46 protein-coding genes and 2 pseudogenes (2 of these 48 cut by a window edge) are annotated in these 57,095 nt (G+C 69.7%); 26 read left to right on the top strand and 22 right to left on the bottom strand.

All coding sequences use genetic code 11. The features are described 5' to 3' along the window. The 4 genes from mmpA to G6048_RS03910 form a co-directional block, all read right to left on the bottom strand. On the bottom strand, positions 1-127 hold the 5' portion of the coding sequence (mmpA, locus tag G6048_RS03925) for a morphogenic membrane protein MmpA (RefSeq protein ID WP_165337915.1). 14 nt of this gene lie to the left of the window's left edge; 127 of the gene's 141 nt are visible here — the first part of the coding sequence; its start codon is at positions 125-127; its stop codon lies off the left edge, out of view. A 49-nt stretch (positions 128-176) separates the two neighbouring features. Continuing rightward, positions 177-875, bottom strand: coding sequence for an endonuclease V (locus G6048_RS03920; protein WP_165338000.1), 699 nt, complete (start codon positions 873-875; stop codon positions 177-179). An 85-nt stretch (positions 876-960) separates the two neighbouring features. After that, on the bottom strand, positions 961-1,281 hold the full coding sequence (locus G6048_RS03915) for a plasmid stabilization protein (RefSeq protein WP_165337999.1): 321 nt from the start codon (positions 1,279-1,281) through the stop codon (positions 961-963). Positions 1,282-1,357: 76 nt separating this feature from the next. Then, positions 1,358-2,395: a WD40/YVTN/BNR-like repeat-containing protein gene (locus G6048_RS03910; protein ID WP_206341141.1), complete on the bottom strand. Its 1,038-nt coding sequence runs from the start codon at positions 2,393-2,395 to the stop codon at positions 1,358-1,360. Positions 2,396-2,658: 263 nt separating this feature from the next. Between G6048_RS03910 and ssgD the strand changes: the two genes are divergently transcribed. From ssgD to G6048_RS03885, 5 genes are all read left to right on the top strand, one after another. Beyond that, the gene (gene ssgD, locus G6048_RS03905; RefSeq protein WP_165337998.1) at positions 2,659-3,075 is read left to right on the top strand and encodes a spore wall synthesis regulator SsgD; all 417 of its coding nucleotides are present in this window, start codon (positions 2,659-2,661) and stop codon (positions 3,073-3,075) included. Between the two features lie 379 nt (positions 3,076-3,454). After that, positions 3,455-5,086, top strand: a complete 1,632-nt coding sequence (locus G6048_RS03900) for an ABC-F family ATP-binding cassette domain-containing protein (RefSeq protein WP_165337997.1) — start codon at positions 3,455-3,457, stop codon at positions 5,084-5,086. Between the two features lie 10 nt (positions 5,087-5,096). After that, complete coding sequence (locus G6048_RS03895) at positions 5,097-7,385, top strand: ATP-binding cassette domain-containing protein (protein ID WP_165337996.1); 2,289 nt, start codon at positions 5,097-5,099, stop codon at positions 7,383-7,385. Positions 7,386-7,509: 124 nt separating this feature from the next. Then, positions 7,510-8,286, top strand: coding sequence for a dimethylargininase (ddaH, locus tag G6048_RS03890; RefSeq protein ID WP_165337995.1), 777 nt, complete (start codon positions 7,510-7,512; stop codon positions 8,284-8,286). A gap of 207 nt (positions 8,287-8,493) precedes the next feature. Continuing rightward, positions 8,494-9,471, top strand: coding sequence for an acyl-ACP desaturase (locus G6048_RS03885; RefSeq protein WP_165337994.1), 978 nt, complete (start codon positions 8,494-8,496; stop codon positions 9,469-9,471). Positions 9,472-9,625: 154 nt separating this feature from the next. Here the strand turns inward: G6048_RS03885 and G6048_RS49175 are convergent, their stop codons facing one another. Beyond that, a complete protein-coding gene (locus G6048_RS49175) occupies positions 9,626-13,399 on the bottom strand; it encodes a hypothetical protein (protein ID WP_235989450.1) in 3,774 nt (1,257 codons plus the stop codon). 62 nt (positions 13,400-13,461) lie between these two features. Beyond that, a complete protein-coding gene (locus G6048_RS03875) occupies positions 13,462-13,716 on the bottom strand; it encodes a WhiB family transcriptional regulator (RefSeq protein WP_165337993.1) in 255 nt (84 codons plus the stop codon). Between the two features lie 324 nt (positions 13,717-14,040). Here G6048_RS03875 and G6048_RS03870 point away from each other — a divergent pair, with 324 nt between their 5' ends. Continuing rightward, entirely contained in the window at positions 14,041-15,267 is a 1,227-nt protein-coding gene (locus G6048_RS03870) for a glycoside hydrolase family 64 protein (RefSeq protein ID WP_165337992.1), read from the top strand. A 169-nt stretch (positions 15,268-15,436) separates the two neighbouring features. On the opposite strand, the gene G6048_RS03865 is transcribed toward G6048_RS03870, so the two are convergent. Both G6048_RS03865 and G6048_RS03860 read right to left on the bottom strand, forming a co-directional pair. Further along, entirely contained in the window at positions 15,437-16,105 is a 669-nt protein-coding gene (locus G6048_RS03865) for a class I SAM-dependent methyltransferase (protein WP_165337991.1), read from the bottom strand. 180 nt (positions 16,106-16,285) lie between these two features. Next, positions 16,286-16,729, bottom strand: coding sequence for a MarR family winged helix-turn-helix transcriptional regulator (locus G6048_RS03860; RefSeq protein WP_165337990.1), 444 nt, complete (start codon positions 16,727-16,729; stop codon positions 16,286-16,288). Between the two features lie 54 nt (positions 16,730-16,783). Here G6048_RS03860 and G6048_RS03855 point away from each other — a divergent pair, with 54 nt between their 5' ends. Together G6048_RS03855 and G6048_RS03850 are read left to right on the top strand one after the other, a co-directional pair. Next, positions 16,784-17,128 (top strand): VOC family protein, encoded by a 345-nt coding sequence (locus G6048_RS03855; RefSeq protein WP_165337989.1) that lies wholly within the window; start codon positions 16,784-16,786, stop codon positions 17,126-17,128. Next, positions 17,125-18,348 carry an MFS transporter gene (locus G6048_RS03850; RefSeq protein WP_165337988.1) on the top strand — a complete coding sequence of 408 codons (1,224 nt, stop codon included), beginning with the start codon at positions 17,125-17,127 and terminating at the stop codon, positions 18,346-18,348. Before G6048_RS03855 ends, G6048_RS03850 begins: the two co-directional genes overlap by 4 nt. A gap of 218 nt (positions 18,349-18,566) precedes the next feature. Here the strand turns inward: G6048_RS03850 and G6048_RS03845 are convergent, their stop codons facing one another. Further along, complete coding sequence (locus tag G6048_RS03845; RefSeq protein ID WP_165337987.1) at positions 18,567-19,646, bottom strand: LacI family DNA-binding transcriptional regulator; 1,080 nt, start codon at positions 19,644-19,646, stop codon at positions 18,567-18,569. Positions 19,647-19,768: 122 nt separating this feature from the next. Here G6048_RS03845 and G6048_RS03840 point away from each other — a divergent pair, with 122 nt between their 5' ends. Further along, the gene (locus G6048_RS03840; protein WP_165337986.1) at positions 19,769-20,242 is read left to right on the top strand and encodes a diadenosine tetraphosphate hydrolase; all 474 of its coding nucleotides are present in this window, start codon (positions 19,769-19,771) and stop codon (positions 20,240-20,242) included. A 20-nt stretch (positions 20,243-20,262) separates the two neighbouring features. Here the strand turns inward: G6048_RS03840 and G6048_RS03835 are convergent, their stop codons facing one another. Further along, positions 20,263-21,402 (bottom strand): PP2C family protein-serine/threonine phosphatase, encoded by a 1,140-nt coding sequence (locus tag G6048_RS03835; RefSeq protein WP_165337985.1) that lies wholly within the window; start codon positions 21,400-21,402, stop codon positions 20,263-20,265. A 193-nt stretch (positions 21,403-21,595) separates the two neighbouring features. On the opposite strand from G6048_RS03835, the gene G6048_RS03830 reads away from it, so the two are divergent. After that, on the top strand, positions 21,596-21,970 hold the full coding sequence (locus G6048_RS03830) for a VOC family protein (protein WP_165337984.1): 375 nt from the start codon (positions 21,596-21,598) through the stop codon (positions 21,968-21,970). 105 nt (positions 21,971-22,075) lie between these two features. On the opposite strand, the gene G6048_RS03825 is transcribed toward G6048_RS03830, so the two are convergent. After that, on the bottom strand, positions 22,076-22,822 hold the full coding sequence (locus G6048_RS03825) for a phosphotransferase family protein (RefSeq protein WP_165337983.1): 747 nt from the start codon (positions 22,820-22,822) through the stop codon (positions 22,076-22,078). A gap of 391 nt (positions 22,823-23,213) precedes the next feature. Between G6048_RS03825 and G6048_RS03820 the strand changes: the two genes are divergently transcribed. Further along, positions 23,214-23,432 carry a DUF397 domain-containing protein gene (locus G6048_RS03820; protein WP_165337982.1) on the top strand — a complete coding sequence of 73 codons (219 nt, stop codon included), beginning with the start codon at positions 23,214-23,216 and terminating at the stop codon, positions 23,430-23,432. A gap of 54 nt (positions 23,433-23,486) precedes the next feature. Here G6048_RS03820 and G6048_RS03815 read toward each other — a convergent pair whose 3' ends face one another. Next, positions 23,487-24,452, bottom strand: a complete 966-nt coding sequence (locus G6048_RS03815) for a multicopper oxidase domain-containing protein (RefSeq protein WP_165337981.1) — start codon at positions 24,450-24,452, stop codon at positions 23,487-23,489. Positions 24,453-24,638: 186 nt separating this feature from the next. Between G6048_RS03815 and G6048_RS03810 the strand changes: the two genes are divergently transcribed. Further along, positions 24,639-27,164: a ThuA domain-containing protein gene (locus tag G6048_RS03810; protein ID WP_206341124.1), complete on the top strand. Its 2,526-nt coding sequence runs from the start codon at positions 24,639-24,641 to the stop codon at positions 27,162-27,164. Positions 27,165-27,199: 35 nt separating this feature from the next. Next, entirely contained in the window at positions 27,200-29,395 is a 2,196-nt protein-coding gene (locus G6048_RS03805; protein ID WP_165338012.1) for an OmpL47-type beta-barrel domain-containing protein, read from the top strand. A 3-nt stretch (positions 29,396-29,398) separates the two neighbouring features. On the opposite strand, the gene ligD is transcribed toward G6048_RS03805, so the two are convergent. The 3 genes and pseudogenes from ligD to G6048_RS03790 all read right to left on the bottom strand — a co-directional run. Continuing rightward, positions 29,399-30,424 (bottom strand): non-homologous end-joining DNA ligase, encoded by a 1,026-nt coding sequence (gene ligD, locus G6048_RS03800; protein WP_165337980.1) that lies wholly within the window; start codon positions 30,422-30,424, stop codon positions 29,399-29,401. 103 nt (positions 30,425-30,527) lie between these two features. After that, positions 30,528-31,100: pseudogene (locus G6048_RS03795) on the bottom strand (amidinotransferase); the annotation flags it as partial. Then, positions 31,082-31,429 (bottom strand): annotated as a pseudogene (locus G6048_RS03790) (RNA-guided endonuclease TnpB family protein); the annotation flags it as partial. The pseudogenes G6048_RS03795 and G6048_RS03790, both read right to left, overlap by 19 nt. Positions 31,430-31,796: 367 nt before the next feature. Between G6048_RS03790 and G6048_RS03785 the strand changes: the two are divergent. After that, positions 31,797-32,861, top strand: a complete 1,065-nt coding sequence (locus tag G6048_RS03785) for an ATP-dependent DNA ligase (protein WP_165337979.1) — start codon at positions 31,797-31,799, stop codon at positions 32,859-32,861. 162 nt (positions 32,862-33,023) lie between these two features. Continuing rightward, positions 33,024-33,983 carry a DUF3048 domain-containing protein gene (locus G6048_RS03780; protein WP_165337978.1) on the top strand — a complete coding sequence of 320 codons (960 nt, stop codon included), beginning with the start codon at positions 33,024-33,026 and terminating at the stop codon, positions 33,981-33,983. A 60-nt stretch (positions 33,984-34,043) separates the two neighbouring features. Here the strand turns inward: G6048_RS03780 and G6048_RS03775 are convergent, their stop codons facing one another. Next, complete coding sequence (locus G6048_RS03775) at positions 34,044-34,505, bottom strand: MarR family winged helix-turn-helix transcriptional regulator (RefSeq protein ID WP_165337977.1); 462 nt, start codon at positions 34,503-34,505, stop codon at positions 34,044-34,046. Between the two features lie 230 nt (positions 34,506-34,735). On the opposite strand from G6048_RS03775, the gene G6048_RS03770 reads away from it, so the two are divergent. From G6048_RS03770 to pcaDC, 7 genes are read left to right on the top strand one after another with little or no spacing between them, the layout of a single operon-like run. Next, positions 34,736-35,491, top strand: coding sequence for a CoA transferase subunit A (locus G6048_RS03770; RefSeq protein WP_165337976.1), 756 nt, complete (start codon positions 34,736-34,738; stop codon positions 35,489-35,491). Further along, the gene (locus G6048_RS03765; protein ID WP_165337975.1) at positions 35,491-36,141 is read left to right on the top strand and encodes a CoA transferase subunit B; all 651 of its coding nucleotides are present in this window, start codon (positions 35,491-35,493) and stop codon (positions 36,139-36,141) included. Before G6048_RS03770 ends, G6048_RS03765 begins: the two co-directional genes overlap by 1 nt. Continuing rightward, positions 36,138-37,379, top strand: a complete 1,242-nt coding sequence (locus G6048_RS03760; protein WP_165337974.1) for a thiolase family protein — start codon at positions 36,138-36,140, stop codon at positions 37,377-37,379. The genes G6048_RS03765 and G6048_RS03760 overlap by 4 nt, the downstream gene beginning before the upstream one ends. Before the next feature lie 33 nt (positions 37,380-37,412). Next, positions 37,413-38,183 carry a protocatechuate 3,4-dioxygenase subunit beta gene (gene pcaH, locus G6048_RS03755; protein WP_165337973.1) on the top strand — a complete coding sequence of 257 codons (771 nt, stop codon included), beginning with the start codon at positions 37,413-37,415 and terminating at the stop codon, positions 38,181-38,183. Positions 38,184-38,185: 2 nt separating this feature from the next. After that, positions 38,186-38,761 (top strand): protocatechuate 3,4-dioxygenase subunit alpha, encoded by a 576-nt coding sequence (gene pcaG / locus G6048_RS03750; protein ID WP_165337972.1) that lies wholly within the window; start codon positions 38,186-38,188, stop codon positions 38,759-38,761. After that, positions 38,758-40,131, top strand: coding sequence for a 3-carboxy-cis,cis-muconate cycloisomerase (pcaB, locus tag G6048_RS03745; protein WP_328825665.1), 1,374 nt, complete (start codon positions 38,758-38,760; stop codon positions 40,129-40,131). The genes pcaG and pcaB overlap by 4 nt, the downstream gene beginning before the upstream one ends. Beyond that, entirely contained in the window at positions 40,128-41,252 is a 1,125-nt protein-coding gene (pcaDC, locus tag G6048_RS03740) for a bifunctional 3-oxoadipate enol-lactonase/4-carboxymuconolactone decarboxylase PcaDC (RefSeq protein WP_165337971.1), read from the top strand. The genes pcaB and pcaDC overlap by 4 nt, the downstream gene beginning before the upstream one ends. A gap of 134 nt (positions 41,253-41,386) precedes the next feature. On the opposite strand, the gene G6048_RS03735 is transcribed toward pcaDC, so the two are convergent. Both G6048_RS03735 and G6048_RS03730 read right to left on the bottom strand, forming a co-directional pair. Continuing rightward, positions 41,387-42,181, bottom strand: a complete 795-nt coding sequence (locus G6048_RS03735) for an SDR family oxidoreductase (RefSeq protein ID WP_165337970.1) — start codon at positions 42,179-42,181, stop codon at positions 41,387-41,389. 430 nt (positions 42,182-42,611) lie between these two features. Further along, complete coding sequence (locus G6048_RS03730) at positions 42,612-45,257, bottom strand: ATP-binding protein (RefSeq protein ID WP_165337969.1); 2,646 nt, start codon at positions 45,255-45,257, stop codon at positions 42,612-42,614. A gap of 272 nt (positions 45,258-45,529) precedes the next feature. Here G6048_RS03730 and G6048_RS03725 point away from each other — a divergent pair, with 272 nt between their 5' ends. Then, positions 45,530-46,534 (top strand): DUF2510 domain-containing protein, encoded by a 1,005-nt coding sequence (locus G6048_RS03725; RefSeq protein WP_165337968.1) that lies wholly within the window; start codon positions 45,530-45,532, stop codon positions 46,532-46,534. A 142-nt stretch (positions 46,535-46,676) separates the two neighbouring features. Here G6048_RS03725 and G6048_RS03720 read toward each other — a convergent pair whose 3' ends face one another. Then, positions 46,677-47,300 (bottom strand): TetR/AcrR family transcriptional regulator, encoded by a 624-nt coding sequence (locus tag G6048_RS03720; RefSeq protein WP_165337967.1) that lies wholly within the window; start codon positions 47,298-47,300, stop codon positions 46,677-46,679. Positions 47,301-47,525: 225 nt separating this feature from the next. On the opposite strand from G6048_RS03720, the gene G6048_RS03715 reads away from it, so the two are divergent. Both G6048_RS03715 and G6048_RS03710 read left to right on the top strand, forming a co-directional pair. Beyond that, positions 47,526-48,362, top strand: coding sequence for a phosphatase PAP2 family protein (locus G6048_RS03715; RefSeq protein ID WP_165337966.1), 837 nt, complete (start codon positions 47,526-47,528; stop codon positions 48,360-48,362). Next, positions 48,359-49,321, top strand: a complete 963-nt coding sequence (locus G6048_RS03710) for a DMT family protein (protein ID WP_165337965.1) — start codon at positions 48,359-48,361, stop codon at positions 49,319-49,321. The genes G6048_RS03715 and G6048_RS03710 overlap by 4 nt, the downstream gene beginning before the upstream one ends. Before the next feature lie 28 nt (positions 49,322-49,349). Here the strand turns inward: G6048_RS03710 and G6048_RS03705 are convergent, their stop codons facing one another. The 3 genes from G6048_RS03705 to G6048_RS03695 all read right to left on the bottom strand — a co-directional run bounded on the left by G6048_RS03705 (position 49,350) and on the right by G6048_RS03695 (position 55,684). After that, the gene (locus G6048_RS03705; RefSeq protein ID WP_165337964.1) at positions 49,350-51,413 is read right to left on the bottom strand and encodes a phosphocholine-specific phospholipase C; all 2,064 of its coding nucleotides are present in this window, start codon (positions 51,411-51,413) and stop codon (positions 49,350-49,352) included. Positions 51,414-51,601: 188 nt separating this feature from the next. Continuing rightward, entirely contained in the window at positions 51,602-54,268 is a 2,667-nt protein-coding gene (locus tag G6048_RS03700; protein WP_165337963.1) for a discoidin domain-containing protein, read from the bottom strand. A 249-nt stretch (positions 54,269-54,517) separates the two neighbouring features. Beyond that, a complete protein-coding gene (locus G6048_RS03695; RefSeq protein ID WP_165337962.1) occupies positions 54,518-55,684 on the bottom strand; it encodes an alpha-hydroxy-acid oxidizing protein in 1,167 nt (388 codons plus the stop codon). Between the two features lie 395 nt (positions 55,685-56,079). Here G6048_RS03695 and G6048_RS03690 point away from each other — a divergent pair, with 395 nt between their 5' ends. Next, positions 56,080-57,095: the 5' portion of an ABC transporter substrate-binding protein gene (locus G6048_RS03690; RefSeq protein WP_165337961.1), read on the top strand. The gene runs 334 nt beyond the window's last position; the window shows 1,016 of its 1,350 coding nt (coding positions 1-1,016); it begins with the start codon at positions 56,080-56,082; its stop codon lies beyond the right edge, outside the window.

The following is a 57,095-nucleotide window of genomic DNA, read 5'->3' as shown; positions in this document are numbered from 1 at the left end:
CGGTGTAGATCATCCCCGCTATCCAGCCGACCCCGGCGAGGACCGCGACGATCAAGCCCGCCATCACAGCGCGCTCGACGGGCTGGGTGGGGTCGGCGGTGGGCTTCGGGGCACGATGTGTCGTCATGCGGCCCAGCCTGCCGAGCAGGGCGGTGCCCCGGCATCCGTACAAGTACTCAGACGACGTACTCAGTCGCCTTCAGGGCCTCGCGGCACAGCGCGTCCGCTCGGCGGGTCGTTTCCGGGAGGCGGAAGCGGGGCGCGAGTCGCAGCGTGTGGGCGCAGGCGTTGTCCAGGGTCACCCGGTGGCCGACCGAGACGAACACCGGCTTGACGCCCTCCTGGGTGCGCAGCGCCCGGCCGACCTCCTCCTCGCCCGCGAGCAGCGGGGACGAGGATCCGCGCGGGGCGCCCGGCTCCTCGTACGCGAAGGCGAACGGGTTCTTGGCGACGCCGATCACCGGCAGACCCGTGAGAACGCCGAGGTGGCTGGCCAGTCCGAAGCGTCGCGGGTGGGCGAGGCCGTAGCCGTCGCAGACGACGAGGCCCGGCTCGCAGGGCAGCGCGTCGAGGGCGGCCAGGACGGCGGGGATCTCGCGGAAGGCGAGCAGTCCGGGGACGTAGGGGAACGGCACCCGCCCCACGGCCGTCGACTCGGCCACCACGTCGAGACTCGCCGCGTCCAGGACGACGGCCGCGGCCACGACGACGTCACGCTCGTCGTCGTACGCCACGTCCACCCCCGTCACCCGGCCCGTCCCCGGCGGCGGCCCCGGCTCGTCGAGTACGACGCGCCCGCGCAACTCGTCCTGCACGGCACGTGCTTGCTCTTCGGTGGCGGGCCAGCCCGCCGGAATCCGTACGGTCGTCGTCATGGTGGATTCGAGCGTACGCGGCCGTGGCCTCCCATCGACGGGCGATGGGCGACGGGCGACAGGGGACAAGCGACGGGGACGGCGTTCAGCGGCCGAGGACCCTCGACAGCTCCTCCTTGTTCATCTTGGAGCGGCCCTCGATGTTGCGGCTCTTCGCCTCCTCGTAGAGCTGGTCGTACGTGTCCCCTCCGCGGGACTCACGGGCGCCGCGACGGCCGGCCGAGGTGTCCTGGGCCGACGTACGGTTCGTGCTCGTGCTCTTCGACTCGCCGCGCTGGGCGCGTTCCTTGTTGGTGGTTCGGGCGGCGATCTCCTCGGCGCGCTGCTCGCTCGCACCGCGTTCGCGTTCGCTCTCCCTGATGTGTTCCTGCTGGCGTTCCCGCTTGGAACTCGAGCCACGTGCCATGGCCGGACTCCTTGCTGCTAGAAGACTGCTGGAAGCCGCCCCTCTTCCAGCCAAGCATGGCCCGGGCCCACCCGCATCAGCGCTCAAGCCGGGCCACCCGGCCCTGCTCCCCGGAGGCCCAGCAGCCCAGGTCAGCGGTGCAGTCGACGGTGTCGTACGAGCCCGTGTCGACGGTGCGCCACGTGCGCCCGGCGTCCGTGGTGAGGTCGGTTCCGGTGGGGCCGACCGCGAGGGCGGCCGAGCGGCTGTGCGGGAGCCAGGTGACGCCGGAGCGGTAGGCGGGCGGCGGCTGCGCGGCGGGCGTCCAGGTGCGGCCGGCGTCGCCGCTGACGGCGGCGGCCCGCGGTGACGGCTGGTCCGCGCGGTAGTCGCCGCCGACCGCGATGCCGTGCGTACGGTCGCGGAAGGCGAGGGCGAAGACGCCGCGCGCCGGGTCGCCCGCGGGAATCGGGGTGTCGGCGGCCTTCCAGGTCAGGCCGCGGTCGGAGGAGTGCAGCACGCGCGCGCGTGCTGCCCCGCCCGTGGCCAGCCACACATCGCGCGGCCCCGAACTGACCAGGCACTGCCCACTGGCCGCGAAGCCGGCCTCGTCCTCCTGCGCCGCGGGCATTCCGTCGCTGGGCAGCACCTTCCAGGAGCGGCCGCCGTCGCTGGTCGACAGGATGCGGAACTTTCCGTCCACCGGGTCACTCATCGCCAGTCCATGGCGCCGGTCGAAGAAGGTCACGCAGTCGTAGAAGGCCCGCGCGTCGGTGTTGCGGAAGGACTCGGTCCAGGTCTCGCCTCCGTCGTCGGTGCGGAAGATCCGGGAGGCCTCGCCCTCGCCGATGGCCAGCACCACGGCTCGCTTGCGGTCGAACGCCTCGATGTCCCGGAACTCCAACTCGGCGGCTCCGGGCGGCGATACGTTCCGCCAGCTCGCGCCGCCGTCCGAGGTGCGCAGCACGGTGCCGCGGGATCCGGCCAGCCAGGCGGTGTTCCGGCTGACGGCGGACAGACCGCGGAAGCGCACATCGGTGCCGCTGTCCTTGAGTTCCCAATGCGGAGGCCGTCGGTCCGGTTCTTGTGCCTGTGCGGGCGCGGTGAGTGCGGCGGTGAGCGCAGCCCCGCACATCCCCGCCGCCAGCAGTCGCCTCGTGAACCTCTTCGGTCGCGTGTTCCCCAAGCCCCTCATGGCGGGCGAAGCTAGCCCACTCCCCCGGTGGCGTCCAGATGCCCCAATTGACAACGGTGGCCCCGTTGGTGATTGAAGGCGGTGACACAGGTCACTCGAACTTGGTGCGTCTTCGTGAGCACGGAATGGCTGATTCTGTCGTCTCTTCAAGTGCCCGGCGTCATCCGTTCACCGTTCGTCAAGCCGTCACAAGGGAGCAGGCGTTGTCCACTGTCATCGAGCAGCCTGTTGAGGCCCGCCTCGTCGCCGCCGCGCCGCGGATGCCGAGTATTCCCGCGGCGCTCCACTACGACCCCCGTGAACCGTTCGCCGTCCGTATGACCTTCCCGGCCCCGGCCACCCTCGAAGGCGTGGACGTCTGCTGGACCTTCGCCCGCGAGCTGCTCGTCTCGGGTCTGGAGGAGCCAGTGGGTCACGGCGACGTACGAGTCCGGCCTTACGGCTACGACCGCATCGTCCTGGAGTTCCACGCTCCCGAGGGAACCGCCGTGGTGCATGTCCGCGCGGGCGAGCTGCGGCGCTTCCTGCAGAGCACGACGGAACTGGTGCCGCTCGGCCTGGAGCAGCAGCACCAGGACATGGACAACGCCCTCGCCGAACTCCTGCGGGACGCCGGCTGATCACGCCCGCTGATCCCTTGGGGAGACGCGGGCCAAAATCGGGCTCTCGTCGATGCGTTGATCGGGGCCCTGATCGGGGCCCTCGTTAATGCGTTGACACACGCCGGGCCCCTTCCTACGGTGTACAGCGGTCCTGTTGCCGTCGATTGGAGAAGGACGTTGCTCGTCTGAGGTCCTGAGACACCGCGTCACACCTGTCTGTGGTGTGCGCCGCGTGCGACCTCGGCATACGAGCCGTCCTCCGGAGCGGGATCTTCCCCCGGACCTCCAGGACTCCCGGCCTTACCTGTCGGCCGTCGTCGCCTCCCGGTGCTCTGCTGGTGCGTGCCGGTGTCTCGATACGCGTTGCCCTGACCGCATCAAGCAACCGCGAGGCCCCATGTCTACCTCCCCCACCGCCATCACCTGCACCTCCCTCCGCTTCGCCTGGCCGGACGGCAGCACCGTCTTCGACGAGCTCCAGGTGGCCTTCGGACCCGGCAGAACCGGGCTCGTCGGCGTCAACGGATCAGGAAAATCAACCCTGTTGAAGCTGATCGCCGGGCAGCTCACCCCGACCGACGGCACCGTCCGGGTCGCGGGCGAGGTCGGCTACCTGCCGCAGAACGTCACCCTCGACACCTCACTGCGCGTCGACGAGGCGCTCGACATCGCCGCCAAGCGCGCCGCGCTGCACGCCATCGAGGCGGGCGACGTCGCCGAGCACCGCTTCGACGTCGTCGGCGACGACTGGGACGTAGAGGAACGCGCCCTCGCGACGCTCGGCGAACTCGGCCTCGGCCACATCGAGTTGGACCGTACGATCGGCGAGGTGTCGGGCGGCGAGTCCGTCCTGCTCCGGCTGGCCGCGCTGCTGCTGCGCCGACCCGACGTACTCCTGCTGGACGAACCCACCAACAACCTTGACCTGTACGCCCGTCGGCGTCTGTATGCGGCGGTCGATGCCTGGTCGGGAGTGATGGTCGTGGTCAGCCACGACCGTGAACTCCTCGAACTGGTCGACCAGATCGCGGATCTGCACTCCGGTGAGGTCACGTGGTACGGCGGCAACTTCTCGGCGTACGAGGAGGCGCTCGCCACCGAGCAGGAGGCGGCCGAGCGTATGGTGCGCGTCGCCGAGGCCGACATGAAGAAGCAGAAGCGTGAACTGACCGAGGCCCAGGTCAAGTTGGCGCGTCGCAAACGGTACGGCCAGAAGATGTTCGAGCAGAAGCGCGAGCCGAAGATCGTCATGGGCGCCCGCAAACGCGCCGCTCAGGTGTCCGCAGGCAAGCACCGCATCATGCACGAGGACAAGCTCGCCGAGGCCAAGGAACGGCTCGACGAGGCGGTCGACGCCGTACGGGACGACGACGAGATCCGCGTGGAGCTGCCGTACACGGCGGTGCCGCCCGGCCGCACCGTACTCACGCTCCAAGACCTGGAGTTGAGGTACGGCGCCCACGTGGCCGGCGGCTTCGAGCTGCGCGGCCCCGAGCGGATCGCGCTGATCGGACGCAACGGCGCGGGCAAGACGACGCTGCTGCGGACGATCTCCGGGGAGCTGGAAGCGGTCTCCGGGGAGGCCCGGGCCCACGTACCCCTGCGCTTTCTGCCTCAGCGCCTCGACGTACTGGACGACGACCTGACCGTCGCCGAAAACGTGGCGCGCTTCGCGCCGACCGCCACGAACAACCGGATCCGGGCCCGCCTGGCCCGCTTCCTGTTCAAGGGAGCCCGCGCCGACCAGCGCGCCGCGACGCTGTCCGGCGGCGAACGTTTCCGGGCGACGCTGGCCGCTCTGATCCTGGCCGAGCCCGCGCCCCAGCTGCTGATGCTCGACGAGCCGACGAACAACCTCGACATGGCGAGCGTGCGGCAGCTGACCTCGGCCCTGGAGTCGTACGAGGGTGCGCTGATCGTGGCGAGCCACGATGTGCCGTTCCTGGAGTCGATCGGGATCACGCGCTGGCTACTGCTGGAAGGAGAACTCAAGGAAATCACGCCAGAAGCTGTCGGGTATCCCGGCTAGCTTCGCCGGCATGAGCCAACTGACCACCGGTACTCATCATCAGTTCATCCAGGTCAAAGGAGCACGGGAGAACAACCTCCGCGACGTCACCCTCCGTATCCCGAAAGGCCGGCTGACCGTCTTCACCGGCGTTTCGGGATCGGGGAAGTCGTCCGTCGTCTTCGACACGATCGCGGTCGAGTCGCAGCGCCAGCTGAACGAGACCTTCACCTGGTTCATCCGCAACCGGCTGCCGAAGTACGAGCGGCCGCACGCGGAGGCGATCGACGATCTCTCTCCGGCGATCGTCGTCGACCAGCGGCCGGTCGGCGGTCACTCCCGGTCCACCGTGGGCACGATGACGGACGTGTACTCGGTGATCCGGGTGCTGTTCTCGAGGTACGGCACGCCGAGCGCGGGTCCGGCGACCGCGTACTCGTTCAACGATCCGTCGGGCATGTGCCCCGAGTGCGACGGCCTCGGGCGCACAGTCCGGCCCGACTGGGACCGCATCCTGGACCCGGAGCGGTCGATCGCGGACGGAGCGATCCGCTTCCCGCCGTTCGCCGTGGCGACCTGGCAGGGGCAGGCGTACCTGAACACCACCGAACTGGACCAGCAGAAGCCGGTGGGCCGATTCACCGCCACCGAGCGGGAGTTCCTGCTGCGTGGGCGTCCCGGCAGCAAAGTCGCCATCAGCGGTTCCGGCGGCACCTGGAACACCGACTACGAAGGGCTCGCCGACCGTTTCGAGCGGCTGTACCTCAAGCGGGACCTGTCGGCGCTCAGCCAGAAGAGCCGCGACCTGGTGCAGGGTTTCCTGACGGAGGACACCTGCCCGGTGTGCCACGGGGCGCGGCTGAACGCGGCGGCGCTCGCCACCCGCATCGGCGGACTGTCCATCGCCGACTGCACCCGGATGCAGGTCAGCGACCTGATCACCGTACTGAGGGACATCGACGATCCCGTCGCCGGTCCGATCGCGGGCGCGGCCGTGGCCTCGCTCGAGCGGATCGAGGCGATCGGGCTCGGCTACCTCAGCCTCGACCGGGAGACCGTCACGCTCTCCGGCGGCGAGGGCCAGCGCCTGACGACGGTGCGGCATCTCGGCTCGAGCCTGACCGGGATGACGTACATCTTCGACGAACCGAGCGTCGGGCTGCACCCGCGCGATGTGGGCCGCCTCGGCGATCTGCTGCTGCGGCTGCGCGACAAGGGGAACACCGTACTGGTCGTCGAGCACGACCCGGACGTCATCGCCCTCGCCGACCATGTCGTGGACCTGGGGCCCGGGGCGGGGGCGGCCGGCGGGCAGGTGGTGTTCGAGGGAACACCGGGCGAGCTGGCGGCGGCCGACACCCTCACGGGCCGTTGCCTGCGCCGCCGCACCGAGCTGAAGGAGCGCCCGCGGCAGGCCACCGGCGGGCTGTGGGTGAAGGGCGCGGACCTGCACAATCTGCGGGACGTCACGGTGGAGTTCCCCACCGGTGTACTGACCGTGGTGACCGGTGTCGCGGGCTCCGGAAAGAGCACGCTCGTCTCTCAGGCGTTCACGGCCGCCCACCCGGACACGGTCGTCGTCGACCAGTCCTCCATCGGCATCTCGGCACGGTCCACCCCGGCGACGTACCTCGGCGTCATGGACACCGTACGAAGGCTCTTCGCGCGCGAGACAGGCACCGAGCCGGGGCTGTTCAGCTTCAACTCCGAAGGCGCCTGCGGGACTTGTCAGGGGCGCGGGGTCAGCTACACGGATCTCGCGTTCATGGATCCGGTGACCACGACCTGCCCCGACTGCGAGGGACGGCGCTTCAAGGACGAGGTACTGCGGCTGACTGTGGGCGGCAACTCCATCGTCGACATACTGGAGATGACGGCCGATCAGGCGCTGGAGTTCTTCGCGGACACGGGTGTACGCCGCCGTCTGCGCGCCCTGCGGGACGTGGGGCTCACGTACTTGACGCTGGGTCAGCCCCTGTCCACGCTCTCCGGAGGGGAGCGGCAGCGGATCAAACTGGCGACCAGGTTGCATCGGACGGGCGCGGTGTACGTCCTCGACGAGCCGACGACCGGGCTGCACATGTCGGACGTCGACGGGCTGCTCGCCCTCCTCGACCGGCTGGTCGACAGCGGCAACACCGTCCTGGTGGTCGAGCACAACCTGGACGTCGTGGCGCACGCCGACTGGGTCATCGACTTGGGGCCGGATGGCGGCAAGGACGGCGGACAGGTGATCTTCGAAGGGCCGCCGCGCCGGCTGCTCGACGCGGAGGAGTCGTTCACGGCCGAACACCTGCGGCGGGCGGTCGGCACGGGCTGAGCCGCAGGGGGACGCGGGTCCCGGGCGCCGGAGCGCTGACCAAGGGGGCTGTTGCCGGACGGGGCACGGGCTGCATGATGTGCGCAGACACCCCCTGCGAACCCTTCGATTCGGAGACCCGCGCGTGCCCAGCCAGAAGGCCCTCATCCGCCGACCCAGCCCCCGACTGGCCGAAGGACTGGTCACGTACATCGAGCGGGAACCGGTCGACGCCGAGCTCGCGATGCGGCAGTGGGAGGCGTACGTCGAGGCACTGGCCGCGCACGGCTGGGAGACCATCGAGGTGGATCCCGAGGACGACTGTCCCGACTCGGTGTTCGTGGAGGACACGGTGGTCGTCTTCCGTAACGTGGCGCTCATCGCGCGCCCGGGCGCCGAGTCGCGGCGCGAGGAGACCGCGGGGGTCGAGGAGGCCGTGGCCCGGCTCGGCTGCTCGGTGAACTGGGTGTGGGAGCCGGGCACCCTCGAGGGCGGCGACGTCCTGAAGATCGGCGACACCGTGTACGTGGGGCGCGGCGGGCGCACCAACGCGGCGGGCATCCAACAGCTGCGAGCCGCCTTCGAACCGCTCGGTGCCCGGGTCGTCGCCGTACCGGTGAGCAAGGTGCTGCATCTGAAGTCGGCGGTCACCGCGCTGCCCGACGGCACGGTCATCGGACACGAGCCGCTGGTGGACACCCCGTCCCTGTTCCCGCGCTTCCTGTCGGTGCCGGAGGAGTCCGGCGCGCATGTCGTCCAACTGGGTGGCGGAAAACTGCTGATGGCGGCGAGCGCGCCCAAGACCGCCGAGTTGTTCGCCGATCTCGGCCACGAGCCCGTTCTCGTGGACATCAGCGAGTTCGAGAAGCTCGAGGGCTGTGTGACATGCCTCTCGGTCCGGGTACGGGATCTCTATGCCTGACCGGCCGGGCCCGGGTGCCTGCGCCGCCGGGGACCTGCGGGTCCGTGTGAGGCAGGCTCGGTCTCATAGATCCCGCTGTTCAGGGGCCGTTCACCAATGTGGGGGCCCCCTATAGCGCCCTTAACCTACGGTGTCGTAACCTACGGTTTCGTAGCCTACGATGCCGTAGGTTCGCGCCCTCTGCTCGTACGTCCCCCTGGAGCACCCATGACGATCACTTCCCCTCACCTCGGCAGCCCGTCCTCCGCCTGGACCGACGCACGTCTGCTGTACGCGCTGGAGGAAGTTGTCGAGACGGAGCTCAACCGGCACCTCAAGGTCGCCAAGGACTGGATGCCGCACGAGTACGTGCCGTTCAGCGACGGCCGGAACTTCCCGGGCATCTTCGAGGACGGCGAGGCCTGGGAGAAGGAGCAGTCCAAGGTCACCGAGATCGGCCGGATCGCGCTGGTGGTGAACCTGCTCACCGAGGACAACCTCCCCAGCTACCACCACGAGATCGCCAGCCTCTTCGGCCGTGACGGCGCCTGGGGCACCTGGGTGCACCGCTGGACGGCCGAGGAGGGCCGGCACGGCATCGTGATGCGGGACTACCTGCTCACCTCGCGCGCGGTGGACCCGGACAAGCTGGAGCAGTTCCGCATGGCCCACATGGCGGAGGGCTTCGAGTCGGACAACCGGCACTCGATGCTGCACTCGGTGGCCTACGTCGCCTTCCAGGAGCTGGCGACCCGCGTCTCGCACCGCAACACCGGCCACCAGTCGGGTGACCCGGTCTGCGACCGCATGCTGGCGCGCATCGCGACCGACGAGAACCTCCACATGGTCTTCTACCGCAACCTGCTGAAGGCGGCCTTCGACCTCGCGCCCGACCTGACGATGCAGGCGGTGCGCGACGTGATCGTGAACTTCCGCATGCCCGGTCACGGGATGCCCGGCTTCGAGCGGGCCGCCGCGCAGATGGCGATCGGCGAGGTCTACAACATGCGCATCCACCACGACGACGTCATCCAGCCCGTGCTGCGCTTCCTGAAGGTCCTGGAGATCGACGGTCTCGGCCCGGAGGGCCTCAAGGCGCAGGAGGAAATCGGCCTGTACATGGGCGGCCTGGACGCGGAGGCGTCCAAGTTCGACGAGAAGCTGGCGGCGCGTAAGGCCCGGATGGCGGCGCGCGCCAAGGCGTAACACCACCCCGTACGAGCCCCGCAGGCGCCCGGCCCATCCGCTGGGCGCCTATTCGTGTGCCGTGACCACCCGCCAGTGCCGCGTGCTGACGTCGGGCGCGCGCCAATTTCGTACGCCGTCACCACCGTCAGTGCCGCGTGCGGGAGCCAGGCGCCTATTCGTGCGCCGTCACCACGGCCAGTGCCGCGTCGCGGACGTCGGGCAGTGCGTGGCGGCGTAGGTGTCTGAGGTGTTCGCGCCAGGGGGCCGGCCAGCCGGTGCGGCTGCCGAGGGCGCTCGTGAGGGCTACGGCGAGCAGGCCCTGGGCGTGGCCGCCGTGGGCGGTCAGGCGGCGGGCGACGTGCAGCAGGGCCTCGGGGTCGCCCTCGTGCACCTGGCGGCGCAGGCGATCGCCGATTTCCTGTGCCATGCGGGCCGCGAGCGCGGGGCGGCTCTCGGTGAGGGCGGCGAGGTCCTCGAGTCGCGTCGGTTCCGTGTCCAGGTCCAGGTGGAACGCGACGATCTCGGCGGCCTGCGGAACGAAGTCGTCGTATTCCGCAAGGAGTTCGCTCGCGGCGAGCGCGGCCGGGCGGATGGGCCGCGGGGCGGTTCTGCCGTGCAGACTGAGGCGGAGGACGAGGTTCTCGATACGGCGGCGGGCGGGGCGGTCGCGTTGTTCCTCGGCGTCGTGCAGGGGTTCTACGGGCGGGAGCCCACCCTCGGCGCCGTGCAGGGACACCACGGCCCGGGCCAAACCCTCAGCGCCGTGCGGGACCTCCACAGCGGAGGGCGCTCCCTCGGCGTCGTGCAGTGCCGCCCCGGTCGGGGCCGCATCCTCGGCGTCGTGCGGGGCCTCCACAGAGGAGGGCGCACCCTCGACGTCATGCACGGGCCTCACGGCCGCACCCTCGACGTCCTGCAAGGCGTCCGCGGTCGGGAGCGCGCCCTCGACGTCATGCAGGACCTCCGCGACCGGCGGCGCGCCCCCGGTGCCGCGCAGCGCCTCCCCGGTCGGGGCCGCACCCCCGACGCCGGGCAATGCCGCCCCGGTCGGGGCCGCTCCCTCCGCCTCCGCCAGCGCCCGCAGCGCTCGCAGTAGGCCTTCGCCGCCCCGCTCCGATCCCGCCGCGGCCGTCACGAGGCCGTTCGCGGCGGCGTGCCAGGAGACGCGCTCTGCCAAGTTCGCGGCGGCGTCGGCCAGCACCGTCGGCGCGTCCGGCGACCACGGCGCCCAGCGGGCCAGCGCGTCGAAGGCCAGGGTCGCCGTCTCCGGGTCGCCGGTGTCGCAGACGTCGCGCACCAGGCGGGCGTACCGCTCGCGGTGGGGCTCGGAGAGGTCCAGCGGCGAGACCCGGAGAACAGCCGTGCGCAGGACGGGTTCCGCTCCCGCGGCATCGCCCAGCAGCCCCCACACCGCCTCCTCCGCGAGCAGCGGGCCCGCGAAGGCGACGCAGGCGGCGCGTACGTCGCGATGGGTGCCCTCGCGGGCGTACGCCTCTGTCAGCAGCTCGGCAGCCCGCGGCACCGGAAGGCGTACGGCGGCCAGGCGGGCGGCCTCCTTGCGGCTGGTCACCTTGACGTCCGGTCCGAGCAGCATGGCGCGGAGTGGCTCGGCGAGGACGGAGGGGGCCGCGTGCCGGGACGCCTGCGTGGCCGCGTACACCGCCACGCGCGCGTGCTCGCCGCCCGCGTGGGCGAGCAGTTCGGGCAGAGCGTCGGCGGGCCGGTCGGTGCGGGCGAGGGCGGCCAGGGCCGCTTCGGCGAGGACGGCATCCTCGGAGACGGTCCAGCGGCGTACGAGATCGGCGCCGATGCCCGGCACGAGCGCACTCTGCTCGATCGCTGTAGCCCGCTCCCACAGCGGGAGCCCGTCGTCCTCGGCGAGGGCCGCCAACTGCCGTGCCACCGCCTGCTGTTGGCGTGGCACCCAGCGCCGGATATCGCGGTCCACCCTCCCCCGGACTCCGTCCGGGGGAACCCCCATGACCCAAGGGCTGCCCTTGGTCAGGAAGCGGCCGTACGGCGGGGTGTCGGCCAGCAGCAGGTCGAGCAGGTCGGTACGGCACCGGGTGACGATCGCCTGGACCGGCGGCAGCGCACCGGCGGACGGCTCAACGGCGAGGATCCGGGCCGCGCGCTCGCTCCGGGTCGCGGGCGGCTCCAGCCACAGGTCGACCGCCTCGCGTGCGGTCGTCTCGCGGCCGTAACGGATCGCCTGCCACAGGAGTTCCTGCAGCTCAGGCATGCCGGCTGCGCGGCGGCCCACAGCCCGGGCGAGTGCGAAGGCGAGACTGTAGTCGGACTTCTCGGCACCCGCCTCGATCCAGGGGCGCAGCGCTTCGTACACCTGGTGTTCCTGGCCGCGCCGCAGCGTGTGGTCGAGGCGGCCGAGATCGGCGGCGCCGGTGTTGCCGGAGATCCGCACCAGGGTGCGCAGCGCCCAGTTCACCAACTCCCGCCGCCCGCTTGCCGCGTGCTCGCGCAGCACACCGACGGCGAGCCGGCTCAGGTGGTATCGGCTGTCGGACGAGGAGTCGGGCGCCTGGACGGCGTCGACGGCGATGCGGTCGAGGCGTGGTTCGGCGTCCTCGGTGAACAGCGCAGGCCGGACCCGGGCCAGCGCTCCGAGCGCCGCCTCGCGCACCGGGTCCTGCTCGTTGCGGAGCCGCCCCATCTCCTCCAGTACGGAGTTGACGGCCTCGGGGTCGCCGGAGCGGTCCGCGTTGAGGACCAGCAACGGCCAGGCCTCGGCGCGGTCATCGCCGGCCGGACGCCGGGTGGCCTCGACGAGCCGTTCGCGGACCTCGGCGACGGGCAGGAAGGACTCGTAGCGCAGAACCTGCATCTCCCGGCTGCCGCCTTCGCGCGCTGTCGCGGCCATCCGGCGGGCCTCGTCGGCGACATGGCTGCGGGGCAGCGCTTCGAGCAGGCTCTCGTCGAGGGGTCCGGCGCCCCGGCTCTCGTACACCTCGGTGTAGAAGGCGTGCCGCTGCGCGGGCGGCAGCGCTTTGAGGAGCGGGGGAAGGCGGCCGTACGGCACCAATGTCCTGCCGTACGCGATGAGTTCGGGCGCTCCGGAGCGAGCCAGGCGGCGTCGCACACTGGCGCTCATCGAGTAGACGCCGATGGCGCCGGACCAGGCGGGCGTGAGGATCAGCCGCACCATGCGTTGTGGGTCGGCGGTGGCGAACGCGGGTATGTGGGCGCGGAGTTGCTGCGGCAAGGTTGCCGGGCCGAGGCTTTCGAGGAGGTCGAGCACGCGGAGGGGCTCGGCGGGAGCCACGGCGGCCACGGCGTCCGCGTAACGGGTCCACCAGGTGCCGCGCATTGCCTCGGGCAGCCTGGTCAACTCCCGTTCCGTCGCGTCGAGTAGAGCGTGGGGGTGTCTTTTGGCGAGCTGCCGCCAGCCGGTGGCCGCGTGGAACAGTGCGGGCAGCAGGCGGGCGACCGTGTCCGCCGAACAGCCGGGCAGCAGCCGGGCCGCCTCCGCGTCGCCCCAGTCGCGTCGCAGACCGTCGATCAGCCGGTCGGCGAGCGCGGTGCGCCCCCGCCCGACCGCGATCGCGCGCAGCAGTCCGCGGCGGATGGCCTCGGGCGCGTCGGCGAGCGCCGACTCGTAGACGTTGTCGGGGACTTGAAGGCTGTCGGCGACGCGCAGGGCGTGGCCTCGGATGTACGGATCGGGGTCGGCGACGTGTGCCGCGATCCACTCGGCGTCACGGGCGATGGAGGCCGCGATGATGGCGACCCCGCGCTCGTAAGGACCGCGGGGTTCGAGGGCTTCCAGCACGGGCCGCAGCGGGTGGTGCAAGTCCCGTACGCGCGTGGCGAGTTCACGCATGCGCTGCGGATACGGAAGCGGGTCGAGGGCGTTCAGCAGGCTCTCGGCCTCGTCATAGGCCGCGCCATCGGACTCGTCGTCGGCCTCGTACTGCGGGGTGCTGGGCATGCGCTGGATTCTGCATGCCCATGGCCGCTACGTGGACAGAATTTCGGGAAACGGGGGTCCGCCTACTGCTGATGCTGGTGCGTCCGTCGGAGGCTGAGGCGTTCCTTCTCGGACAGGCCGCCCCAGACGCCGAACCGTTCGTCGTTGGCGAGCGCGTACTGGAGGCAGGCGGGCCGCATCTCGCACAGCCCGCAGATGCGCTTCGCCTCACGCACCGAACTGCCCGGCTCGGGAAAGAAGAAATCGGCCCCGGTCTGCGCGCACAACGCCTGCTCCTGCCAGGAGAGGTCGGGTGCGGCGATGCTTTCGAAGTGCATGGCTCAGAGGGTGCCGAGCGGCGAAAAACGTTCGCTCAACGTGAGATCAACGGGTGCGAGGAGTTGTTTACCTCTACAGAGCGTGACCGCTTGTGCGGTCAGTCCTGCGCTCGCGTCCAGGGGCGAGGCGAAACGGGGCGCAGTAGTCCTCTCGTCAAGTTCTCTCGTCAACTTCTGAACGCGCGAAGATTTTGGGAGCGCTCTCAGTCATAACCCTTGACGGCTCAACTCGCCCTGGGGACATTGGTGCAGACCGCAGGAGCCGGGCCGATCCCCCCATACATCGGCCCGCTCGGCAACCCCCCACACCGCAGGAGACCTTCCGTGATCTCACGCAGAACGTTCCTGACCGGAGCCGCCGCCCTAGGAACCGCCGCCACCTACCCCGCCTGGGGAAGCGCTCTCAGCCCTGCCGCCAAGGCCGCCCCCGCCACTTGTGAACTCGCCCTGCGGAACGCCTCGTTGCCGGGCACGGTCCGCGCGTACGTCACCGGGCACGAGCAGTCCACCGGCAACTGGGTGCTGCTGCGGGCCGACGGTGGCGTCTACCGGCCCGAGTCGCCCGCGGCGCCCCAGACCCCGCTGCCGGTCGACTGCGCCATCCCGCTCGGCTCCGCCGGTTCCGCACCGAAGGTGCTGACGCTGCCTCAGATGTATGGCGCGCGGGTCTACTTCGTACGCGACGACACGCTCGACTTCTTCCTCAACCCGGGCCCCGCACTGGTCGAGCCCGCCTTCGCCACGCCCACCGACGCGAACTACGGCAAGACGTGGTCGTTCTGCGAGTTCACGTTCAACCCTCAGCAGCTGTACGCGAACATCAGCTACGTCGACCTGGTGACCGCGCTGCCGATCGGTCTGACCCTGGAGGGCGACGCCACGCACACCGTCGCGCCGCTGCCCGACGGCGCCGTCGACAAGATCGCGTCGGATCTCGCGGCGCAGGCGGCGAAGGACGGTCAGCCCTGGGACAAGCTCGTCATCCGGGGCGACGGCGGTGACGTACTGCGGGTGATGTCCCCGCAGAACCTGATGGCGCCCTACTTCGACCGCCCCGCCGAAATGCCGTTCCGCGACGTCTGGAACAGCTACATCGACCAGGTCTGGGAGAAGTACCGCACGACCGACCTCAAGATCGATCTACAGGGCGGCCGGGGCGTGCTGACCGGCCGGGTCAGCGGCGACACCCTCACCTTCGACGGCGGCCACACCTTCGCCAAGCCCACGTCGAAGGACATCTTCACCTGCAACCACGGCCCGTTCACCAACAACCCGAACGACCCGGACGAGAAGAAAGCCCTCCTCGCCCGCCTGGCCGCCGGCTTCAACCGCTCCATCATGCTCACCCACCCCACCCAGCCGAACGGCGCGACGGCGGCCGACTACTACAAGGGCGAGGTCACGAACCACTGGTCGCGTGTGGTGCACGCCAACTCCCCCATCGGCTACGCCTTCCCGTACGACGACGTCCGTCCGGACGGCGAGCCGGATGTGTCGGGGGCGGCGCATGACGGCAACCCGCGGAGGTTCACGGTGACGGTGGGGGCTTAGCCCTGGTAGGCAGCGGTCAAGGGTGCCCCTCCAGGAGCGCGGGGCTGTATCAAATTGTGGCTCCGCCGCGTGTGCGCGACCAGCGCGCCGTAGGGTCGCGGGGCTGTGACACTTACGGCTCGCGCAAACGCGCCCCGTCGGGGCCCTTGCCGCTTCCGGCGGCTGATCGTCAGCCGGGACGCTTGGCCATGACAACCAGACCCGGCCCGCTGTATTCCTCGGGAGGGAGCCGAAGTTCGGCGACCGGATGCAGGCCGGCCTGTTCAATCAGGTCCACGAGTTGTTCTGGCCGCCATTTGTGTGTCGTCCAACGCACGGGTACGCCCCCGTAGGCCTCGGTGCGCACTGCGTCTTCGGCCCCGACATGTGTGGCGGTGATGAAGTGTCCGCCTGGCTTCAACGCGCGTGCGAACAGGGCGAGAACCTGGGGAAGGACGTCACGAGGGAGGTGGAACAGTGACCACCATCCGAGCACGCCGCCGAGTGACGCCTCGTCAAGGTCGAGGTCGGTGGCCGAGTCGACACTGAAGCGGCATTGTGGATGAAGTCGACGCGCGTTTTCGATCATGCGAGGAGAGAGATCTACTCCGGACACGTCGAGTCCGCGTTCGGCGAGGTAGGCGGTCACCGTTCCGGGGCCGCAGCCGACGTCGAGGACGGGCCCAAGCCCGCTCACCGTGTCGGCGAAGGCGTCGATCGATGCCTTGAGCCATGGGTGGCGACGGATGTCGCCGACTCCCGTCGTCACCACCATGTGGGCGTAATTGTCGGCCACGCGGTCATAGGACTCACGTACCGCGTCGAGATCGGCCGGGCGGTGAATGGAGTGTGCGCGCATCAGCCAACGATAGGACTGGGCAACGGACTTGGGGTTGGAAAGCGGTCAACGCCAAGCCGTTGATCACGGCCCGGCTGTACTCGTGAGGGCGTTGACGCGATTCTCGTACTCGCGGCGGGCCTTCGGCCTCGGGGAACATCGGTACAGCGGTGATCGATGGCGGGTTCTGCCAGGCGCGGGCTAGCTTGTGGGGGAAGTTGCCACGCATGCGGCGAGGTCCTCACGTAGTCGGAGCTGCTGCTCCCGGGACAAGGGTGAGAACAGCTGCTTTTCGACGGCGCGGACGGCCACGCTGGCCGTGCGCAGCATCGTCCGGCCGTCCCGGGTGAGTTCGGTCGGCAGCGCTCGCCCATGGGGTGCCTGATCAGGCCGGGTGAGCAGGCCGCGCTCTTGTAGTCGCCGCAGGACGAGGTTCATCGACTGGCGGGTGACGAAGGCGCGGCGGGCGAGCTCCGCGTTGGACAACCCGGGCGTCTGGCCGAGCAGCTCGAGGCACGCGTACTGGGGAACGGTCAGGTCCAGTGGCCGCAGGGCTTCGTCCATCGCGGTGCGCATCGAAGCGTGCACCTGTTTGAGGACGTAACCCACAGATAGCTCTAGATCGCCGACCGTCTCTTGCTCCATGTCAGCATTCTGACATAGCGTGGATGTCAGCACACTGACATGAGGGGCAAGGTTATGAGCGGAAACGTCACGTACTTCGAGGTGCCGAGCAGCGACATCGCAGCGACCCAGCGGTTCTGGGGCTCGCTGTTCGGCTGGACGTTCCACGAGGGCAACTTCCCGGGCTACTCGATGATCCAGGGGCCCGAGCCGATGGGCGGCGCACCGCACGACGATTCGTCGCGACACCCACGGATCTTCTTCGCCGTCGATGACATCGAAGCTGCTGTCACTCGGGTGCGCGAACTTGGCGGTACGGCAGAGGATCCCGTGACGATCCCGTCCGGTGCGTACGCCCAGTGCACCGATGATCAGGGCGTGGAGTTCAGCCTGTCCCAAGAGGCAGGAGAGCACGCTTGAGTCGCGTCGATGCCGGCGAGCCGGGGCCACAGGGGTCCCGGCACCTCGTGAGGCCGCTGCTTCCGCTGGCGTTGGCCACCTTCGCGGTCGGTACCGACGCCTTCGTGATGGCCGGGCTCTTGCCGGCCATCGCCGCCGACCTTGACGTGAGCATCCCTGCGGCTGGGCAGTTGGTGACGGTGTTCGCGTTGACACTTGCTGTCGCGGCGCCGGTGTTGAGCTGGCTGCTGAGCCCGCTGGATCGCCGCAAGGCTCTGCATCTGGCGCTGATCGTGTTCGTCCTCGGCAACATCGCGACCGCGCTCAGCCCGAACTATCCGATGGCGCTGTCAGCTCGAATTCTCACCGCCCTTGGTGCCGCTACGATCACGGCCTCCGCCTCGAGCGCAGCTGTCGCGATCACGCCCGAAGAACGCCGGGGCCGTGCGATGGCGCTGGTCATCGGTGGATTGACCCTGTCCACCGCGCTGGGCATGCCACTGGGCAACTTGATCGGCAGTGTCGATTGGCGCCTCACACTGTGGGCCGTCGCCGCCCTGGGCGTCGTTGCTGCCATCGGTATCTCGGTGTCGTTGCCCAAGGTGGCGTTGCCGGCGACGAGCCTGACCGCACGTCTGGCTCCGTTGCGTCAGACCAAGGTGCTCACCATCTTGGTGGCAACGCTGCTGGTGATGGCCGGCCACTACGCCGTCTACACCTACATCGGCGCGATGACCGCCGAAGCCACGACAGCATCGTTCCCCCAGGCGCTCACCGTGATCCTTTTCGCCTGGGGCGTCGGCGTCCTGGCCGGCAACTTCCTCGCCGGCTCCCTGGTAGACAAGCTTTCAGCGTTCAGAGTCTCGCTCGCCGCACTCGTCGGCGGCACCGTGCTGCTCGCGATCAGCCCGCTCACGGTCAGCCACCTGATCATCGCCACCGTCTGGACCGCCATCTGGGGAGCCACCGACGGAATGGCCTCGGTGGTGCAGCAACACCGACTGGTGACGATCGCGCCCGCCTCAGCACCATTGCTCTTCGGCCTCAACTCCTCCGCGATCTACGTCGGCGTCGCGATAGGAGGCGTACTTGGCGGTCTGTCCCAGGACTGGCTCTCGATCACCCTGCTCGGCGTTCCCGCTGCCGTCCTGGCGCTGCTCGCCACCACGGTCACCTTCGCCGAGGGGCGAGCCAACAACCAGGCGAAAATCCCGGCCGTCGAACCCCAGTATTCCCAGTAGCACAAGGCCATGGGCTCGTGAGCGTGGCTGCCAGTCAACTCCACTGTGCGACATCCAGTGAGCTGCCATGGGCTCCGCTGCGCCCCTGAGCGCCTGGCCAGCGGGTTTTCCCTCGTAACCAGGCAAAGCGGGCACGTCACCGAACCGGAACCGAGATCATCCCGTTACCGCTGATTTCCGTTCGGTCCCCGAGGGCCGTCAGGGGCATCCGCGAACCCCTACGCGGACGCGCGCCGCACCAGCGTCGTCGGCAGGACAACGCTGGAGGGCGCCCCCACCAAGCCCTCCTGCGAGCCCGCGCCGGCGGACCCGACGGTAGCGGCCCCGGCGCTCAACCCTCGCAACAGCAGCCGAGCCATCAACCGACCCATCTCCTCGATGTCCTGACGGACCGTCGTAAGAGACGGGTCGGTCTGCTCCGCAACCGGCAACATGTCGTCGAACCCGATCAGCGCGACATCATCAGGCACCCGAAGCCCCCGCTCCCGCAGCACCCGCAGCGCACCCGAAGCCATCAAGTCGTTCGCGGCGAACACGCCGTCCAAGTCCGGGCAACCGTCAAGAAGTTGACGCATCGCACGCTCGCCGCCCGCCGGTGTGAAGTCGCCCTCCGCGATCAGACGAGGGTCGGCGTCCACCATGACGTCGCGGAAGCCGTCGAGCCGGTCGACCGCAGAGGTCTGGTCGAGGGCGCCGGTGATGTGGGCGATGCGCGTACGGCCGAGCGCGGCGAGATGGCGTACGGCCTCGCGGGCGCCACCGCGGTTGTCGCTGTCGACATACACCGGAGACGCGGCGCTGCGCGTCCCGTCGCCCCAGCCGGGCCGCCCGCCGAACACGGTCGGCACGCCGGCGCCGTGGATCAGTTCGGGCAGCGGGTCGTCGAGGTGCAGGGAGAAGACGAGCGCGCCGTCGACGTGGCCGCCGGCCAGATAGCGGCCCACCCGCGCATGGTCGTCGCGGCCCTCGGTGAGCAGCAGTACGAGCTGGGAGTCGTGCGCGGTCAACTCCTTGCTGATGCCCCGGAGTTGAAGCGCGAAGAAGGGGTCGGCGAACACCCTGGTCTCGGGTTCGGCGATCACCACGGCGACCGCGTCATGCCGCCGGGTGACGAGACTGCGCGCGGCCTGGTTCGGGACGTAACCAAGTTCTTCGACGGCACGCCTGACCCGCTCGACCAGGGGCTCACGCACCCCATCACCACCGTTGACAACCCGCGACGCGGTGGCCCGGGAAACCCCCGCCCGTGCCGCCACCGCCTCCAACGTGGGGCGCGACGCGGTCGACGACTCGGACACCTCGGAACTCCTCAGGGCAGCGGTTCGGGGCCAGGATAACTCCTGGTCGCCGTACTGCTGAGAGCGCTCCCTGATCCTGCCGGATCCACATCGAGTGGCCCCGTCGCGGGCAGGGACCGATCATGACGGATGACTGGCGGAACGACCGGATCGGCAGCGCGCTTCGGGGCGAGAATCCCACGGTGCTCCGGAGGCTGGCCGCCGGGTTCGCGGTGATCGGGGACGTCCAGTTCCTGCCGGGATACTCGGTGCTCCTAGTGGACGATCCTGCGGTGCAGCGGCTGTCGGAGCTTGCGCGGGGCAAGCGGCTGGCGTTCCTGTCCGACATGGAGAGGCTGGGCGAGGCTGTCGAACGCGCCTGCAAGCGGCTGGACCCGGCCTTTCGCCGCGTCAACCTGGAGATCCTCGGGAACGCCGACCCGTTCCTGCATGCGCACGTGTGGCCGCGGTTCGACTGGGAGCCGGCCGATCTCGTACGGAGGCCCGTGTGGCTGTATCCGAGAGAGCGGTGGAGCGACGAGCGGTATGCGCTTGGTCCGCAGCACGACGCCCTGCGCGAGGTGATCGGCGAGGAACTGGACGGACTGGCGTCCTGACGCGTCCGGAACGCCGACGCTCAATCCTCTACGGCCAGCCGTTCCACAAGAAGCATCGCCGCATCGTCCGTCAGGTGACCGCCGGTGTGGCGGATCAAGCCCTGGTGCAGTTGGTGCAGGAACTCCGGCGTGCTGCACGTATGCGCCGCTTCCATGGCCTCGGGGAGGGCGAAGAAGCCGTCGTCGGGGCTGCGCGCTTCGATCACGCCGTCGGTGTGCAGGAGGAGACGGTCGCCGGGTGTGAACGGATAGCTGTCAGCCTTGGCGGGAGGGATGGTGATGAGTTCTTCCAGGCCCAGGGGCGGCAGTGGTGAGGCGGGCATCAGGGCCTCGACCTTGCCTCGGCGCAGCAGCAGCGGCGGTGGGTGGCCGCGGTTGATCACCTGGACCGCGAAGCTGTCGGTCACCTCGACCACGAGCGCGGTGACGAAATCCTCGGCCTCGTGTTCCGCGGCGGTCGGATCGATCGCATCCGGCACGGCGCACTCCCGTTCCAGCGCGGCCGCGCAGTGGTTCACCACCTCCGTCAGTTCGTCCTCGTAGTGCACGGACTCGCGGAACGCCCCCAGGACGACCGCTGCCAGGCGCACGGCCGGCAGCCCCTTGCCGCGGACGTCGCCCACGATCATCCGGACCCCGTACCGGGTCTGCGACACCGCGTAGAGATCGCCGCCGATCTGCGCCCCCGCCTCTGCCGCGAGGTACAGGCTGGCCATCCGCACCGGCCCCAGCCTGGCCGGCACCCGTCTCAGCAGGACTCGTTGTGCCGCTTCGGCGATCCGGCGGACCTGGTCCAGCTCACTCTGCCTGCGCGCACGTACGGCACTGCTCATCATGACGCTGGCCACCGACACCACGAGGAGGGACATGAGGTTGCTGTAGACCTGGCCACCCCAGCTCTGGTGGAGGGTGGCCGTGATCACGGTGACGGCGAAGGCTCCCGTCGCTGCCGAGAGGGTGCCTTTCGGGCCCAACGTCAGCGCCGCCAGTGCCGGGATCGCGGCGAGTATGGGGCCGGTGATCACATCGTGTGCGGGCGAGAGTTCGATGCCCAGCGCGAACAGAACGATCACGAACGGCAGACACTGCCCGAGTCTGAAGAGGACCCGGCTGTGACCGCCCGCTCCCGAGGGGCCGGATGAGCGGAAGAGTGACCGCATGGCAACCAGCCTGACGCACCGGAGTCGACTGTTCCACTCAACGCCGCCGCTTCCGCGATGGTCCTACGGCTCCCCGTGGGGCGACGTCGGCGCCGGCGGCTCAAGCCGCCGCGCATGCCCGCCGCCGCGGCGGGTACGTCCCCTCCGGTACGGGGGCGTCGCGGAAGCGGCTGAAGAGCGAAGGGTGTCGCAAGTGATTCGAAAGCTGCAGATGGTCGCGTTGGACTGTGCCGATCCGGTACGGCTCGCGGAGTTCTACGCGGAGCTGCTCGGCGGGCGGGTGGTCGCGGATCCGGAGGATTCCGACTGGGTCGAGGTACACGGGTTCGAGGGGACGCCGCTGGCCTGCCAGCGGGTGGACGGCTACCGAGCGCCCGAATGGCCCGGCCAGGAGCGTCCGCAGCAGCTCCATCTGGACTTCGACGTGGACGACCTCGATGGCGAGGAGAAGCGGGCGCTCGCCCTCGGCGCGACCGTGCTGGAGCGGACGGACCAGCTCCGCCCGGAGGCCAACTGGCGAATCTACGCAGACCCGGCCGGCCATCCCTTCTGCCTCTGCCTCCACTGAGTCCATCGGGCAATCGGGCCATCGGCCCATCGCAGTCGCTGGGGCGCGCGGCGATCAGGATCGGCCGTCGCGCGGGGACTTCGGCAGTCGGGGGCCCGCGCGGCCTCACATCCGGGATCTCAGCACGTCGACCTCACAGCCCGGCGCGAAGGGGTCGAAGCCGTGCTCGCTCAGCCAGCGAACTGCCAGCAGGCTGCGCAACGACCACCACGCGTGGATCACGTCGAGGTCGATGTCGGTGCCATAGCCGGCGATGACGTCGTCGAGGTGCTCCTCGTGTCCGAGCGTGAAGGTGGCGAGGTCGTACAGGGCATCACCCTGGCCCGCCTCGGACCAGTCGATGATGCCGGTGACCTCGTCGCCGTCGACGAAGACGTGCGCGATCTGCAGGTCGCCGTGTGTGAACGCCGGAGTCCACGGGCGGAGCGCGGCCTCGGCGACCTGGCGGTTGCGGGTGACCAGGTCGGCGGGCAGGACGCCGTTCGTCATGAGCAACTTGCACTCGTCGTCGAGTTCCGCCGCCAGCGCGACGATGCTCCGGCCGGCTCGGCCCGGCCGGGGCGGCAGGGGCGCGTCGTGCAGCTTCCGGATGGCGGCACCCGCCGCGGCCCACGCCGTCGGCGACCCGGTCGACGGCCCGCCGAGGCGCCCAAGCGTCGCCCCCGGGAGTGCGGCGATCGCGAGCGCGGGCGGCTTGCGCCACAGGACCTTCGGGGTCGGGACCGGCGCGAGGGCCATCGCCTCGACCTCGACGTCGAGGCGCGCCTGATCGGCGTCCACCTTCAAGAACACGTCACCGACGCGCAGGGTCGCGCGCTCGGAATGGGCGACGACGACGCTGACCTCATCCATGGGCGACCAGCCTCCCCGGGGGTGATCGTCGTTTCACCATCGAGGTCCTGGTCACCAGCCGATCTGCGATCTCCATCAAGCGATGCACGAGCGACAGTCTGCAGAGGCAGATCATCGGCCGCGACCGATTTTCCCGGCACCCACACCGAGTGTGTTCCCTTGCTGGTGAAGTGCAGAGAAGCACCGGCGACGACAAAGGCCTGTGTGAGCTGGGCAGTCACTCGCGCGGCATGGCTCGCTCGGGGAGCGCGTACTCCGCCCAGACCGTCTTGCCCGGCCCCTCGGGGCGCGGGTGCCAGTGCCAGCGGGCGGCCAGGTGCGAGGATCATCCGCTCACAGGCTCTCAGTCCGCGAGAGTCGCTGGATTTCGTCGAAGGGTTGCTGGGTCGCCATGAACAACGCTGAGTCCTCGACCGTTGCATCCGGCCGCGTCTGGTTCAAGAGCAGCTACAGCGGAACCGAGGGCGGCGATTGCGTAGAGGTCGCGGCCGGTACGGCAGTTGTGCACGTTCGGGACTCCAAGGCCGTCGCCGGACCCGTCGTCACGGTGTCGCGCGAGGCCTGGGCGGGATGCGTCGGGTTGGCCTCGTCAGGGCGGCAGGAGGCCTGACGCTCGTACGACCGCTAGGGCCCTGCCGCTTCCTCTCGGAGGAACCGGCAGGGCTCAGTGCTCATGCGGCTCATGCGGCTCGTACCCCGGAATCGTCCCGTCCGCCTTCTTCACCAGGAACAACCCCACCATCCCCATGTCCGAGTGGCTCTGGACATGGCAGTGGTACATCCACGCGCCCGCCCCGACCCCCTCCCCCGCGATCACCTGGAACCCGAACGAGTCGGCAGGCCCGGTGATCTTGTTGTCCAGGACCTGGCTCGGGTCGTCGGGGCCGGTCAGCATCCCGGTGCGGTTATCGGCCCAGCGGTGACCGTGCATGTGGAAGGTGTGGTAGTACTCGCCGTGCGTGATCACCACGAACTCGACGCGATCGCCCACCGTCGCCTCGAAGTTGGGGCCGCTGTGCGCGGGCTTGTTGTTGATCAGCATGTCGTTGAAGACGATCGTGTGGGTCGCGTCCGGGAGGATGTCGCCCTTGCGGCGGACGATCACCGGACCGTACAGCCCTTTGCGGAGGCCGCCCGTGCCGTGTTCCGTGCCGACGACGTGGTCGTGGTAGTGCCAGTAGCCGGCGCTGCCCGCGCGCCAGGTGCCGTCCTTGCGGCGGCCGGGTGCGTGCGTGCGCCAGGTGTACGTACGGGTCCCGCCCGGCTCTACGTCGCTCTTGTTCTGCTTGGTGCCGTCGCTGGTGATCTCGTAGTCGAGGCCGTGGACGTGCAGGCTGACCGCCACGTCCATGGTGTTCTCGAACTCGATATGGATGGTGTCGCCCTCGTTGAGTTCGATGAGCGGGCCGGGGATCGACGCCTTGCCCTTCTCGTAGCCGTAGCCCATCTGGCCGTCGGCGAGCTTCTCGGCGAACAGCTTGATGCGCTTGACCTCGCCGCCGGCCGGAGCGGTCTTCACCGGCTCCGCGGCTGCCTCTGCGGTGCCTACGGACTCGGGAGCCAGAGACAACGATGTCGCGACGGCCGCACCGCCCAGCAGTACGCGCCTGTTGAAGCCGCGTCTGTCCATGCCGAACTCCCCATCCTGGTACGGAATTTACGGAGATGAACCGCTGAGACGGTAGCGGCCCCGCAGTCGTTTTTCCACACTCAGGACAAAGTTCGTGCCATTCCGGTCGTACCTATTGGCGAGACGGGCAAAGAGGTCTAGCTTCCTTGGCGCCGTTGCTGTGACCGACGAGGAGTGGATGACCCCATGCGGTTCACATCGCATCAAAGATCCCTGAAATTAACAGAGTTGACCACAAACAGACGTCGGCGACGAGTGAAGAGACGGGCCTGGGCCGCCGTCCTGACCACCGGGTTCATCACCGCAGGGCTACTCTCGGGCGGTCCCGCGAGCGCGGTCCAAGCCCCCGAGCCGCCACTGACAACGATGTCGATCAAGTCACCGCCGGGGGGCGCCAACGTACGGGTCCTGCTCTTCCACGGTTCCGCGGCGGGCGGCGACGAGTCGCCCGTCGTCAACGCCGGGATCGAGGCGATCGAGGAGATCGGGCTGACCGGCCCGGCGAACCAGCGCTTCAAGGTGACGGCCACGCACGACGCCTCCGTGTTCACCAACGAGACGAAGCTCGGCCGCTTCAACGCGGTCGTCTTCCTGACCGGCGGCGGCGACGTCCTCGACGCCGAGCAGGAGGCCGGTCTGGAGGCGTACATGGAGGCGGGCGGCGGCTTCCTCGGCCTCCATGACGCGGCCCGCGCCGAACCGTACTCGGACTGGTTCACCGGGCTCGTCGGTGCCCGGCCTGCCGCGTCGAGCCCAACTGCCGTACAGCGGGCGACCGTTGAGGTCGGCGACCGGCAGCACCCGGCGACCAAGGATCTGCCGCTCCAGTGGAAGCGCCCCGACGCCTGGCTGAACTGGGTCAAGAACCCCTCCGGCGACGTGCACACCGTGGCGCGGGTGCGCGAGTCGACGTACCAGCCGGGCGACAGCAAGAACGGCGCCGACCACCCGGTGTCCTGGTGCCGCGACTACGACGGCGGACGTTCCTTCTACACGGGCATGGGCGGCACGGTCGACTCGTACGACGAAACGGACTTCCGTGCGCATCTGCGCGGGGCGCTGCTGTGGACGACACGGCTCGTGCGCGCCGACTGCAAGGCGGCGATCAACGCCAACTACAAGGCGGAGCGGCTGACCCAGCCCAACCAGCCGGGGCAGAACGACCAGATCGGCGAGCCGCACGGCCTGATCACCGCGCCCGACGGACGGGTGCTCTACATCGGCCGCGGCGGAGCCGACTCCTCACAGCCCGTCGTCACGGACTGGAACAACCCCGACATCGGCAAGGGCAAGGGCGAGATCCACGTCTACGACCCGAAGACCAAGAAGGTCACCCTGGCCGGCGCGCTCACGGTCTTCGGCAACAAGGGTGGCGGCGGTGAGCTGATCAAGGTCGAAGAGGGGCTGCTCGGCATCGAGTTGGACCCGGCGTTCCAGCAGAACGGCTGGGTGTATCTGCACTACACACCACACGCTCAGATCAACCGCGACACGCGGATGGCCGAGCGTCGCGTCTCCCGTTTCACGCTCGATCTCGCCACGAACAAGCTGGACTTGAGCAGTGAGAAGGTCCTGCTGAAGTGGCCGGTGCAGATCCACAGCTGCTGCCACGCGGGCGGCGGCATGGCGTGGGACTCCAAGGGCAACCTGTACATCGCCACGGGCGACAACAACTCCAGTGGCTTCACCGACGGTTACTCGGGCAACAACCCGCAGCCCAACTACAAGGGCGTGTCGTTCGCCGACGCGCGCCGCACCTCCGGCAACACCAACAACCTCAACGGCAAGATCCTGCGCATCCACCCGGAGCCCGACGGCACATACACCTTGCCCCAGGGGAACCTCTTCACCGGCAAGGAGACGGACGAGGGCGGCGGCAAGACGCGCGGCGAGATCTACGTGATGGGCGTCAGGAACCCCGCGCGCATCTCCGTCGACAAGAAGACGGACACGCTGTTCGCGGGCTGGGTCGGCCCGGACGCGTCCAACCCGTCCACGACCTGGGGCCCGGCGAAGTACGACACGTTCGCCGCGATCACCAAGCCGGGCAACCACGGCTGGCCGTACTGCATGGGCAACAAGCAGCCCTACCGCGACCGCAATCTGCCCGACCCGACGAAGCCGCTGGGCTGGTACGACTGCGACGCTCCGAAGAACGAGTCGCCGAACAACGACGGTCTCGTCAACCTGCCGCCGGTCACCGGAAACACCATCTGGTACTCGCCCCAGGGCGGCGGCCCCGACTTCCCGCGCGACGCGAACGGCATCCCGTCGTACAAGGCGGAGGAGCAGAAGTTCCTGCTGCCGTGGCTGAAGGGCGGCGGGCAGGCGGCAATGAACGGGCCCCTCTACCGCTATGACGCGGCGTCAGCGGGTGCGGGGGCGTGGCCGTCGTACTGGGACGGCAAGTGGTTCGTCGGCGACTTCTATGACGCCGACCAGCCACGGCACGCGGTCCTCCTCGACCCCAAGACGGCAGGTCAGGGCGGCATTCCGGTGCACGCCGAGTCTCTGAAGAAGATCATTCCCATCGGCAACGACGGCATCAAGAACCTCATGGACTGGAAGTTCGGCCCCGACGGCACGCTGTACGCCCTCGACTACGGCCGCGGCTTCTTCACCTCGGACGCCAAGTCGGCGCTGTGGCAGGTCACTTACCAGGGCGGCGCTCCGACGCCGGCCGCCGATCAACTGGCCAGGGAGGCACAGTGACGGCTCTACGCATACGGCGGCGAAGAAACGTACGCCTGTGGACGGCGCTTCTGGCGTCACTGCTGATGGTGCTCGGGCTGACGTCCACCTCGGCGTCCGGGCAGACCGACGAGGCCAACGCCCCATCGGCCGCCGCCGCGCAGACGCTGACGTGGACGGCCGGCAACGACATCGACAAGTACCTGTCGGCGCCCGCCTCCGCGGTCGCGGGCCCGACGACGATCGTCTTCGAGAACAGTGTGGCGACCGGCAACACCACAGGTATGCCGCACACGTTGACGTTCGACGTCTCCGACCCGGAGTACAACAACGACGTCCCGCTCAACATTCTGGCCAATCCGAACGACGACCAGGGCGGCAAGTACACGGCCGAGGTGACGCTGACGCCCGGCCGGTACCGCTACTACTGCACCATCCCGGGCCACGGTCAGATGCAGGGCATCCTCGTGGTCACCGAGGGCACCGGCGAGGACACGACCGCGCCCGAGACCTCGGCGGACGTGAGCGGTACGCAGAACGCGGACGGGGCGTACGTGGGTTCGGCGACCGTGACGCTGAGCGCGACGGACGACGGCTCGGGCGTGGACCGGATCGAGTACGCGATCGGTGACGCGGGCGCCTGGCAGCCGTACACCACGCCCCTGGTGATCGACCAGGTGGGCGACCACAAGGTCCGCTACCGAGCAGTCGACAAGACCGGGAACGTCGCCGCTGAGAAGGCGGAGGAGTTCACGGTGGCGTCGCCGTCGACGGACGACACGACGGCTCCGGAGACGTCGGCTTCGGTGACCGGTGAGCAGAACCCGGAGGGTGCGTACCTCTCCATGGCGACCGTCACCGTGACGGCCTCCGACACCGGTTCAGGCGTCAACACCATCGAGTACGCGCTCGGTGACTCCGGTGCCTGGCAGCCGTACACGGCTCCGGTGATGGTCCACGAGGTGGGCACGCACAAGGTGCGGTACCGGGCCACGGACAAGGCGGGCAACGCGGCCGCGGAGAAGTCCGTCTCGTTCACGGTGGTCACACCGCCCGCCGAGGACAAGACTCCTCCGGTGACCGGCGTGAGTGTCGAGGGCACGAAGAACTCCTCCGGGGCCTACATCAACAGCGCCAAGGTGACGGTGACGGCCACGGACGAGCACCACGGGTCCGGGGTGGCCACCATCGAGTACTCGCTGGACGGCGGACCGTATCTCGCGTACACCGCGCCCGTCGTGGTCGATCGCGCGGGCGCGCACAGGGTGGCGTACCGGGCGAGCGACAAGGCGGGCAACACCTCCGATGCCCGGACCGTGAGCTTCACGGTCGCCTCGGGCGGCGGGGTGCCGGCGCCGGCCTGCGCCGAGTACGACGAGAGGCTGACCGTCATCGTCGGCACGGTCGACACCGGTGTGCCGAACCGGGTCACCAACAGCCGGTGCCGCATCAACGAGTTGATCGAGGACGAGAAGGAGTGGACGTCCCACGCGCTGTTCCTGAAGCACGTGAAGACCGTCCTGGACGGGCTCCTCAAGGAAGGCGTCATCGTCCAGCGCGAGTACAACCTGATCAACAAGGCCGCCAAGCAGTCGGGCATCGGCAAGCCGGGCCAGACCGAGGGCTACCGCACGCTCTTCGACGGCTCCGAGGAGTCGTTCGCGAAGTGGCAGCAGGTCGGCGGCGGCAGCTTCGCGGTGAACCCGGACGGCTCGATGACCAGCAGCTCCACGGTGGCGGGCTTGGGCATGTTGTGGTTCCCGGAGCGCAAGTACGGCGACTTCTCGCTGAAGCTGCAGTGGCGTGACGACGCGCCGGGCACCGGAAACGCCAACGCGGGTGTGTTCGCCCGCTTCCCGTGGGTCCATGACCACCCGGAGGAGTCGCGTCCGGAGTGGGTCGCCATCAAGTACGGGCACGAGCTGCAGATCAACGACCGCCCGGACGGCGACATGTACAAGTCCGGCTCGGTCTACGGCTTCGACCGCGTGGGCCTGGCCGGAGCGGGCGTCACCCAGAAGGGCACCTGGAACGACTACGAGATCCGCGTGGTCGACCAGCACTACTCGGTGTACCGCAACGGCGTGCTGATCAACGAGTTCGACAACATCGGCGGCCAGGACTTCACCCCGCCCCGCTCGGACGACCCGGGCACGGACGGGCGACGGTTCGCCTCCGGCTACATCGGGCTCCAGGTGCACGGTACGACGGATGTGATCTCGTACCGCGATATCCGGATCAAGGAGTTGTAGGCCTCAAGTAGCCGGGGGCTGTTCCTTCTTCGCCCGGCTCGGCTGTACCCGCTTGGGTTCCCCCGGCATCTTCGGATACTCGGGCGGGTACGGCAGGTCCGCGAGGCCGTGGTCGTGTTCGTCGCGGCGGGCCAGCTCCAGCAGGGCCTCGAGGGAGAAGGCGTGATCGTCCATGTCCGCGTGCACGTCGCCGAGTTCGGCGAAGCGCGCGGGCATGGTCGTGATGTCGAAGTCCTTGGGCACGGCTTCGCCGACCTCTTCCCAGCGCAGGGGTGCGGACACCGGGGCCTGCGGACGAGGACGTACGGAGTAGGCGGAGGCGATGGTCCGGTCGCGAGCCGTCTGGTTGTAGTCGACGAAGATCTTCGCGCCTCGCTCCTCCTTCCACCAGGCGATAGTCACGTGCTCGGGCATCCGGCGCTCCAGTTCGCGCCCGGCGGCGATCGCGGCACGGCGTACCTGCGTGAAGGTCCAGCGCGGCTCGATGGGCACGAAGACGTGCAGACCCCGGCCGCCGGAGGTCTTGGGCCAGCCGCGCAGTCCGCCGAACTCGTGGAGTACGGCGCGGAGTTCGTGGGCGGCGCGGACGGCGTCTGCGTAGTCCGTGCCGGGCTGCGGGTCGAGGTCGAGCCGGAGTTCGTCGGGGTGGTCGACGTCGTCGCGGCGTACCGGCCACGGGTGAAAGGTGAGCGTGCCGAACTGCGCGGCCCACACCACGGCACCGACCTCCGTGGGGCACATCTCGTCGGCGCTGCGCCCGCTGGGAAAGGTGATGTGGGCGGTCGGGATCCAGTCGGGCATGTTCTTGGGGGCCCGCTTCTGGAAGAAGGACTCGCCGGTCACGCCCTCCGGGTAGCGCTCGAGGGTGGTGGGCCGGTCGCGCAGGGCGCGCAGGATGCCAGGGCCGACGGCCAGGTAGTACTGGGCGACATCGAGCTTCGTCAGGCCGCGCTCCGGGAAGAAGACCTTCCCCGGGCTGGACAGGCGCACGGTCCGCCCGCCCGCCTCCAGTTCCACCGCTTCACCCATGCGAGCCACGGTATGCGTACCGCACACCCCTCGCACACCGAGCGTTTCGCATCACCGTTTCGGGCCCGGGCCGGTCAATTGAAGTACGACTCAGAGGTAGGACTCAGAAGTACGAATCAAACGTGCCGCGACGCCGGATGTCGAGTGTCGCGCAGTGGAACGAGCCGCCGAACGGCGCGTAGTGCAGCAGGTCGCACGGGATCGGCTCGAACCCCCATTTTTCGAGCGCCCGCAGCATGCCGGTGTGGTGTCGCTCCGCGATCACCCGCTTCTCGTCGGCCATGAGCACGTTCATGCTGAGCCATTTGCCGCACATCGAGGTGATCCTCAGCAGGTGCTCGTCGATCCGGTCGGGCTCGGGGGCGGTCAGGACGTCCCACGCGTCCAGGACGTCGGGCAGGCGGTCGACGTCGACGTACTCGGGATTGACCAGGACCTTGCCGGGCGCGAGCGGCACGAACGTGGTGTCGATGTGCATGGGGGTGGGGCAACTGCTCTCGATCTCGTGGATGCGATAGGCGGGAGCGAGGTGGCGGCGCAGCCAGTCGATGCCCATGCGGTTGGTGACGTTGCTCCTCGTCACGAACAGGTCGCGTCCCGCGCGTACGAAGTCCGCCGCGTCGAAAACCGGCTCGAACTCGGTGAGGATGCGGCGCACGGGCTCGCCGGCCGCGGGCTCACCGGCCGCGGGCGGACGGAGGTCGCCCGGTGGTAGCGCTTCGAGCCGGGCCGTCCCAGGTTCCCGGCCTTCAGGTTCGCTCTCAGCGTGGTGTACGCGTCGCAGGTCTTCTTGATCACATGCTGGGCGGCCTGCGCGCCCAGCTGCCACCGGGTCTTCACCTCGCCGTAGGCGAGCTTGCGCAGCGCGAAGTTGTTCTTCACATCCTTTTCGAAGGCGAGGCGGCTGGCCCAGGTGGCCGCCTCGTTGCAGGCGCGTAGGGTCGCCTCAAGTGCCGCCGCCTGCACGGGCGTCGGCAGCAGCTTCACCTGCACCACCAGCTTCACAACCGGGACGCTACCCGGCCAACTCCGGGCCTCGCATTCGAGCACAGGAAACTCTCGCCTGCCCACCTGTCCGGTCTCTCCCGCCGCTCCGCACCGGACGCCGCCGCGGTGCTCCGCACCGCTCGCGCGGGGATGCGATTACTCCCGGGCCTGAACGCCCGGGGTTCCTCGCAAGAATCCGCTGAAACAGCCGCCCCGGCGCCCACCCACCGCACTGGTAGTGCCGCCGATACTGTTCCGGCGCCCTCCGACCACCAGCCGTCCACCCAGCACCGCCACCACCCGTCTCGAGCCGCCTCTCAGCTCAGCTCGAGCCGCCTCTCAGCTCAGAAGGCGTCAGGGAACACGGCGGCGCAGAATCGAAGACATGGACCTGCCGGTGATGCCGCCCGTGAAACCCATGCTCGCCAAGCCCGTGGCGAAGATCCCGCCGGACATGCACTACGAGGCGAAGTGGGACGGGTTCCGGGCGATCGTGTTCCGCGACGGGGCTGAGGTGGAGTTCGGCAGCCGTACCGGAAAGCCGCTGACCAGGTATTTCCCCGAGCTGGTGGAGGCGGTGCGGGAGCGCGTGCCCGAGCGGTGTGTGCTGGACGGGGAGATCGTGATCGCGCGGGAGGGGCACCTGGACTTCGACGCGCTCACGGAGCGGATCCATCCGGCCGAGTCACGGGTGAGGCTGCTCGCCGAGCGGACCCCGGCCTCGTTCGTGGCCTTCGATCTGCTCGCGCTCGCCGACGAGTCACTGGTGGACGTGGAGCTGGGCGACCGACGGGCGCTGCTGGAACGGGAGTTGGCCGAAGTGACGCCTCCCGTTCATGTGGCGCCGGCGACCACCGACATCGAGGTGGCGCAGCGGTGGTTCGAGCAGTACGAGGGCGCGGGACTCGACGGGGTGATCGCCAAGCCGCTCACGCTGCGCTACCGGCAGGACGAGCGCCTGATGTTCAAGGTCAAGCACGAGCGGACGGCGGACGTGGTCGTCGCGGGCTACCGCCTCCACAAGAGCGGGCCCGTCGTGGGTTCACTGCTGCTCGGTCTGTACGACACCCAGGGCGCCCTGCAGCACGTCGGGGTGAGCGCGGCGTTCTCGATGAAGCGGCGCGAGGAGCTGGTCGGGGAGCTGGAGCCGCTGCGTATGGAGTCGGCCGAAGGGCATCCGTGGGCCGCCTGGGCGGAGGAGGCGGCGCACGAGACGGCACGGCTGCCGGGTGCGCCCAGCCGTTGGTCGGGCAAGAAGGACCTGTCGTGGGTGCCGCTCAGGCCGGAGCGGGTGTGCGAGGTGGCGTACGACCACATGGAGAACGGTCAGCGCTTCCGGCACACGGCCCGCTTCCGCCGCTGGCGGCCCGACCGGACGCCGGAGAGTTGCACGTATGCGCAGTTGGAGGAGCCGGTGCGCTACGACCTGACGGAGATCCTGGGGTCGTAGAGCTGAGCCGCGCCCCTGACATGACCGCCCGTCCTCGCCTGTCCTGTCCCCGTTTTCCGCACGGCCGGGTGAGTCGCCTTCGACCTTGGCCGATTGGGTAGGACACTGATTGAATCCCGAATGAGAAAAGCGGCGAAACGGGGCACAGTGGACAGCGAAGGCATGAGGCGGGCGGGGCTGCGGGGGCGCACGAGGCGCACCACGGTGGTGACGGCGGTACTGGCCGCCTTGCTGGCGGGCTCCGCGATGGCGGGTTGTACGCCGAAGGAGACCGACGACGGTCGCGGGCCGGGCGACGGCAGTCCGGGCGCCGGTTCCGTACTCGCCGTGAAGATCGACAACGCGAGTCGGGCTCGGCCGCACACGGGCATCGACGCGGCGGACATCGTGTATGCCGAGCAGGTGGAGGGTGGGCTCAGCCGGCTGATGGCGGTGTACGCGACCAAGTTTCCGAAGGCTGTCGGGCCGGTGCGCAGTGCGCGTGAGTCCGATCTGGAGTTGCTACGACAGTTTGACGAGCCGACGCTTGCCTTTTCGGGGGCGCAGGGGAAGTTGCTGCCGCTGATCGACGAGGCGCCGTTGCACGCGGCGCCGCCGGAGGAGAACTCGAAGGCGTACTACCGGGGCACCGACAAGCCCGCGCCGCACAACCTGTATCTGCGCCCCGGGCGGCTGCTGAAGTCCGCCGCCGGAGCGGAGGCGTTGACGACCGGCTTCGAGTACGGGGCGCTGCCTGCGGGCGGCACGGCCGAGTCCTCGCACACCGTGCGCTTTCCTGCGGCCCGCTTCACCTTCACCTGGTCCCAGAGCCGGGATCGGTGGCTGGTGTCGATGGACGGCAGGCCGTCCACGACGACCGATGGGCCGCAGATGGCTGCCGCGACGGTGGTTGTGCAGTACGTGGATGTCCGCGAGTCGCGGTTCAAGGACTTCCTGGGTAACAACACGCCGTACACCGAGACGGTGGGGTCGGGCAGGGCGAAGGTTCTGCGCGACGGTCGCGCCTTCGACGCCGACTGGAAGCGGCCGTCGGCCGAGGACGGAACCGAGTTCACGACTCGGGACGGCGAGCCGCTGCCGTTCGCCCGCGGGCAGGTTTGGGTGGTGTACGCGAAGGCGTGACGCGTTCGTGGGCGGGGGATTTCTTTCCCCAGCCCCGCCAGCCACAACGGCGCCGCAGCGTCAAACCGCACCCAGCGGTTCCCCCGGGTTCCGCAACCCCTCCGCCGCGTCCGACACCCTATGGAGCAGGTCGAAGAACACGGCCTGCTCCTCGGCCGACAACGGCGCCAGGAACACCTGATTCATCCGAGCCGTCCGCACCGTCAGCTTGCGATGCGTGCGCACCCCCTCGTCCGTGAGGCGGAGCAGGAAACGGCGGCCGTCCTGCGGGTCGCGCACCTTGTCGAGGAGACCACGGCGACCGAGCCTGCTGATCACCTCGGCGATGGTGGACCGGTCAAGACCCACCCGCTCCCCCACGGTCCGCTGATCAAGGCCCGGCTCGGCGACGAGCGCGTTGAGCACCGCGAACTGCGGCGAAGTGATCTCCTCGGAGACCATCGTGTTCCACAGCAGGTGGTGCGCCTGCTGCAGCCGCCGGGCCAGGTGCCCGGGGTGGGTGGTGAGGTCCACCGCGCCCATGTGCGCTCCTCGAATTCGTCGGTGTACTGAACGATACCGCTCACGGCACACCACTGTCTGCACCGAAGCGACCTAGCCCTCACCAGCCATCACATGCCATTACGTGCGAACTCTTGACGATCGAACCGACCGGTGGCAGCGTGAGGGCAAGCTCGCAGAAATAGTCAGTGTGCTGAGCAATAGGTTCAGTGACAAGGCCGCTGACCGCTCGAAGGGATGGGGCTTCACGGATGGACAAGGTGGTCGCCACAGCCGCCGAGGCGGTGGCCGATGTACCGGACCGCGCATCGCTCGCGGTCGGCGGTTTCGGGCTGAGCGGTGTGCCGAACGTGCTGATCCAGGCTCTGTACGAGCGCGAGGTCTCCGCTCTGAGCGTGGTCTCCAACAACTGCGGGGCGATGGAGTCGGGACTCGCGATACTCCTCGCTGCGGGCCGCATCGCCCGCGTCACCGGGTCGTACATCGGAGGGAACAAGGAGTTCGCCCGGCAGTACCTGGCCGGTGAGATCGAGGTCGAGATGATCCCGCAGGGCACCCTGGCCGAGCGGCTGCGGGCCGGCGGCGCCGGCATCCCCGCCTTCTACACCCCGGCCGGCGTCGGCACCCAGGTCGCCGACGGCGGACTGCCCTGGCGGTACGACGGTGAGGGCGGCGTCGCGCTCGCCTCGCCGCCGAAGGAGGTGCGGGAGTTCGACGGCACGGAGTACGTGCTCGAGCACGGCATCCGCACCGACTTCGCCCTCGTACGGGCGGCCAAGGGCGACCGGCACGGCAACCTCGTCTTCAACAAGTCGTCCCGCAACTTCAACCCCCTCGCGGCGATGGCGGGGCGGGTGACGATCGCCGAGGTCGAGGAACTCGTCGACCCGGGCGCGATCGACCCGGACGCGGTGCATCTGCCGGGGATCTTCGTCCAGCGGGTGCTCGCCCTGACCCCCGAGCAGGCGGCGGACAAGAAGATCGAGCAGCGGACGGTGAGCTCCTGATGGCCTGGACACGTGAAGAGATGGCCGCCCGCGCCGCGCGCGAGCTGGAGGACGGCCAGTACGTGAACCTCGGCATCGGACTGCCGACGCTCATCCCCAACTACCTCCCGCCGGGCGTCGAGGTGATCCTGGAGTCCGAGAACGGCATCCTCGGCACCGGCCCGTACCCGACCGAGGACCAGGTCGACCCGGACCTGATCAACGCGGGCAAGGAGACCGTCACGGTCCTGCCCGGCGCCTCGTACTTCGACTCGTCCCTCTCCTTCGGGATGATCCGCGGCGGCCATATCGATGTCGCGGTACTCGGCGCCATGCAGGTGTCCGCCGGCGGGGACCTCGCCAACTGGGCCATCCCCGGCAAGCTGATCACCGGGATCGGTGGTGCCATGGACCTGGTGCACGGAGCCCGCAGAGTGATCGTCGTGATGACGCACACCGCGAAGGACGGCTCGCCGAAGATCCTTCAGGACTGCGCGCTGCCGCTCACCGGCAAGGCGTGCGTCAACCGGATCATCACGGATCTGGGGGTACTGGACGTGACGGACGAGGGCCTGGTGCTGGTGGAGACGGCACCGGGGGTCGAAGCCGAGGAGATTGTCGCGAAGACCGCCGCGAAGGTCCGCACTCCGGAGGAGATGGAGATCGTATGAGGGACGTCTACATCGTCGATGCCGTCCGCACTCCGTTCGGCAGGTACAACGGTTCGCTGGCAGGCGTACGCCCGGACGACCTCGGTGCGCACGCCATCCGTGAACTCCTCGCCCGTACGCCCGGCTTGGACCCGTCCCGGATCGAGGACGTGTACTTCGGCAACGCGAACGGCGCGGGCGAGGAGAACCGCAACGTGGGCCGCATGGCCGCCCTCCTCGCGGGCCTGCCCACGTCCGTGCCCGGCGTGACCGTCAACCGGCTGTGCGCCTCCGGACTGGAAGCCGTCATCCAGGCCGCGCGGGCCATCGCGCTCGGCGACGCCTCCATCGCCCTGGCCGGCGGCGTCGAGTCGATGACCCGCGCCCCGTACGTGCTGCCGAAGAGCGACAAGCCCTTCCCGGCCGGGCACACCGAGCTGTACTCGACGACGCTCGGCTGGCGCATGGTCAACCCGAAGATGGACCCGCAGTGGACCGTCCCGCTGGGCGAGAGCGCGGAGTTGATCGCCGACAAGCACAAGATCAGCCGGGAGCAGCAGGACGAGTACGCGCTGGCCTCCCACCAGAAGGCGGCCCGCGCCCAGGCGGACGGCTTGTTCGACGCCGAGCTCGCGCCCGTGTCGATCCCGCAGCGCAAGGGCGACCCGGTCGTGTTCGGCGCCGACGAATGCGTACGACCTGATGCATCCCTGGCCGCGATGGCCAAGCTCAAGCCGTCGTTCCGTAAAGCGAGCGAAGCGAGATGGGGGTCCCCCCGGCCGAAGGCTGGGGGAGGCACGGTGACGGCGGGCAACGCGTCGCCTCTCAACGATGGTGCCGCCGCTCTACTCCTCGTCGACGAGGAGGGCCTGAAGGCCACCGGTCGCGAGCCGCTCGCCCGCGTCTCCGCCTCCGGTGTCTCCGCGATCGACCCGCACTACTTCGGGCTCGCCCCCGTCGAGGCGGTCAACCGCGCACTCGCCAAGGCGGGCAAGGGATTTGACGATCTTTCGGCTCTCGAACTCAACGAGGCCTTCGCCGCCCAAGTGCTCGGCTGTGTCGCCGAGTGGCCCGAGTTCGACCCGGCGATCCTCAACCCGCAGGGCGGCGCGATCGCCCTCGGCCATCCGCTGGGCGCCTCCGGTGCCCGGCTCGCCGGGACCGTCGCCCACCAACTCGCCCGGCGTGGCTCGGGAGTTGGCGTCGCCACCCTCTGCATCGGCGTCGGCCAGGGTCTGGCCCTCGTCCTCGAACGCTAAGACCGCCCAGGACCCGCAGGAATCGGAATCCTCATGACGCTCACTCAGTCGGACATCGACGTCGAGATCAACGACGCCCAGAACGCGTACGACAAGGCCGTCGCCGGCGGCGCCCCGGTCCAGCACCACCCGCCGCGCGACTACGCCCCGTACCGCAGCTCGGTACTGCGGTACCCCAAGCAGCCGCTGGTCGCGGTGAGCGGCGGCGATCCGGAGACGGTCGAGCTGTCCGGTCCGGTGTTCGGTCCGACCGACATCACCGAGATCGACAACGACCTCACCGTGCAGCACCAGGGCGAGCCGCTCGGCGAGCGCATCACCGTCTCCGGGCGGCTGCTCGACCGCGACGGGCGCCCGGTGCGCGGCCAGCTCATCGAGCTGTGGCAGGCCAACGCCTCGGGCCGGTACGCGCATCTGCGTGACCAGCACCCGGCGCCGCTCGACCCCAACTTCACCGGTGTGGGGCGGACGCTGACGGACGATCAGGGTCGGTACGTCTTCCGGACGATCAAGCCGGGCGCGTACCCGTGGCGCAATCACACCAACGCCTGGCGCCCCGCGCACATCCACTTCTCCGTCTTCGGCACGGCGTTCACGCAGCGGCTGGTGACGCAGATGTACTTCCCGAACGACCCGCTCTTCCCGTACGACCCGATCCTGCGCTCGGTGACCGACGAGTCGGCCCGCGACCGCCTGGTCGCGGAGTACCAACACGACCTTTCGCAGCCCGAGTTCTCGCTCGGCTACGAGTGGGACATCGTGCTCGACGGTCCCTCCGCCACCTGGATCGAGGAAGGTCGCTGAACATGGCCGAGAACACCACGGGGCACGTCCTGCCCACGCCCTCCCAGACCGTCGGCCCCTTCTACGGGTACGCGCTGCCCTTCCCCGAGGGCGAGCAGGTCGCGCCGAAGGGGCACCCCGACCAGATCACACTGCACGGGTACGTCCTGGACGGCGAGGGCAAGCCGATCCCGGACGCCGTCCTGGAGTTCTGGCAGGCGGCTCCGGACGGCTCGCTCAAGGGCGCCCCCGGTTCGCTGCGCCGCAACCCGGTGACCGGCGGCTATCTCGGCCGCAACGGCACCGACTTCACCGGTTTCGGGCGGGTCGCCACGGACGCCGACGGGCACTACGCGCTCTACACGCTGCCTCCGGGCAACGCCGGGCTGCCGTACATCAGCGTGTGCGTGTTCGCGCGCGGTCTGCTGCACCACCTCTACACGCGGGCGTATCTGGCCGACGGCGCCGACCCGTTGCTCGACTCGCTGCCGGCGGAGCGCCGGGCCACGCTGGTCGCACAGCTCGGTGAGCGGCGCACGTACCGTTTCGACATCCGCCTTCAGGGCGAAGGCGAAACGGTCTTCCTGGAGTTCCCGTGACACCTGCACCCTTCCGGCGGGAGGTGCCCCCGGGCGACACCGACGGCCTGCTCGCCCCCGGGTGGGCGGGGTCTCCCGCCGCCTCCGCGACCGGCGACACCGCCTTTCTCCAGGCGCTGCTGGACGCGGAGGCGGCGCTCACCCGCGCGCAGGCCTCGCTCGGCCTCGCGCCCGCGGAGGCCGCGGCGGCGGTGGACGCGGCGGCTTCTGATGGCGCGCGCTTCGACGTTCATGACCTCGCGCTGCGTGCGCGGGGTGGCGGCAATCCGGTGATCCCGCTGGTCGCGGAGCTGACCGCGGCGGTCGGCGCGGTGGATGAGGCGTACGCCCCGTACGTCCACCGGGGCGCGACCAGCCAGGACATCATGGACACGGCGATGATGCTGGTGGCCGCGCGGACCCTTGACCTCGTCCTGGCGGACCTGGCCCGTACGGAGCGTGCCCTCGCCCGGCACGCTCGGGAGCACCGGAACACGGTCATGCCGGGACGGACGCTGACACAGCACGCGGTGCCGACGACCTTCGGTCTCAAGGCGGCGGGTTGGCGGTCCCTGGTGCTGGACGCACGGGATCGCCTGCAGGCGGTACGCGACGCGCTCCCGGCTCAACTCGGGGGCGCGGCAGGCACGTTGGCGGCCTTCACCGCGTACGGGGCTGCTTCTGCCGACGTCGGCGCGCTGGTCGAGGCGTACGCGCGTGAAGTCGGCCTCGCCGCACCGGTGTTGCCCTGGCACGCGCTGCGCACTCCGGTCGCCGATCTCGCGGGGGCGCTCACGTTCGCGGCGGGCGCGCTCGGCAAGACGGCGGCGGACGTACTCACGCTCAGCCGTACGGAGATCCGCGAGCTGAGCGAGGGCTCCGGTGGCGGTTCCTCCGCGATGCCGCACAAGGCGAACCCCGTGCGCGCCACGCTGATCGCCGCCGCGGCCCGACGTGCGCCGCAGCTCGCCGCGACGCTGTACGGCTCGCTGGCCGCCGAGGACGAACGCCCCGCCGGTGCCTGGCATGCCGAGTGGGAACCGCTGCGCGATCTGCTCCGCCTGGTCGGTGGCGCGGCGCGCGACGCGGCCGAGCTGGCCGAAGGCCTCCAGGTGCACGCGGACGCGATGCGCGCCCACCTGGACCTGACGCATGGCCTGATCGTCTCCGAGCGGCTGTCCGCCGAACTCGCGCCGGTACTCGGGCGTGCCCGCGCGAAGGAGCTGCTCACCCGGACTGCTGAGCGGGCCACTGCGGAGAACCGCCCGCTCGTCGAACTCCTCGCCGAGGAACCCGAGTTGAAGGATGTCGACTTGGCAGTCCTCGCGGACCCGACCCAGTACACCGGCTCCGCGGGAGCCCTCACCGACCGTGCTCTGGAGCGACGTTGACAAGTGAGCTGCTCAACCACCGCGCCGAGGGACCCACCACCGCTCCCCCGCTGCTCCTCGGCCCGTCCCTCGGCACATCGACGGCCCTGTGGGACAAGGTCGCACCCGAACTCTCCATCACCCACCGGGTCGTACGCTGGGATCTGCCCGGCCACGGCGGCTCGCCCGCCGACCTGATCGGCCCCGGCGCGACCGTCGCCGACCTGGCCTCGCTCGTCCTCTCCCTCGCGGACTCACTCGGCATCGACCGCTTCTCGTACGCGGGGGTCTCGCTCGGCGGCGCGGTGGGGCTGCAGCTCGCGGCGTACCACCCGGAGCGGATCGATCGCCTCGCCGTGATCTGCTCCTCGGCCCACTTCAACGGGTCCAAGCCGTGGGAGGAACGGGCCGCGCACGTCCGCGCGAAGGGTCTTGGCGAGCTCGCGGCGAACGCCAACTCGCGTTGGTTCACGCCCGGTTTCACCGTTCCGGAGCTCGTCGAGGACCACCGTACGGCGGACCCCGACGCGTACGCCGCCTGCTGTGACGCACTCGCGGCCTTCGACATCCGCGACCGGCTGCCGCAGATCACCGCGCCGACTCTCCTCGTCGCCGGCCGCGACGACCCGGCGACCCCGCCCGCGCACCTGCGGGAGATCGCCGACACCGTGCCCGGTGCCGCACTCACCGAGCTCCCGGGCGCCTCGCACCTGGCCCCCGCCGAGCGGCCGGAGGCCGTACTCACCGCTCTGCGCGGGCACTTCGACGGTGGGGCGAAGCGGGGCATGGAGGTACGCCGGCAAGTGCTCGGTGACGCGCATGTGGACCGCGCACAGGCCCGGCAGTCTCCGTTCACGGCCCGCTTCCAGGACTTCATCTCGCGCTACGCGTGGGGGGAGATCTGGACGGACGACACGCTGTCGCGCCGCGAACGCAGCCTGATCACGCTTACGGCGCTGGTCGCGCACGGCCACTATGACGAGCTGGCGATGCATGTGCGCGCGGCTCGGCGCAATGGGCTGTCTGCCGAGGAGATCGGCGCAGTACTGCTGCAGACGGCTGTGTACTGCGGGGTTCCGGCGGCCAATTCGGCGTTTGCGGTGGCTCAGGGGGTGTTGGCTGAGGAGGACGGGGTGGCGTGAGGTGGGTGGGGTCGGCACCCTGCCCCGAGCGGGATGCCCCACCGAAGCCAGGGCTCACCTCCGCGACCTCGCCACCAATCTCGCCCACCACCATGCGCCGTCACCAACGTCCTGACCCGCAACAGCTAGGCGGCCTACGCGGTTGTGGCGATGCCGCCGTCGACGGGGATCACGGCGCCCGTCAGGTATGCGCCTGCCCGGCTGGCGAGGAACACGGCGACACCCGCCATGTCGTCGTCGCGGCCGATCCGGCGTAGTGGGGCCGACGCCGCGATCGCCTCGCCGAACTCATCGAGGGTTGCAGCCATCATCGTCGACGGAAACGGTCCCGGCGCCACGGCGTTCACGGTGACGTGCTGCGGTCCTAGTTCCTTGGCGAGCACTCTGGTGAGTTGATGCAGCGCCGCCTTGCTGCTGGAGTACGAGTAGTTGGGCCGCTGGGGGATGTGGATGGCGGCGATGCTGCCGATGTTGATGATCCGCGCGGGATCGTCGGCGGTGCCCGCCCTGCGAAGTGCGGGCAGCAGCGCCTGGACCAGCCAGAACGGCGACTTCAGGTTGAGGTCGACGACCGTGTCCCAGGCCGCGTCTGGGAACGTCGCCAGCGGCTCGTCCCACAGGGCGCCCGCGTTGTTGACGAGGATGTCGAGACGCTCCGAGTCGGCGGTGACGAGGTCGGACAGTCGCCGGCACTCGTCGTGGCGGGACAGGTCGGCGGGGATGGCCCGCACCTCACCGAATGTGGACAGCTGTTCCTGCGCCTGAGCGCACGCTTCTGCGTTGCGTGAGCTGATGACCACGCGGACGCCCGCCTGGAGAAGGCCACGCGCGATCATCATCCCGATGCCTCTGGTGCCACCGGTGACGAGCGCGCGCTTTCCACACAGATCGAAAAGTTCTGCATGCGTTGTGAATTGGTTGTCTACCACTTGCCGCCTTTCTCGTTGGTCGTGCGGGATCCTGCGTCGACGCGTCGGGTGTTCGGTTCAGTCAGGCAGCCTTCCGGGACACCGGCGAGACCCTGGTGATACCGGCATGCCCTGAACGCTATGGCCCTGGCGTGCACTCCAAGCAAGCGGAACAGGTAAGAAATCGGCAGGGTGATCCCGCGGGTCGGCGGCCGTTCCTCTTGTTTCTCGGCGACGGCACACGAGCCGGTGTTCCCGGGGGCACGCTCGGCGTCGATGCCGTCGGGTGTGGCTGCTCGGGCCCTGGTCTCGGTGCGGGTCCCGCGTTGCGGAGGCCGTGTTCGATGGCCGTCATCACGCGACGCAGGCTAGAAGCAATCACCTCGGACAGCGAACCAATTCCTGACGCGCCGTTGCGCAGCCAGTGTGATCAGTTGGCCACCGCGCTAGGTCAGCGCAGCCTCTCCAGCCCCTCCCGCGCCCTCGTCACCAGGCCGTCCGCTCCGCAGGAAGCGGCCAGGGTCAGGCCGTGCTCGAGTTCCGACGCCGAGCGGGACGCGATGCCGTAGTCGATGCGGGCCAGGGCGTGTTCGTAGGAGGAGGGGGAGGACTCCAGGTAGGTGACGGCTCGGGCGTGGAAGTCGACTGCTCGGTGGCCGGTTTCCAGGGCGGCGCCGCAGCGGAGGGCTTCTCCTATGGCTGTGTCGGTGCCGAAGCGTTCGGCCTGGGCTCGGAGTTCGGATGCGATGTCCGCGGCGCGACGGGGGTCGGAGGCGGCGAGGGCGCGGGCCAGTTCGCCGGCCCAGGGGGCCATCACAGGGTTGTGGCCGCCTCGGGAGGCGGCTGTCTTGGCGGCGACCTCCAGTTCGTTGACGCCCTCCTCGACTCGTCCGGTGGCGATCAGGAGGCGGCCGCGGACGGAGTGGGTGTCGGGGGTGACGTTCGTGGAGGGGTGGGGCGGCTCGAAGGCGTACTGTTCGGCGATGGCCTCCGCCTCGCCTACGTGGCCGCGGGCGAGCAGCGTGTCGATGAGCATGCAGGCCACCAACCAGTGCATGGGCAGGCGCCGGCCCACCCGGTCGACGAGCCGCAGCGACTCGCGCAGGAAGTCCTCCGCGTCGCGGAGGCGGCCCCGTCTGCGGTGCACATAGCCGCCGTAGGCGAGCGCGAGGGCCAGATGGCCGCCGCTCCAGCCGGCGATCTCGTACGAGCGCCGGGCCTCGGTGAAGAGGCTTTCGGCGCGGTCGAGCCGGTCCGCGAACGTGTAGGAGAGGCCGAGCATCATCAGGAGCTCGAAGGTCCACTCGGTGTCGGTCCAGCCGAGTCCGGGCGCGAGGCGGCCGTTGACGAGGGCGCGGTCGCACAGTTCGACGACCTCCTCGGCATTCTCGCCGCGGGTCGCCGCGTCGAAGGCGCGCAGGATGAGCAGGGCGCGCTCGGAGTTGTCGCGGCCGGTGAGCGGTTTGACGAGTTCGGCGAGGCGGCGGGAGCGGCCGGGTGCGTCCTGCTCGCCGGTGTGGAGGCCTTCCCACATGTAGTGCACGGCCTGCAGACGCATCCGCTCGGGGCCCGGCTTGAGCTGGGTGACCTCCTCGTCGATCGTGCGGATGGCCTCCTCCAGCTGGTCGTTGTGGACGAGCGCCTGGGCGAGACGGCAGACGGCGTCGACGCGCAGTTCGCGATCGAGGCCGTGCAGGGTGAGCGCTTCGCGCAGGTGCTGGATCGTGGTGGCCGGTGAGGTGAGGAGGGTGGCGCAGCCCAACTCGTAGAGCACGCGCGCGTGGACCTCGGGGAGCGGCGGTTCGAGCAGGGCGCGCTCCAGACAGCGGCGGGCCGCCTCCGGGGCGCCGACGGCGAGATGCTCGCGGGCGGCTTCGCGCATCTGCGCGACGAGTTCGGGGTCGTCGTCCGGGTGCACTTCCAGGAGGTGGCGGGAGGCCGCCGCGGCTCCGAGGCCCGAGGCGGTGACGACTGAGGCGGCCACGCCGTGCATCGCGGTGCGCAGGCCGTCCGGGATGGAGCGGTAGACGGCGCCGGCGATCAGCGGATGGACGAACTCCAGCTCGCCGTCGGCCACTTCGCCGTTCGCCCGGTCGGCTTCGGTGAGGATACGGGCCGCGCCCAGCAGTTCGGCGCAACGCTCGGCCTCGTCCAGTGGCATCCCGGCGAGTTCGGCCGTGAGGTCGAGGGTGATCCGGGTGCCGAGGATCGCGGCGGCCCAGGCGAAGCGGGTGGCGTCGACGCCGAGCCCTTCGAGGCGGTCGACGAGGCCTTTGCCGCGCGCCGACTGGTTGAGTCCGCGCAGTTCGCCGGCCGATTCCTCGACCGGTTCGAGTGCGCTGTCCTGGACCTTGGCGAGGAGTTCCACGGTCTCGTACGCGTTGCCGCCGGTGACCGCCCACACCTCCCGGCAGAACGGGGTGTCGGCGTGTTCGCCGAGCGTGGCGCGGGTGAGTCCGGCCGTGGCGTCCGGTGTCAGCGCGCGCAGAGCGGCGGTCGGGAGGGACTTGGCGCCGATCGCGTGGAGATGGCGGGCGCTCTCGCCGGTGATTGCCGTGGGGCGGCGGGCGACCACGACGAGGACGGGCAGGTCGCCGAGGCGTTCGGTGAACGCGGCCAGCCAGTGCAGGGTCTCCTCGTCGGCCCAGTGCGCGTCGTCCACGAGCAGCACCAGCGGCCACTCGCGCCGGGCGAGCCTGCGCACCGCCGCGACCAGTCCGTCGCACACGTACTGCGGATCGGCCTGGCGCTCGCCCGCCTCCGCTATGCCGAGGGCGGGTCCGGCGATGTCGTACCAGTCGCCGAAGTACTCGCGTGCCTCGTCCGGCATGAGCGATACGAGTGCGGGCTGCAGCAACTGCCGTACGACATTGAACGGGACGGATGTCAGGGTCTCGGCGCCGCGCGCCGACCACACCGTGCAGTGGCGGTCCAACGCGATCCGGCGGGCCTCGGCGAGCAGTGCGGTCTTCCCGATGCCCGCCTCGCCGCTGAACACCAGCACGCTGCCCGCGTCCGAACCGGCGCACAGCGCGTCGACGGCCTCCGCGATCACGGAGAGTTCCGCGTCGCGCTCCCACAAGGGAGCCTCCGTCATCCCGCTACCTCCCCAGGTCGCCCAAATGACGTACAGGCCATGAGCCTAGTCCTCCCCGAGCCGTCATGGCGCCTGGTCGGGGCGCCTGTTGGCGTCACGAGTGACAGCCGCGGACGCAAGACGACGGACGAGGCCGCCGACCAGGTCCGGCAAACGTCGCCGACCGTCAACAGGCGGTCCGTACGCGGGAGTCGGCGGGGTGCCCGGAGGCGAGACTAAATCGGTAGGGACCCTCTCATCTTGATTTCACACGAGCCACATACCGTGTCCCCATGACCCACGTGACTCCCCCCGGCTGGTACCCCGACCCCGGGCAGACAACTGACGGCGGCCCCGCCACACAGCAGCGCTGGTGGGACGGAGAGGCGTGGACGGAGCAGACCCGTCCCGCCGCGGCGGCAGCCGGATGGGGCCCGCCGGCCTACGCGGCGTCCCCCGGGGCGACGTACCCGGACGCGTATCCGGGGGCGTACCCGGGCGCCTATCCGGACATGCCGCCCCGCCCTCCGCGCCGCGGCCTGCGGATAGGCATCGCGATCGCCGCGGCGGTGGCGGTGCTCGCGGGCATAGGCGGCGGGGTGTACGCGTTGACCGGGAGCGGCGGCTCGGACGGCGGCGATCAGAGCAACGCCCGCCCGGCGCCCACCCAGCCCGGCCCCGACGGGGAGGACGGCGGCCGGCGCGCCCCGGACGACGGTGAGAGCCAGGCTCCGGAGCAGCCCGAACGGCCGCAGACCGAGGAGGGTTACGCCACCGACGTGCTGAGCGGCATCAGCATTCCGGTGCTCGACGGCTGGGCGGGGCAGTCCGGGAAGAACGGTGGTGCCTCGGTGTCGACGGGGCCGTATCCCTGTCCTGGTGACACGTCTCAGCAGTGCGTGCGCGGCGGCGCCAACTCGTTGCCCGCCGTGGCCCTGGAGATCAAGGCGACCACCGCCGAGGCGGCGGCGAAGGAGGACATCTCCAAGAACGCCGAGGAATCATACGGCGGCCCGACCTACGGCAAGATCACCTCGAACACCGAACTCGCCTCCAAGGCGGTGACCGTGGCGGGCGAGAAGGGCTACGCGGTCCGCTGGAAGGTCGTCACCAGCAAGGGCGACGACGGCTACATCGAGTCGCTGGCGTTCCCCTCCCCCGCCAACCCGAAGATGCTCGTGATCGTCCGCTTCGGCTTCGACGACAACGAGAAGGCCCCGAAGCTTTCCGTGATCGACGAGATCACGAAGGGCATCAAGGAGGCCGCGGGCGGTGGCGGCAGCGGGGAGCGGGTCTGATCTGACATGGATCCGGCCGGGTGGGGTGCCTCTCCGCTCAAGGAGGCTCCCACCCGGCCGGGGGTACGCGCCGCCCCCGTCCCCACGGTGCGGCGCGAACAGGCCGTCGTCCGGTCGTTCCACGGAGCCGACGGCCTGAGTCTCAGGTGACCTCCGGCAGTCCGAGGGCGGGGAGCAGGGCGGCGTCCACGTACCGGACAAGATAGTCGGCGTCCGCGTACCGGCCCTCCAGGATCGGGCGTACGCGGATCATGCCGAGCAGTTGCGCGGGAACGAACTCCAGGGCCGGCTGGTCGGCGGCGATCTCGCCGCGGTCGACGGCGCGTTGGAGCATCTCCTCGATGGCCGCGCGTTCGGGTTCGATGAGCGCGTCGTGCAGCGCGCACCGCAGTTCCGGGTCCTGCATGACGGCGTGCCCGAGGGCTTGTACCAGTTTGGTGTCGTCGTCGGACCGCTCGCCCGCGGCCCGTGCCGCGGCGCGCAGATCGCCCGCGAGCGAGCCGGTGTCGATGCCCGCGAGCCGCGGAGAGTGCAGGGCGCGCAGCGCCGCCGCCACGAACTGGGGCTTCGTCTTCCACTGCCGGTAGAGCGTGGACTTGCTGCACTTGGTGCTGGCGGCGATGCCCTCCATGCTCAGCGCGTCATAGCCGCACTCGCGGATCTGGTAGAGCGCGGCATCGAAGAACTCCCGCTCACGCTCAGGCGTGAGCTTGGAGCGGCGCGCGGCGACGACCATCTCCGGGTCGTCCGCTGCCTGCGGCGTCATGGCTCTTCTCCTCGCTCGTCTCCGGGGCCCGGCGGCCTGTGCTGTGGCTTGTGCTGTGGCCTGCTTCGTGGCCCGGTTCCAGTGTGACGTAGGTCCATCGATACGCCACTGTACCGAAACTGAACAGTTTCGGTACAGTGGCGTATCGGTACGGCGGCGTATCGGTACCGTTGCGTATCGATGAGTCGATGAGTCGATGAGTCATGGACAGCAAAGGGGCCGGGGATGGCAGCGCTAGCAGAGCCTGCAAGAGGCGGAGCCACCGCGATACGACGGCCGCCCCTCGTCCGCGAACTCCTGCTCGTCGCGGGACTCTTCCTCGTCTACAAACTCGGCCGGCTCCTGGTCACCGGCCACACCGGCGAGGCCTTCCGCAACGCCGACCACGTCTGGGACCTCGAACGGGCCCTGCACCTGCCCGGCGAAGGCGCCGTACAGTCCGCGCTCCTTAACAGCGACACCCTCGTACACCTCGCCAACACCTACTACGCGACCGTGCACTTCCCCGCCACCGCCGCCTTCCTGATCTGGCTGTATCTGCGCCGCCCCACGCACTACGTCTGGGCCCGCCGCGCCCTCGCCGCGATCACCGCCGCCGCCCTGGTGGTGCACCTCACGTTCCCGCTCGCCCCGCCGCGGATGCTCGGCATGGCAGACCTCGTGGACACCGGGCAGGTGTACGGGCCGACGGTGTACGGGGCCTCGCCGGAGGCGGACTCACTGTCGAACCAGTTCGCGGCGATGCCGTCGCTGCACTTCGGGTGGGCGCTGATGGTGGCGATCGGCCTCATCGTCGCCACCAGGTCGCGGTGGCGCTGGCTGTGGCTGCTGCATCCGCTGCTCACCCTGCTGGTGATCGTCGGTACGGCCAATCACTACTGGCTCGACGCGGCCGTGGCGGCGGCACTGCTGGGCGGCGTACTCGCGGTGGTACTCCCCCAGACTTCGTCCGGGGGGACCCCCATCTCGCTTCGCTCGCCGCACCCGACGACGACGGCGAACGAGCCCTCGAAGCCCGTGGCTTCGGCGAAGGCACCGGAACTCGTGGGAGCCGTCCGATGAACGCCACCGTCCTCGCCGTCGTCCTGTCCCTCTTCTCCTCCGTCGCGTACGCCGCCGCTGCCGTGGCCCAGGAGCGGCTGGCCTCCCGGAACTCCGACTCCGGTGTGCTGCGCTTGCTGGGCAGCGGCGCGTGGTGGTGGTCGGTCGCGCTCAACGCGTCCGCCGCACTGCTGCACGTGGCCGCCCTCAAGTACGGGCCGCTCACCCTGGTCCAACCGCTCGGCGCGCTCACCCTGGTCGCCGCGGTGCCGCTGGGCGCGCGGATGGCGGGGCGGCGGGTCAGTGCCGTCGAGTGGCGCGGTACGGCGCTCACCCTGGCCGGGCTCGCCGCGCTGCTCGTCACGGCTTCCGGGCCGGCGCCCGACGACGTGCTGAGCGCGCCGGAGGCCCTCGCCGTCGCGGGCACCACCGCGGCCGTGATCGGCCTCCTGTGCCGGCCCGGCACCCGCCCCGGCCTGCGGCACGCGACCGCGTCCGGCTTCGCCTCGGGTGTCGCCTCCGCGCTCACCCAGACCGTGACAGTGGCCGCGACCGACCGCTCAGGTCCACTCCTCAGCGTGCAGGTGATCGTGGTCGCCCTGCTGGTCGCGGCCTTCGCGGCGGGCGGACTCCTGCTGGCACAGACCGCCTACCGCGACGGCCTCGGCGCACCCCTCGCGGTGGTGACCCTGGCCAACCCGGTGGCCGCAGCGATCATCGGCCTCGCCCTGCTCGGCGAGGGCCTGCGGGGCGGAGCCGCGGGCGTGCTGCTCGCGCTCGCGGGGGCGGCGCTCGCGGCCCGGGGCGTGGTGACGCTGTCCCGCCCGGTTCCGGAGCCCGCTCAACTGCCCACGGAGCAGCCCGAAGAAGCCGAGGAGCACCCGGTCGCCGCGGTGCTCGCGCTGAACCCCGAATCGGCGTCGTACGAACCGGCGTTGGTGCCCCGGCGACCCGCGCCAGGACACCTCACGCCGCTCTGAGTGACGTACGGCCGACAGCCCTTCCCGATCACATTCCGCTGCCCACCCCGAACGCCGGGTCGCTGACCCCCGGCCGCCCGTTCTCGACGTGTCCGGCGAAGCGCCGCAGGAACGAGCTGTCGGTGCCGGAGGCGACGACGGTCAGGTCGTACCAGCGCCTGCTCGCCCGCAGATCCACGGTGTGCGTCACCGTCGCCCCGGGCCGCACCTTGAACGTCCTGGGCCGCCCGCCATAGCTGTTGCCGACCTTGAACGTCACCGTGCCTGAGCCCTTGTTCGTGAAGGTCAGCTCCACGTCGTCCCCGGCATGCCGCGCGGTGACCTCCGGTCCGGCCGCCTTGCCGGGGCCCTTGAACGTGCGCAGGAAGCCGTTCGGCCCGTGCACCGTGAGGTCGTACGAACCGTTCGAGTACGCGGAGTTCCAGGTGTCCGACACGCTCTTGCCGGCCTCGGTGGTGTACGTCCACGGGCCGTCGGTGCGGTTGCCGGAGGTGACGTGGAAGGAGGCGCCCGCCTTCTTGCCGGAGGCGAAGGTGAGCGTGAACGTGCCGGCCGCCGGGTCCGCGGAACCGTCCACCCTCGGCGCGTACTTCAGGGGGCGGGCCGGGCGCAGACCGCGCTCCTGCTTCGGCATGCTGGGGTCGGCGGGGACCGCCGGCTTGTAGTCGGGATGGCGCTCGCGGTCGGCCGGTTCGTAGTCGTCGGTGTCCGGCAGGGCGGACGGCTTGCTGTCCTTGCGGGAGAAGTCGAAGGCGGAGGTGAGGTCGCCGCAGACGGTGCGCCGCCACGGCGAGATGTTCGGCTCGCGCACTCCGAAGCGGCGCTCCATGAACTGGAGGATCGAGGTGTGGTCGAGGGTCTCGGAGCAGACGTAACCGCCCTTGCTCCAGGGCGAGACGACCAGCGTAGGCACGCGCGGGCCGAGGCCATACGGGCCGGCGACGTATTTGGAGTCCCCTGGGAAGAGGTCCAGGGTGACGTCGACGGTGGACTTGCCCTGTGCGGCGGACCGCGGCGGCAGCGGCGGCAGGACGTGGTCGAAGAAGCCGTCGTTCTCGTCGTAGGTGATGAACAGCGCGGTCTTCGACCAGACCTCGGGGTTGGAGGTGAGCGCGTCCAGGACCTGGGCGATGTACCAGGCGCCGTAGTTCGTGGGCCAGTTGGAGTGCTCGGAGAACGCCTCGGGGGCGGTGATCCAGGAGATCTGCGGCAGCTTGCCCGCCTTGACGTCGGCCTTCAGCTGGTCGAAGTAGCCGTCGCCGTTCTTGACGTCGGTGCCGGTGCGGGCCTTGTCGTAGAGCGGGTCGCCGGGCTGGGCGTTGCGGTACTTGTTGAAGTACAGCAGCGAGTTGTCGCCGTAGTTGCCGCGGTAGGCGTCCTGGATCCAGCCCCAGGAGCCCTTCGCGTCCAGGCCGTCGCCGATGTCCTGGTAGATCTTCCAGGAGATCCCGGCCTTCTCGAGGCGCTCGGGGTAGGTCGTCCAGTCGTAGCCGAGCTCGTCGTTGGCCATGACGGGCCCGCCGCCCTTGCCGTCATTGCCGGTGTGGCCCGACCACATGTAGTAGCGGTTCGGGTCCGTGGAGCCGATGAACGAGCAGTAGAACGCGTCGCAGACCGTGAAGGTGTCGGCGAGCGCGTAGTGGAAGGGGATGTCCTCACGGGTCAGATACGCCATGGTCGTGGTGCCCTTCGCGGGAACCCACTTGTCGTACTTGCCCCCGTTGTAGGCGGCCTGCCCGTCGGGCCAGCTGTGCGGCAGGCCTTCCAGGAACTGCATGCCGAGGTCGTCGGCCTCCGGGTGGAAGGGCAGTAGGTCCTTGGAGCCGTCCGGCTGGTGCCAGACCGGCTTACCGCTCTCCAGCGTGACCGGGCGTGGATCGCCGAAGCCGCGGACGCCTCTGAGGGAGCCGAAGTAGTGGTCGAAGGATCTGTTCTCCTGCATCAGTACGACGATGTGCTCGACGTCCTGGATGGTGCCGTGGCGATACCCGGCGGGGATGGCCGCGGCCCTGGCGATGCTGTCCGACAACGCGGTGAACGCCGCGGTGCCGCCTGCGAGTTGGAGGAAACGACGCCGATTCACTTCAGACATGGGCAGGAGACCTCTTGTCCTGACGGTGGCGCGAAACGGGGGACCTGAGCGGGCTGAGTGTTCCAAGAGCACCGAAGGTCAGGGAAGGCCCAGTGGCGCATGTGTGACAGGAGGCGGTACGCGTGACGAACACGCCAAGCCGGGCGGCGGGACCCGCATCCCGCCGCCCGGCCGCATGTTCGCGGGGGTCAGCGTCTGATGGTCAGCCAATCCAGTGCGGCAACCTGCCGTTCGCCCCGCGCCACGAGGTAGAGGTCATGCGTGCCCGTGACCTTGCGCTGCAGCGGCACGGACTGCTCCCGCCAGTCGGCGGAGCCCTTGATGGGCAGCACTGCGGCGAGCGGACCGTCCGGAGCGTCCAGGCGGAGTTCGAGCGAACAGTTCCGCGCGCAGGTGGACGCGCTGCGTACGGTCAGCTGTCCGCCGTCGACGTTCACGTCGCGGTAGCCCACCCAGTCGCCGGAACCGAGCACGCCCGTGGCAGCGGTGCCGCGCTCAACGCCCCGTACCACCGTGGCCTTCTCGGCGTGCAGCGTCGAGGTGGCGTCGGGCCCTTCGCCGTACAGCCGGATGTCGTTGGCGACCCAGGGAACCGGTCCGCGCTCGGTGAGCGTGATCTTGATGTGGCGGGCGGTCGTCTGGCGGGGGAACACGGCGTCCTGCGTGAACGAACGGCCGGAGACCCGGGCGAGCGGCTCTCCCCAATGCTTGCCGTCGCGGCTGACCGAGACGGAGAAGCCGTACGGCTGACCGCTGGTGTCGCGGCCCGCGTCGAGCGAGAGGCGGTCGAAGGTCTTGGCTTCGCCGAGGTCCACGGTCAGATCCTGGCCCGGTGCCTGTGAACTGGCCGCTGTCCAGCGGGTGTTGATGTCGCCGTCGGTGACGGCGGAGGCGTCGGTGCCGTCGCTGGCGGTCGCGGTCCACGCGCCGTGCCGTACTCGCTGCTGGCAGCCCGGCAGATTGCAGCCGGTCGACCAGATCGGCTCGCCGTACTCGTACGCGCCCTGGTCGGGAGCCGCGCCCCGGACATCGGTCGTGACGCCGTCGACCTTCTCGCCGGCGTCGATGGCGGGCGAGTCCGGCTTCAGCCACAGCTCGCCGTTGACGGCATCCGTGTATCCGGGCTTCTCGCTGATCAGGTTGGAGCGGACCACCGGCAGTGGGTCGCCGGTCTGGCTGACGCTGATCGGCATCGGCCCGATGATGTTGCTGATGTACGTACCGGAGGCGTCCGTCGCGCCGCTCAGCCGCACCGATTGCTCACTGATGCCCACGCCGTAGCTGGAGTTGTGGTCACGGTTGGCGATGCTCGGGCCCGTGTGGCCGTTGAAGAAGGTGCCGCGGGCGCCGGTGTTCCAGGCGACGTTGTGGTGCAGCAGGAAGTGGCCGGAGTAGTTGTCGACGTAGTACCCGACCTGGCCGTCCGCGTCGTGCGAGGTGTTGTGGTCGATGGAGCTGCCGGAGCCGTTCAGGCTGCAGCAGACGTAGAAGGGCGAGCCGTCGCGTGAGGTGCGCATCGCTTCGGACATGTCGTTGTAGGCGATGCGATTGTCGTGGTATTCGGTGCCGTTGAGCTGCCAGGCCGTGTCGATGGCCGCCCGTCCGGTGCGGCGGATGGTGTTGTGGGTGACGGTGTGGCCGTTGCCGTTGACCTCGATGCCGGGGGTGTAGCTGCCCATCCAGCCGACGTCGTGGATGTAGTTGTTGGCGACGGTGTGGCCGGTGCCGCGCACCAGGACTCCGTCTCCCGCGGACTGCGAAATCTCGCTGTTCTTCAGGGCGTTGCCGGTGCCGAGGAGTTGCACGCCCGAGTCCAGGATCCGGGAGGCGACGATATGCCCTTCGAAGGGCTCGATCGCGAGATCGCTGTCGGGCGGCATGGGGAGCGTGGAGAACTCGGAGATGTACTCGGCGCGCAGGCGGTCGACGGTGACTCCCGTACTGTCGTTGCCCGTTCGCAGCGAGGTGCCGAAGAGATTCAGACCGCGGACGGTGACGTACGAGCTGTCGCTCAGGTCGACGCCCCAGAGCCGGTGTTTGGCGGTCACCGTGTGCCCGGCCATACCGCCCTTCGGCGGCACCATGTAGAGCCGGTGCGCGGACTCGTCGTAGTACCACTCCCCCGGCCGGTCCAGGGCGGCCTTCGAGCCCACGAGGTAGTAGTTGCGGTAGTTCTGGTCGCCCATGCACAGCGGCGGGCAGCGGTAGTTGCCGCCCTTGAAGTCCAGCTTGCCGGGCGCGGCGGCGGTGACGGTGCCGGTCTGCTGGGCCCAGGGGTTGGAGCCTGCCCACAGGTGCACGGTCGCGCCGGTCCAGTCGGCCTCGGGCAGGTCGGTGTCGTCGATGTGCTGGTCGGTGGAGGTGGGGTCCGCCTCGGCCCAGGTGATGTTCAGCGGGTCGGCTCCGGAGTTGGGCCAACGGCCTTCGGCGGCACGCTCGTTGTCCAGGAACACCGCGTTGAAGTCGGGGTCGGGCGGCAGCTCGGTGTCGGCGGCGACCAGTCCGCCGCCGGCGTCCCGCCACCCGGTCACGGGCTCGGTCCCGTCGACGGTCACCGGGCCGTCGCCGTACGCGGCGATGGTGACCGGGGCGTCCTTGGTGCCGGACGGAGGTGTGACCTGTTCCCGGTAGGTACCGCGGTGGACGAGGCAGGTGTCGCCGGGGCGGACGCGGGAGAGGCAGGCGCCGATGGTACGCAGCGGCCGCGCGGCGGTGCCGCTGGCGGTATCGGCGCCGGCGGGGGCGACGTGGTACGCGCGCCCGGCGGCCGTGTCCGCGACAGCCATCGGCGAGGACAGCACGAGCAGTACGGCTAAGGCGGCGAGGAGGGACAGCTGTCTGAGCGCGGTTCTCATGAACTGCCTCCGGGGGGTGGGGGGTTCGGAGTGGCTCACGCCGAGCGCGATGGTTACGACGGTTTTCGCGACGTGCGACCGCCACGGAAACGTAGAAGATTCATCCGATGACGTCAACGGTTCGGGCGGGATTGAGCTTGGGGAGGCAAGACATATTGGCCGAACTTGCCGGGGTGGCGGGCATCTAGGTATTCGCCACCCCAAGGCCCTTCACTATAGATCCGATGTATCGGTCGCGAACCCCTCGTCTCACATGACGCGCTGGAGGGCTTCCGGAGTGAGATGGCCGAGGGTGGGATAGCCATCGACAGCCATGATCAAGTCGGCTTCGGCGAGCAATGAGCGCAGCACGTGCACGACACCCGCGGTGCCGCCGAGGGCGAGGCCGTAGGCGTACGGCCGGCCGATGCCGACAGCGGTGGCGCCGAGGGCGATGGCCTTGACGATGTCGGCTCCGCTGCGGACGCCGGAGTCGAACAGGACCGGCAACCCGTCAGCGGCCTCGACGACAGCGGGCAGTGCTTGAAGGGCGGGGAGGCCGCCGTTGGACTGCCGGCCGCCATGGTTGGAGCAGTAGATGCCGTCCACACCGCCGTCCTTGGCGCGCCGGGCGTCCTCGGGGTGACAGATGCCCTTGACGATCAGCGGCAGGTCGGTGAGTGAGCGGAGCCAGGGCAGGTCGTCCCAGGTGAGGGGGTGGCCGAAGACCTGGACCCACTGCAGGACGGCCGCTTGGGGATCCTCCTCCGGTGTGCGGGTCAACCGGGACCGGAATACCGGGTCGGAGGTGTAGTTCGACAGGCAGTGCCCACGCAGCTGGGGGAAGTTGCCGCCGGCCAGATCGCGCGGGCGCCAGCCGGGGACCCAGGTGTCGAGGGTGACGACGATGCCCTTGAACCCGGCCGCCTCGGCCCGGCGGACGAGGCTTTCCGCCAGGTCGCGATCCTTCGGCGTGTACAGCTGGAACAAGCCTGGCGTGTCGCCGAGTTCGGGGACGACCTGCTCCATGGGGTCGACGGAAAGGGTGGAGGCGACCATGGGCACTCCGGTGCGGGCGGCGGCCCGTGCGGCGGCCAGGTCGCCGTGCCCGTCCTGGGCGCACAACCCGATGACCCCGACGGGGGCCATGAACACCGGCGACGGCCACGTCATCCCGAAGAGCTCCACCGACAGGTCACGCTCGGCAGCACCGACGAACATCCTCGGGGTGAGCCCCCAGTGCTCGAAAGCCGTGACGTTGGCCCGCTGCGTCCGCTCGTCCCCGGCGCCTCCGGCGACGTACGACCACACCGAGGACGACATCGCGGCCTGAGCCTTCGCCTCCAGCTCCCCATGGCTCATGGGGAAAGGCGACAGCTCCCCCACCAGCCCGTTGAGGTAGATCTCGTCCTGGTAGGAGCCGAACGTCTGCTTCATGTGATGCCTTTCAAATCGCGTAGGTCAGCAGGGTGGGTGACGTGCTCGTGCCAGGTTGTACGACTCGCAGCCGGAGGACAGGAGATCGCGGGAATTCCGCACCCAGACCACGGCCGCACCATGATCACCGATGACGGTGAACGATAGATGCACATAATTTTTCTCGCACTATGCGTTAACAATGCCCTCATCTCCTGCTAATAATTCTGCATCGATACCGCGCCCCACACCCCAGGGCCGCACCCACCCCCTTCTTGGCCGGGCTTCAGTCGAGGTCGCAACGAGGCTCACCCCCGAAGAGCCGCCGTTCCGCACGCGTGCCGCGCGGAGTCCTCCACGGGAGCTCCTGCCCGTACGCCGTTTCCCGCTCCACCCGCACGAGAGGTCCCCGACACATGCGCTCGACCAGATACGCCCTCATCGCCGGCGCCGCCGCCACCGCCCTCCTCGCCACCTCCTGTTCCGGAGCCGGAGCCGGCGGCTCCTCCGCCGGAGGGGACAGCATCAACGTGCTGATGGTCGGCAACCCGCAGATGGAGGACATCGCGAAGCTCACGAAGGACACCTTCACCAAGGACACCGGCATCAAGGTCAACTTCACGGTGCTGCCCGAGAACGAGCTGCGCGACAAGGTCACCCAGGACATCGCCACCCAGGCCGGTCAGTACGACGTCGCCACCATCGGCGCGTACGAGGTGCCCATCTGGGAGAAGAACGGCTGGCTGCACGAGCTCGGTTCGTACGCCGACAAGGACAAGGGCTTCGACAAGGCCGACCTGCTCAAGCCCATGGTCCAGTCACTCTCCGGTTCGGACGGCAAGCTCTACGGCCTGCCGTTCTACGGCGAGTCGTCCTTCCTGATGTACCGCAAGGACGTCTTTGCCGAGAAGGGCCTGACGATGCCCGAGCACCCGACCTGGCAGCAGGTCGCCGACCTCGCCGCCAAGGCCGACGGGGCCGAGCCGGGGATGAAGGGGATCTGTCTGCGCGGCCTGCCGGGATGGGGCGAGCTCGGCGCGCCGCTGACCAGCATGGTGAACACCTTCGGCGGCACCTGGTTCACCAAGGGCTGGAAGGCCCAGGTCAACACCGGTGGCTTCAAGGAGGCCACGACGTTCTACGTCGACCTGGTGCGCAAGCACGGTGAGGCGGGGGCGCCGCAGGCCGGGTTCACCGAGTGCCTCAACGGGATGAGCCAGGGCAAGGTCGCCATGTGGTACGACGCCACCAGCGCGGCCGGGTCACTGGAGGACCCGAGCAGCAGCAAGGCGGCCGGCAAGATCGGCTACGCGTACGCACCCACGATGAAGACCGACAGCAGCGGCTGGCTGTGGGCCTGGGCCTGGGCGATGCCGAAGACCACCAAGAAGGCCGACGCCGCCTCGAAGTTCATGCTCTGGGCGTCCAGCAA

The sequence above is a fragment of the Streptomyces ureilyticus genome (assembly GCF_011045025.1).
Taxonomy (GTDB): domain Bacteria; phylum Actinomycetota; class Actinomycetes; order Streptomycetales; family Streptomycetaceae; genus Streptomyces; species Streptomyces ureilyticus.
The sequence above is the reverse complement of the archived record's forward strand: the minus strand, read 5'-3'. Positions and strand labels throughout refer to the sequence as shown.

Bases quoted from the DNA above. Each gene is read 5' to 3' on its own strand.
- G6048_RS03920 (WP_165338000.1), bottom strand. From the start codon at position 875: ATGACGACGACCGTACGGATTCCGGCGGGCTGGCCCGCCACCGAAGAG.
- G6048_RS03915 (WP_165337999.1), bottom strand. From the start codon at position 1,281: ATGGCACGTGGCTCGAGTTCCAAGCGGGAACGCCAGCAGGAACACATC.
- G6048_RS03910 (WP_206341141.1), bottom strand. From the start codon at position 2,395: ATGTGCGGGGCTGCGCTCACCGCCGCACTCACCGCGCCCGCACAGGCA.
- G6048_RS03900 (WP_165337997.1), top strand. From the start codon at position 3,455: ATGTCTACCTCCCCCACCGCCATCACCTGCACCTCCCTCCGCTTCGCC.
- G6048_RS03895 (WP_165337996.1), top strand. From the start codon at position 5,097: ATGAGCCAACTGACCACCGGTACTCATCATCAGTTCATCCAGGTCAAA.
- G6048_RS03885 (WP_165337994.1), top strand. From the start codon at position 8,494: ATGACGATCACTTCCCCTCACCTCGGCAGCCCGTCCTCCGCCTGGACC.
- G6048_RS49175 (WP_235989450.1), bottom strand. From the start codon at position 13,399: ATGCCCAGCACCCCGCAGTACGAGGCCGACGACGAGTCCGATGGCGCG.
- G6048_RS03875 (WP_165337993.1), bottom strand. From the start codon at position 13,716: ATGCACTTCGAAAGCATCGCCGCACCCGACCTCTCCTGGCAGGAGCAG.
- G6048_RS03865 (WP_165337991.1), bottom strand. From the start codon at position 16,105: ATGCGCGCACACTCCATTCACCGCCCGGCCGATCTCGACGCGGTACGT.
- G6048_RS03860 (WP_165337990.1), bottom strand. From the start codon at position 16,729: ATGGAGCAAGAGACGGTCGGCGATCTAGAGCTATCTGTGGGTTACGTC.
- G6048_RS03855 (WP_165337989.1), top strand. From the start codon at position 16,784: ATGAGCGGAAACGTCACGTACTTCGAGGTGCCGAGCAGCGACATCGCA.
- G6048_RS03840 (WP_165337986.1), top strand. From the start codon at position 19,769: ATGACGGATGACTGGCGGAACGACCGGATCGGCAGCGCGCTTCGGGGC.
- G6048_RS03835 (WP_165337985.1), bottom strand. From the start codon at position 21,402: ATGCGGTCACTCTTCCGCTCATCCGGCCCCTCGGGAGCGGGCGGTCAC.
- G6048_RS03825 (WP_165337983.1), bottom strand. From the start codon at position 22,822: ATGGATGAGGTCAGCGTCGTCGTCGCCCATTCCGAGCGCGCGACCCTG.
- G6048_RS03820 (WP_165337982.1), top strand. From the start codon at position 23,214: ATGAACAACGCTGAGTCCTCGACCGTTGCATCCGGCCGCGTCTGGTTC.
- G6048_RS03815 (WP_165337981.1), bottom strand. From the start codon at position 24,452: ATGGACAGACGCGGCTTCAACAGGCGCGTACTGCTGGGCGGTGCGGCC.
- G6048_RS03810 (WP_206341124.1), top strand. From the start codon at position 24,639: ATGCGGTTCACATCGCATCAAAGATCCCTGAAATTAACAGAGTTGACC.
- ligD (WP_165337980.1), bottom strand. From the start codon at position 30,424: ATGGGTGAAGCGGTGGAACTGGAGGCGGGCGGGCGGACCGTGCGCCTG.
- G6048_RS03785 (WP_165337979.1), top strand. From the start codon at position 31,797: ATGGACCTGCCGGTGATGCCGCCCGTGAAACCCATGCTCGCCAAGCCC.
- G6048_RS03780 (WP_165337978.1), top strand. From the start codon at position 33,024: ATGAGGCGGGCGGGGCTGCGGGGGCGCACGAGGCGCACCACGGTGGTG.
- G6048_RS03775 (WP_165337977.1), bottom strand. From the start codon at position 34,505: ATGGGCGCGGTGGACCTCACCACCCACCCCGGGCACCTGGCCCGGCGG.
- G6048_RS03770 (WP_165337976.1), top strand. From the start codon at position 34,736: ATGGACAAGGTGGTCGCCACAGCCGCCGAGGCGGTGGCCGATGTACCG.
- G6048_RS03765 (WP_165337975.1), top strand. From the start codon at position 35,491: ATGGCCTGGACACGTGAAGAGATGGCCGCCCGCGCCGCGCGCGAGCTG.
- G6048_RS03760 (WP_165337974.1), top strand. From the start codon at position 36,138: ATGAGGGACGTCTACATCGTCGATGCCGTCCGCACTCCGTTCGGCAGG.
- pcaH (WP_165337973.1), top strand. From the start codon at position 37,413: ATGACGCTCACTCAGTCGGACATCGACGTCGAGATCAACGACGCCCAG.
- pcaG (WP_165337972.1), top strand. From the start codon at position 38,186: ATGGCCGAGAACACCACGGGGCACGTCCTGCCCACGCCCTCCCAGACC.
- G6048_RS03730 (WP_165337969.1), bottom strand. From the start codon at position 45,257: ATGACGGAGGCTCCCTTGTGGGAGCGCGACGCGGAACTCTCCGTGATC.
- G6048_RS03725 (WP_165337968.1), top strand. From the start codon at position 45,530: ATGACCCACGTGACTCCCCCCGGCTGGTACCCCGACCCCGGGCAGACA.
- G6048_RS03720 (WP_165337967.1), bottom strand. From the start codon at position 47,300: ATGACGCCGCAGGCAGCGGACGACCCGGAGATGGTCGTCGCCGCGCGC.
- G6048_RS03715 (WP_165337966.1), top strand. From the start codon at position 47,526: ATGGCAGCGCTAGCAGAGCCTGCAAGAGGCGGAGCCACCGCGATACGA.
- G6048_RS03710 (WP_165337965.1), top strand. From the start codon at position 48,359: ATGAACGCCACCGTCCTCGCCGTCGTCCTGTCCCTCTTCTCCTCCGTC.
- G6048_RS03705 (WP_165337964.1), bottom strand. From the start codon at position 51,413: ATGTCTGAAGTGAATCGGCGTCGTTTCCTCCAACTCGCAGGCGGCACC.
- G6048_RS03700 (WP_165337963.1), bottom strand. From the start codon at position 54,268: ATGAGAACCGCGCTCAGACAGCTGTCCCTCCTCGCCGCCTTAGCCGTA.
- G6048_RS03695 (WP_165337962.1), bottom strand. From the start codon at position 55,684: ATGAAGCAGACGTTCGGCTCCTACCAGGACGAGATCTACCTCAACGGG.